We start from the raw sequence: 57,671 nt of genomic DNA, 5'->3' as shown, positions 1-57,671 counted from the left end.
GCCATAAAGTCGGCCACACTGCAATGATGGAGGGCAAAATATTCACAGGGAATCAGTGTCTGCCCGTCGATGTGGATACCAAACAATGATTTTTCGGCTTCATACAAGCCACGGACATCAATAGGATTGACTTCATAATTGGGCCAGACGCGCATCCAGTCATAGGACACACCGAAAATAATAAAGGGCAGCAAAGCCACGGCCAGCTTACGCGTAGTCTTTCCGGCAAAAAACAGGAGCAGAAAAAGCCCTACCATCAGAAAATGTTCAGGACGGATGCCCACAAACACACCTGTCAGCAACAGAAACAAGGCCGACACAACAAGAACCGACAAGGCTTCCCTTACCGGGGGTAAAAAACTCAGTTTCATCAATTTTGCTTGTTCAACAGTTTACGACAATGTTGGATACGGACAAACGCAGTCCAGTTGGCCAATACAGCTATCACAGCCAAAGGAGCAATCAGAATATACATGCTGTCGAAAGCTGTACAATCCTGAAAGACACCGCAGAAGATGGCTCCCAAAGCCGTCAGGACCACACGTTCGGGACGTTGCATCAGCCCCACTTTGCATTCCAGATCCAGACCCTCGGCACGCGCACGTACATAGCTTACCATAAGGGAACCGACCAATGCCACAGCCGTAATGATACTTCCCCAGAAGTAACCTTGGAAAAGCAGGAAATAGAGGATGCCGAAAAGCGTGAAAAGCTCGCTGTAACGGTCGAGTACAGAATCATAAAGAGCACCGAATGTGGATGACATATTTCCCACGCGGGCCACACGGCCGTCCATCATGTCGAACAAGCCGGCAAACAGAACGATGCCGCCTGCCCAACCGGCCCATGTCAAAGCCTGAGCTTCACCGGCCAGTCCAGCATATACAAAAACGACGGCTGCTGCAATATTCAATACCAGGCCGGTAGTCGTAATAAAATTGGGAGTAATCCCCACCCGGATCATGCCTTGCACAACGGGATTGATAATCTTGTAAATCAGTTGTTGTAAGTAGTCTCTGTAAGTCATATCTATTCTTCTTTTTTATTTTTCAACACATATTTCCAGATTTTCCTGATATTATGATTCCGATAAACGAATACGCGCTGCAAATGGTAATTCCAGAACAAGGCAACCAATACAGCCACAATTATTTTAGCCAAAATAAAGACATTGTCTACATAATAACCCAAAAGGCTGTTCACCCAAGTCATACCTGTCAACCATTCGGTCAGGGCAAACGTGCCCCACGTATTCAGCAATATACTTCCTCCCCACACTACAATATACTTCAGCGCGACATGTATTTTCTTGCAGTCTTCCGAATGAAACACCCACCGGTAATTGATGGCACAGTTTACAATACCGCCAACGACAGATCCCAAAAACGTTGCATAAAGATAAAAGATATCGAACAGCTTGAACAAAAGAATGGTCACCAGAAAGTCTACAAAACTGGCAAACTGTGCAGAAAGCTGAGCCTTGAAAAACACCCATACCGTCCGCCGCCAACTGACAAACCAGGCCTTCTCTCTCAACCCGCCAACCATCTCACTGCAATCAACAAAATAAAACCATAAATTCCTGACAGAATATCGTCCATCATCACCCCAATACCTCCCGGAAGGCTCTCCATCCGACGAATGCCCAAAGGCTTGAAGATATCAAACAGGCGGAACAGGACAAAAGCTCCCAATCCGTACCACACATGACCGGCAGGAGCAGCCAGCAGAGCAATCCAGACGCCTACCATCTCATCGACTACCACACGCGACGGGTCTTCACCCCATACCGGTTCCAACCGATCGGCCGCCCACACACCTGCTATCGTAAATACCAAAATCAGGATGACTGTAACCCACAACAGCATGAGTCCTGTCAGAAAGAACGACAGGAAAAACCAAATCAAGGCAGCCAGCAAAGCACCTGCCGTACCGGGAGCCACAGGCGAAAATCCCGATCCAAAACCCGTACCAATCAACATAGGTAAAAAAGGCGGTCTGTTCATCTGCACATTTTTTATGTCACACAAAAGAGGGTGTACACCTTTGATTTATCGTTATTCTCCAGTGTACATCCTCTTTTTCATTTACTTTCTCATTTCTCAATCGAGATAACTCGGCTCCTTCTCGCCTATCATCTCACGGATGGTCTGCTTCACCATGCGCCATTGCTGGAACAGGTCGTGAACCGGCTCATGCTCGAAGTCGTGCATCGGGCTCTTGCAGAAGAAAGACAACCATGTCTGAATACCACACATACCTGCACGCAAAGCCAAATCGCTGAACAATACCAAATCGAGTGCAATAGGTGCTGCCAGAATTGAGTCCTTGCACAAGAAGTTGACCTTAATCTGCATCGGATAGTTCATCCACCCGAATATGTCAATGTTGTCCCATGCCTCCTTATCATCCTTGCGGGGAGGATAGTAATTGATACGCACTTTGTGATAAACATTCCCATACAGATCGGGGAACTTCTCCGGCTCAAAGATGTTGTCTATTACCGACAGCTTGCTGACTTCCTTAGTCTTGAAGTTTTCAGGCTGGTCGAGAACTTCACCGTCACGATTGCCAAGGATATTGGTCGAGAACCAACCGCTTACACCCAGCATACGTGTCTTGAACATCGGAGCAAGAACAGTCTTCATCAACGTCTGTCCGCTCTTGAAGTCCTTACCGGCAATAGGTACATTCATTTTCTTGGAGAACTCCCACATAGCCGGCGTGTCTACACACAGATTGGGGGCACCCATCACGAAAGGAGCACCTTCAGCAATGGCTGCGTAAGCATAGCACATACTTGGAGAAACGACTTCTGTCTTGTTTTCCTTCATGGCCTTCTCCAACGCCTCCAACGAACGGTGTTCGTCAGACAATGGAACAAAAATCTCCGTACTGGCTGCCCAAAGGACAACTATACGGTCACACTGATTGGCCGCCTTGAAACGGCGGATGTCCTCACGCAACTGCTCTACCATATCCCAACGGGTAGCAGCATTTTTGATATGAGTTCCATTCAGACGTTTGGCAAAGTTATGATCGAACGCAGCAGTCATCGGCTGGATGGCCTGCAGTTCGTCCTTAACCAGGTTCAGATCTTTTTCCTTCAATACTTCTGCATACAAAGCTGCCTCATAAGCATTGTCAGGGAAAATATCCCAACCGCCAAACACGATATCACTCAAATTGGCAATAGGAACAATGTCTTTAATCAAATGTTCCTTGCCATCCTGCGTCTTCATGGTAGCCATTTGCGTTATCGAACCGATAGGTTTAGCCAATCCTTTGCGGGCAGCCAATACTCCGGTTATCATCGTAGTAGCCACCGCACCACCTACTCCTACAACCAGAACTCCTAAACGTCCAGTGGCAGGATTCATGTTTTCTTTCATCTCTATTCTCTTTTTAATTAAAAAAATTGCTCAAAATTAGGGCATTTAATTGATTTATCACTATTATTTTTATCGCTTTTATTGTCCTGTTAGTAAGATTTAAGTTAAAAGGTCATGTGCAGGCTAATCCGGAGCCCACTTTTATCTATATTGGGCAAATCCCTATAAGTCAACCGCCAGACATAATCTACACGCAACACTTTTAAAATATTCTCAATTCCAACACCGACCTCTACATAAGGCTTGCTTCCCATAACCGTACTGCCAGCCGGAAACTGGAAAAGGCCATCACTGAGAGCAGGATTGTTACGGTCGTCCAAATTACCGAACAATCCACGACAAGAAAGTACTTCCCTCCATTTCAACTTTTTCAATAACGGAACCCTATTGAAAACAAAACCGTTCAAATAATAGGTCACATCCCAAGAGGCGTACTCATCATTCAAAAACTCCATCGCATTCATCAAGCTATACGACTCAGGCTGAATGGTATAGGAAAGATTGGCATTGGGTATGATAAGTAAAGGGAAAGGTACCTTATTCCACACTTTCCCCGCTTTCAATATGACATCGGTATAGCCAAAAGCCGAAAACCAAAAGCGTTTCTGGAAGCCGGCTTCCGTATAATGATAAGTATAGTCACTACCCAAAACACCCTTACCCGACATGGTATGTGTCAAGGTAAAAATTGGAGCATCCAGAGATACTGGATAACGATTCCACTGTGTCTGGAAAAACTTCTCGCCAGGGGCATAACGCAATTTCAAGGACAACTCACTGTTTGATATACTCTTTACATAGGTCTGATTTTCGTCCTGACGAACAAAGGGTATAAGATAAGAAGACTCATCTTCGCGCAAACGTGCGGTCAACTCATAAGAAAAGCCTGAATGAAATTCTTGTTTATAAGTCAACTCAGCCTTTTTCTGATAACCGATACGGTCGTCCTTTTTCCTTTTTAAGGCCAAAAAAACATTATCTTTACTGGTATAAAGATAGTTCTGGCCATATTGGTTTACATCTGAATAATAGCTGAGTTTCAATGAATGAATGGGAAATTCATTGGCATATTCCTTCTTTTCGTTGAACGAATATTCCAACTCGGCCAGCCCCTTGACACGATGATCATCGAAGCCATAGGCTACATATCCCCGACCGAAAAGATGAGGATTTAACCAGGCTGTAGTCATACCACCGGTACGAATTCGGACTCCCTCCAATGCATTGCCATTGATAGACGTATTGACAGGTCCGTAATAGAACAACGGGGACTTATCGCGTGGAATAGGTACATAGCCGGTGAAAAGTATTTTCAAAATTTTCTCGGTCCAATAATAAGCTGGATAAGTACGTAGCCGTGCCATCATTTTGTCGACAGAAGTTTCTTTCCCACTCACAAGTACAGGACGGTTCTGTTGCCAATACTGGTCCGTATAAGCCGTAGAGTTCCGCGGTTCTATCACTTTCTCGGGTTTATCGAACACAGCCACAGCTTCATCCGTCGGCTCGTAACGATAATTACTGTAATAAACATCACGCTTGGCATAAATACCATCACTTCCTTCAGTCAGTTTAAATTCTGTTACGATAGTTTCATGAGTCATTTGGCGCGTCCCGTCAGATGCCTGTTCGAAGAATTGTTCCAATGTCATATTATCCACAAAATTCAAGTTGATTTTTTGTGGGAAATTCATCTGTACCCGATGTACGAAATAAGTACTGTCGAGCGACACATACAAATGTCCAGTAAAGCCAAATGATTCTGAATTGAACGGAACGAATGTCAGATCGACACAGGGTTTGCCTGCTACGACCAAAGTATCCATCAGATAGTATTTATAAAAAGAAGGACCAATACGCGACAACGGACTGACAAACTTGTTCGTAAAAAGTGTTATATTATTCTGATAAATATCCACATCGGTCATCGTAACACTGATAGCCTGCTCCATCCCTTGCTGTGACAACATTTCGTCCACACCGGCCTGACGACGAGCTTTGACCACCTGTTTTTCACTATGAGGCGACTTACGGTAATAATCAGTTGCCAACAGTTCACGATTGGAAACCGCCAACACAGGCTTGCCTGTTACAGCCGATGTATCGACATACTCTGACAGAAAATCGAACTTCCGATAAAGCCATTTCTGTTGCTTCAAGCTGTCGAAATCGTTGATGGAAAAAGTCATTTTCTCATATCGGTCGCGTTGCCAGAAGTCACATTCCGAAGGCGAATGATCATCGCGATGTTCAATCATCCGCTTCACAAATTCCACAGCCGGGTTGTTCTTCTTGCTGTAACGTTCACGATGGGGCTTCACTACTACCTCCTGTAAAGCATAAGTGGCAGGCGAAAGCACTATTTGTATCCGATTGTTGCCAGAAGGGTATATCTGACGTTCGTATTCATTATATCCGATAGCAGAAACGACCAGTGTAGCCTGTTTGCGATAAGTCTTAAAAGAAAAATGGCCGTCATCATCTGTCATTCCTCCTTCCGTGGTTCCTTTCAAGTAAACAGAGGTATAAGGTAATGGTTCCCTGGTCAAAGAATCCGTAACGATTCCAGATACCACATACTGTGCCCGCAACGACATGGTCCAGCACAATCCAATTATTATAGAAACAAACTTTAAAAGTTTCATTCAACTAATACCTCTTGCTAAAAACTAATGTTCTATCGGGCTGCAAAGGTACGGAAGAAAACTTGTAGAGAAAGTCCAGTTTTACCCAATAAATGTTCCAAACGTCCCTTTTTCAAGCAAAACTGATGCGAAAACGGGTCAAACCATCGGCATAAGTACGCAACGAAAAGGTACACTTATGCCGACTCAAAACCTCACGGATAAAGATAAGGCCAATGCCCTGCCCATTGGGTTTGGTAGAAAAGAAGGGACTGAACAATTTGGACTCCGCCTCTTTACTGATACCCGGACCATTGTCCTCCACTTCCAATGTAGCGGGCAGCAACGTACGGACCACGACCACTCCGGGCGTAGCAGACGGAATCTCAGAAGAAGCGATACTTTCGACCGCATTCTTGATAATATTTACAACGACCTGTTCAAAAAGTGCAGGATCCAGACTCACTGTTCCAACTTCCGGATTACAATCCAATCTCAGTTTCACCTGATGGTCGCTACACATACCTTCCATAAAGCGTGCACAGCTCTCGGCCACTTCATTCAAACAGACAGGAACCAGCGTAGGTTCCGGGATTTTTACGACATCGGCGAACCGGGTAATAAAATTGCTCATGGAATAACAACGTTCAATACATACCCGCATCACTTCACAGAAATCTTCCATTCCCTGTTCCTCGGCAAGCGCCTGTTCTACCGTATCAAGCGTCGAGGTAATGCCGGCCGTAGTATTATTCACCTCATGGGCTATCATGCGGATTACCTTTTCATAGGCTTTCTTTTCGGCACGCATCACTTCGTCTGTCATGCGTTCTATCAAAAAAAACGGATGGGGAAAACCGCAATCAATAAAGTAAGAATGGGTACATTTATAAACATTGGCATCGTTGAGTCTCACCACGGCCGTCTGCTCCAGCGCAATGCCGGCCAACTCCTGAGCCAGCGGGCAATCGACCTGTTCCAGTTTCTTGCCTTCAATCTCAGACACGTCAATCCCCAGCATCCTCATGGCCATCGGATTCAATTGGGTCACCTTTTCATCAAAGCCGGTAATAACCACCCCCATCGGAGAAGCCTGAATAAGCAAATCCAGAAAGTGATTCTGTTCCCGAAGACGCAGACGTTCACTCTTCAGCTGATCCATCATACGGTTGAATATCTTGACAATACGGTCGGAGTCATATTGTCCTACAGGGCTGAGACGGCTGCTGAAGTCCTGCTCGCGAAGCAATTCCATACCATTACCAATGGTATTCATGGGCTTCACCAATTTACTATAGAATACAGACAAATATATCAGTATCAGTACAATCGCTCCCTCGAGTACATACAAATATACTCCCCGCATTTCTCCCGCCAGCAAAGGAATGGCAGTTCCAAGGGCCAGCAACAACGCTACCAATATGAAGAAATAACTCTGTATGCGCACGCTTTTCTTCTACTTATATTTATTTTATCATTCAATCAATCGTTTACCGTAATGTTATATTTCTCCAGACGTCGGTATAAAGCAGCCCGGCTGATGCCCAACATGGATGCTACCTGACTAAGGTTACCCTTGCACTGTTCCAATGTCTGGAGAATGGTACGGCGCTCAATCTCATCCAATGTCATACCGGCCAGCGAGGCCACACCAGAAGCAAGTTGCGATGTTTCACCAGTATGTTGATACTGAGTTTCAAAATCGGATGCGTCGAGTATCTGTTTGCCACTGACCAGAATGGTACGTTCCACAAGATTCTTCAATTCCCGAATATTACCCGGATAAGGCAGACGCGACAAGAAGCCCAAAGCATCAGCCGAGAAATCCACTCTCGCCAGTCGGTTTACTTCAGCCTGACGGTCGGCAAAGTAACGCACCAGCAAAGGTATGTCTTCGCGACGTTCACGCAAAGGCGGCAATTTCACTGTTATCAGGTTTATTCGATAGAACAAGTCTTCACGGAAAGTATGTTCGGCTACCATCTTACGCAAATCGGCATTCGTGGCCGACACTACACGTACATCCACCTTGCGCGGACGACTGTCGCCCAGCACTTCAAAAGTCTGGTCCTGCAATACGCGCAACAGCTTCACCTGGCAAGATAAGTCCAAATCACCTATCTCATCCAAAAAGATTGTTCCGTTGTTGGCCAGTTCAAACCGTCCTACCCTGTCGGACGTGGCATCCGTAAAGGCTCCTTTCTTATGGCCAAACATTTCACTTTCAAACAAACTTTGGGAGATTCCACCCAGATTGACTTTGACAAAAGGCTGTTGTTCCCGACGGCTATTGATATGCACAGCTTCGGCTATCAGCTCCTTGCCTGTACCGCTTTCTCCTGTAATCAGCACAGAAGCATTGGTCTTGGCTATCCGTCCGACGGTATCCAGCACTTCCATCAATCCCTTGGACTTGCCTATAATATGACTACGTTTCAGTTCGCTCTCTGCATTGCTTTCGTGTACATTTTCCGGCCGCGAAAGTTGCAAGGCTGTTTCTATCCGTTGTAACAAGGCTGCATTGTTCCAAGGCTTGGTGATAAAATCGAATGCTCCGGCCTGCATACCCTGTACGGCCAGCTGGATACTCCCCCATGCCGTCATCAATATCACCGGTACATGCGGACGGAAGATTTTCACCTGCTTCAGCAAGGTCAATCCTTCCTCACCGGTAGTGGACAGTGTGAAATTCATGTCCATCAATATCAGCGAAGGTTCTTCGGCCCGTACCACTTCAATGGCTTCTTTGGGGCCGGCAGCCGTCTTCACTTCATACTTGGCACGCTTCAGCATAAAACTGAGCGACGAGCGGACGGCACTGTCATCATCTACTATCAGTATCATTGTTTCGTTTAATTATATGAATCTTGCCACTTGCAAAGATAGTACAAGCCAAATGAAGTACAAAATCCCAGTACTGTTTTTCAGCTCTTGACTACCGCTTCAAAATCGACTTCAAGCGCTTCATCCTGCTCAAAATCCCACAAAGTCAGGCTACGCAACTGGTAAAAATAATACCAGTAATAATAGAGTTCCGAAATGTGTTTCTGACGTGCCTCATCCTTGGAGTTCTGTGCATCATTCAAGTCCAGCGTACTGATTTTGCCTATCATAAAAGTCTCTACACTGGTCCGATACCTCTTTTCTGCAATACGGTCAGCTTCTTCGGCAATCCCTAACTGCTGGGCCTGATTATTAAAGTTCTCCACCAAAAGAAATATATCCTGATTGAAATCCATCTGTTCCTGACGGATTTTGGAAAGTACCACCTCGCGGTTACTCTTGGCCACCTTCACTTGACCACGCCGCTTGCCCCAGTCCAGAATCGGTATCTTTACCCCTACCTGTACAATCTGATTGTCGAGCAGATCCTCATAAGCAGCCTTAAATTCACGATTCTGTCCCGTATATCCTACACTGGCAAACAGATCAATGCTCCGCAAGTTGCCTTTGGCCGTAGCAACTTGATAATCGGCCTCCAACTGCCGGCGCCTGATGTTTTGCGCAAACGAATTCCGCTCCAGTGCCTTGTCCAACACCTGACGATAATCCATACGCAAATCAGGTACCGATTCGGGTAAAACAGGATTAAGTATATCCTGTTCGGATACGCCCAAAAAAGATCGAAGCTGGAACATCTTGGCATTCAAATCGCTTTCGGCAGCTGTTACATCAGCCTTTCCTTGCAGGGCATTGAGCTTCAGCTGGAGCAGATCATTTTCAGAAATCTGTCCCATTTTCCGCTTGGCTTTTGCAACCTCATAAAGACGGTCGGCGTTTTCTTTGTTCTGTCGTGCCGTAGCCAGCGTTTCTTTGGACAACAACAGATTGAAGAAATAGGTAATAGCTGTGATAGTTACGTTTTCTGTAGCCGAAATGAAAGAAGCTTTAGCCTCGGCATAGCGTACCGGTTCTATACGGCGGTCCCATTTTAGGGTATTCACCCCAAATATAGGTTGCGTCAGCTCCAAGCCTACAGGTACGGACATAAACTGATGATAACCTCCTGAGCCCAATTGCTTCACATAGTTCAGCGAGGAAGTCAACGACAGTTTACCGCCCGTCAACCAAATATTCTGGTCAATGGAAAGTTCACCCGATAGGTTGAGCGTATTGTTACGTACAAACGTGTACGAACCGTCGGAATTCTGATAAGTACTATAAGACTTGTTGTAACTGGGCAGGGTACCCGTCAGATTGACCTCGGGAAGCAGGTTAGCCCTGAAAGTCCGATATTCCCAATAAGCCGTCTTCAGTTCATTCAACGCCACCGCAGCATCTACTGACTGGACACGTGCCAGAGCGATGGCCTCGGCCAATGTAATGTCACGGTTACGGGTCACTGTATCGTTCTGTGCAAAACCTGTCAAAGACAGGGCACAACAAACAGCAAGCAAGATATTCTTTTTCATCCTTTACATGTTCTTGGTTACACCAAATACAGACAAAGACCGTGCCATTATACCAGAATATACCTACGCTGGGGGATGTGTTCGTTTTCGGACACCCTCACTGTCCGAAAGCGGACAATCAGTCCGCTGACGACACTTCTTTCAATCCCATCTTCTCTGCCCGTTCGAGCATGAACCGACGGGCAGCTTCGTATTCATTGGGAATGATGCCGTCGAGAATGGCATCCTTAATGGCACTTTTCAGTGCCCCCACCTGCTGGCAAGGTGAAAGACCGAAAGTTCGCATAATCTCTTCCCCACTGACAGGAGGCTGGAAGTTACGGATACGGTCACGTTCCTCCAGATCCTTCAGTTTCTGACGTACCAACTGGAAGTTTTCCAGAAAACGCCTTTTCCGTTCGGAATTCTTCGACGTAATATCCGCCTCGCACAAAGTCATCAGATCATCGATATCATCGCCAGCTTCAAAAAGCAACCGACGCACAGCCGAATCGGTCACCTCCTCATCAGCTATCACAATAGGACGCATATGCAGCCCAACGAGTTTCTGCACATATTTCATCTTCTCGTTCATCGGTAACTTCATCTTGCGGAAGATGGCTGGAATCATTTTCTCACCGATGAAGTTATGGTTGTGAAAAGTCCAACCAGCCCGCGGATCCCATCGTTTCGTCACCGGTTTGGCAATGTCATGCAACAAGGCCGCCCAACGCAACCACAGATTATCGGTCTGACGACTGATATTGTCGAGTACTTCCAACGTATGGTAAAAGTTATCCTTATGTGCCCGTCCGTTTCGTGTTTCCACGCCTTGAAGAGCTGCCAGTTCCGGAAATATCAGCTCGAGCAAGCCGCTACGGTCCAAGTCTATGAACCCCTTCGAAGGAATGGGCGATAACATAATTTTATTCAATTCATCAGCGATACGTTCTTTTGAGATAATGCCGATACGTTCCCGGTTGCGGCAAAGCGATTCAAAAGTCTCGTCATCAATATAGAAATTGAGTTGTGTGGCAAAACGGATACAGCGCATCATACGCAACGGGTCGTCACTGAATGTAATGTCCGGATCAAGAGGCGTACGGATAGTGCGTTCCTTCAAGTCATCCATTCCGTCGAAAGGATCGACCAATTCACCATAGCGGGCACTGTTCAGACAGACGGCCAACGCATTGATGGTAAAGTCACGACGATTCTGATCGTCCTCCAACGTACCATCTTCCACAATAGGCTTGCGCGAATCATGTGTATACGATTCTTTCCGCGCCCCCACAAACTCCACTTCCGTACCACGGTATTTCAACTGGGCCGTTCCAAAATTTCTGAACACCGATACATGCGCACCCTTTCCCAACCGACGTCCCAGGGCTTCGGCCATAGCAATGCCACTGCCTACCACCACCACATCGATATCTTTCGAAGGGCGTTGCAAGAAAATGTCGCGTACATATCCTCCAACGACATAACACTCCAGCCCCAATTCATCGGCCGTTTCTGAAATTTGTTTGAATATCTTGTCGTCGAAGCGATGCTTCAGTTCGTCAGCTGTCAATTCAAGTACCATACAATCTGTTTGCATTTTAAGGGTTTCGAGACGACAAAGATACGAATATTATTTCTAATTTTGTCCCCACAATGGCAGCATAGAAGCCACTTACTATATTTATTGAACATCAACTTATCGGACTGGATATATGAAAAAAGCAATCCTTCTGGCATGCCTTTGCGGCGCACTGGCTGCCTGCGAGAATGTAGAAAAGAAAGCAACACTGAAACTGGCCGAAGCGCGTGCCGCCTTCGAAGCCGGCAATTACAACGAAGCCAAGATACAGATAGACAGCATCAAGCTGCTGTATCCCAAAGCCTTCGACACCCGTCGTCAGGGCATCTATCTGATGCAGGAAGTAGAACTGGCCGAGCAAAACAAAACCGTAGCCTATCTGGACAGCATGCTGGCCATAAAGCAGCAGGAGTTCGAAACGATGAAAAGTAAATTCGTTCTCGAAAAAGATACTGCCTACCAGCGTATAGGCAATTACCTGGCTCCTTCGCAGGTTATCGAACGAAATCTGCACCGTTCTTTCCTCCGCTTCCAGACAGATGAGACTGGTATCATGAGCCTCACTTCCATCTACTGTGGTGCCCATAACATCCACCACACCTCCATCAAAGTGACCGCCCCTGATGGAAGCTTTGCAGAAACTCCCACTTCACGCGACAGTTATGAAACAACCGACTTGGGTGAACACATCGAAAAAGCCGACTACAAACTGGGAGAAGACGGAGGTATCATCGGATTTATTGCTACCAACAAAGACAAAAATCTACGGGTAGACTATCGGGGCGAACGCCCCTACACCACTCAGATGATGCCAGCCGACCGCCAAGCTGCCGCCAGCGTCTATGAATTGTCCAAAGTGTTGTCATCCATAACCGCTATCAAAAAGAACCTGGAAGAAGCACATCTGAAGATACAATTCGTCCAGAAAAAGATGAGTGAACGAAAAGAAACTTCCAAAAAATAATTGAAGGGATATTTATATTACTCCAGTCAATGCCTGTATTAAAAACAAGCATTGACTGGAGATTATAGATAAGGGTAAGCTACTCCATTTTCATTCCATTCAGAAATCGCCATCCCCTAAAAGCTTTGCAGGCAGATTGATTGTCAGTTCATTCTGATTACGAAAAAGAACAATACTTTGTGCTATCTTCCAGTCCGTATCCTTAACGATTTGTTTCAAATCGCTCAAATTTTCCACAACTTTTCCAGCCAGCCCCAAAATAACATCATTCGGACGGATATAATCCCGCAAAGAACCCGACAAAGCATCTACAGAAACAACATATACACCCCGTTCCGAATCCATACCTGTCGCTGAACGTTCTCCCAAAGTTTCCAAATTCTTGATACGTAGTCCTTTCCAACTGATGATTGTCCCCTGTTGCTCACTTCCGGCTATTATCGGTTCAGGTAATTGAGGAGTACGTGCAATAACTTTCAGATGCTTGGACACCACTCCAAAACAATTCATATCAAAATTCTGGAATCCGGAAAGGAAAATTGGATCGGAACTATTTTCAATCCAATAGTCTCCTTTACCGGGATTGCGAAATACAGGAGTATAAACAATAGAATGCTCGTCCACTCCCAACTTACGGGCCTGCCGGTAAGAAACACTGTCGACAAAAATATTGTAGTCGACTTCTTTTCCCCAATAGTTCACCTGAATGGGTTGATAAGGAGACATAACGACATTCCGCACAAACACATCTCCACTATTCTTGAACCAGACATGAGGATGAAACGTATTGTTGATCAATATATTGTTCTCAACCACCCGGCCAAAGCCCTCACGAAGCTTGATACCACCATTTAAACAAAGATTATTGTAAATATGATAATTGCCGGAGCCATCATCCAAATCAATATCCCACCCCCTGTCACAACGAAAACGGTTATGTCTAAGTACAACCGTCGAACTGGCATCCAATTGGATGAGGGAAGGCTCAGCAGCAGCCAACGAGTCCATCACTGCTCTGTTAGGATGCCAAAAACGATCCCGTCCCCACGAATTGAAGGAGCCATGGTCACCTGTTTCCTTTACTGTATCAAAGACATCGTTGTATTCAATGATATGCCCTCCCCACGTTCCTTCACTCACATTGATTCCAGCACGTGGAGTGTCATAAATACTATTATGGCTGACAATGATATGCCTGCACATGGACAACTCCACACCCGTTATTTGTTTTTCAAACAAACCAATGGAATGAATCAGATTATCTGTTACCACGCAGTCCGCCGGATAATTATTACTTTTCGGTCCCACTGTACGGTCCAACTGAGCGGCAGGGACAAACTGGCTGTATTCAAAACTGGGTGAACGGACCGCATCCGCCTCTCCAACCAAACAAATGGCACTTGCTCCAATACGGGTAAAATGCGAACCCGAAATAGTTATTCGACGATTATACCCTGAAACAAATACTGCATTCCCTCCTAAATTAAACAATGAACAATTAGTCAGCGAACAGTCTTCTGCTCCCTTGAAACAAATGGCACCACCACGATAAATCGTCCAATCCGAACGAAGCAAAGGCTCATATTTCTCCATAAAGGTACGCACAGTCTGCGTAAACGTTATATCTTTCAGAGTAATGTGAGTAACAGGCAAGTCTTCCGTTCCGTTAAATTCCACCAAATGTTTCAGAACAGGTACTTCAAAGGTACACTCATTTACATTCTCCCCCTGTACAGGGAAATAATACAACGCAGACTCATCTTTTTTGTAGAACCACTCGTTTGGCGCATCCAGTTCCTCGAATATATTTTCCACCATCCTGTTTTGAGGATGCAATCCAGATTGCCGGTTGTTCTGCCAACCGCCTTCCAGCATAAGCTTTCCATCCTTTTCCTTCCCCAAAATACGATAATGAAAATCCCCCCAATCGCTGACATGCATGGCGTGCAGATATCCTCCCTCCGGATGTTTCCAACGTTTAACCCTTTGAGGGGAAGTTGCGTCTGCCGAAGTTCCGTTAAAACGGACAGCTGCTGAATCATAATTCGGGTAACGGGCCATGTGGCATATTTCCCCGTTCTTCAACAACATGTCCATCGAAGAAACAGACTTATCAATTTTTGTCTTCATAATCTGATGTTCATAAGCCTGCCAGTCCGTTTCCAGCACTTGTCCGCTTGTAATGACAACCTGTTCGCCCGGATATGCCCTCAGAGTCAACGGTTTGTTTTCTCCACCGTCAAGATGGGTAAAAACAATCGGACGGGTCAACCGATAGGTTCCTTCTCTCAAGAAAACAGTCGTTTCTCCCTGAGATCTCCTGGCTTCCGCCAATGCCCGCTCAATCGTTCCAAAAGGCTTTTCCGCACTTCCACATTGTCTGTCATTTCCCTTTAAGGAAACAAAATACTGATTTTGGGCAGTCAACGCCAACAGAGGTATTGACAATAACATAAATATCAGAGTCTCTCTTCTCATAACAGCAAGCTTATTCGTCAACCATCTTCAGTGTGCCATCCTTGACTTCAATCACATAGCTTTTTCCCTTTTCCGTATCAAACTTCAGCTCCTTGCCACGATAGAACAACCGGCAAGGGACTCCCGAACCGGAATGCACAACAGCCCGTTTCAGATTGTTGTCTTTCCAGTACAGATCCAGCACAAAATTGCCACGGGCACAGACACCCGTCAACTCACCTTCGTGCCACACGTCGGGCAAAGCCGGCAGCAAGTGAATAAACCCGGCATGACTCTGCAAGAGCATCTCAGTCACACCAGCTGTTCCACCGAAGTTTCCGTCAATCTGAAAAGGCGGATGACTGTCCCACAAATTCTCATTCGTTCCGTTTTTCAACAGATTGCCATACAATTTGTAAGAACGGTTACCGTCATGAAGCCGGGCCCATTGGTTCAATTTCCATCCCATGCTCCACCCAGTTGCGCCATCTCCCCTATGTTCCAAGACTACGCGGGAAGCCTTTGCCAAAGCCGGCGTGGTAATGGGAGAAATGGTACGCCCCGGATGCAGGGCAAACAGATGATTGATGTGACGGTGTTCGTCCTGCGGATTGTCAATATCCCTCGACCACTCCATCAGCTGGCCGTAACGTCCAACACGATAAGGGACCATCTTCTCCAAAACAGTTTCCCATTGCTTGCGCTCCACACTGTCCGTCTTCAGTACACGACTTGCCGCAATGGCATCAAGCAAAATTTCCCGAATTACGGCATGCGCAAAGGTAGTACCTTCATCAATCGGTCCATGCTCCGGCGAAGCGGACGGAGCCGCCGTATAAGTACCATCCGGCTTCTGCCACAGATAATCCACAGCAAACTGTGCACTGCTTTTTATCAAATCGTACCCCACAGACCGCAGGAATTCTTCATCACGGGTATAGTCATAATAATCCCACACATGCGTAGCCAGCCAAGGCCCCGCCACAGGAATGAAGTTCCACGACATGTCCTTGTCGCGCAAAGGAGAAGTAAAGCCGAAAATGTTTCCCGAAATGGAAGCCGTCCAGCCACGTGCACCAAAATAAGCCTGCGCCGTACGCTCACCAGGCTTCTTCAACATCCGGATATAGTCTAACAGAGGAAGAGAACATTCTGCCAGATTAGTGGGACAGGCCGGCCAGTAATTCATTTGCACGTTTATGTTGTTGTGGTAATCGGCATGCCATGGAGCGTCCACATTGTTCTGCCACATGCCCTGCAAGTTGGCCGGCAACGTACCGGGGCGGGAAGAAGCAATCAACAAATAGCGGCCGAACTGGTAATAAAGTGTTTCCAGACCATAATCAGGTGCACCGGTACGATACCTTTCCAACCGTTTGGGCATAGGCAGCGAATCAGCCGAATTTCTCCATTGAGGATTCAGCACAAAACGCGTCCGACCGAAAAGTGCCGAATAATCGGCATAATGCCTTTCAAGCAGTTCATTGTAAGAACGAACGGCAGCAGCGTCCATCCATTGCCGGGTCGTTGTTTGCGGTTTCTCACCCACGTATGTCTTGGGGTCGGAGAAATCAGGATTGAAGTTGATACGGTAATCCGTATCGGCTGTGACAATAAAAGTCACCTCATCCGCCCCTTCCACATGGATGCGTCCTTCCCTGTCCGTCCATACCTTGCCACCTACAGGCAGAGCCTTTGCACGGACTACATAACGCATCCCGTTATTGTCCAGACGACCGTCATAGCAGAATGAAGCCTGCTTTTCTGCCTTGATACGCCCGGTAGCAAGCGGATTGGGTGCATAACTGAATACCAGATTCTGCCGGCCCTTCTGGTTGGCCGAAAAACGGATTACCATTACTTTATCGGGATAAGATACAAAACACTCACGCCGGAAATCAGTTTCCCCCATTGAGAAAGTGACACGCACCAATGCGGAATCCAACGACAGAGCACGCCGATAGTTCGTCACACCCGATTCTTCCAACCCCGTCTCGATTCTGAACTCACCCCCTGTCGTAAAACTGCCGAACCGATAGGGAGTCTCGTCATTCGCTTCATACGAGACCGTACTGTTGAAATTGTCTATGGTCAGCCGCGAAGCCTTTTCCAGATCATTGTCCAAAAACGCCTGTCTGATTTCCTTCAGCAACGGAGCAGAATTCTTATTGACATTCCAATAATAATCTGCCCCCTTTTCGGTATTGGGTCCTCCACGCCACAAAGTCTTTTCATTGAAAGTCAACCGTTCGGTCGCAACAGATCCGAACACATTGGCACCGATGCTTCCATTGCCGACAGGTAACGAAAAACGTTCCCATTCCCGGTCTTTGTTACTGTGGGTATTTCCTTCAGAAGGTGACACTTTTCCCTCTCCCCATACAGGAGTGGCGACCGATTGATTGGGACGGTCAAACCAGATAACTTGTTCTCCTGCCGACTGTGCATAAAATGCCATGGAGTAGAGCAAGCCATAACACAAGAATTTTACTCGACGGTTTATCATGATACTACTATTATATATCTTCTTTTTTAATAAACATTCTATCCATAAAAGCATAAAGCAGGATAAGTACATACGCACTTAAATTTCCTTCGTTATGTTCTCAGAGGCTAAAGTTACAGAGAATTATTGCATAACAAATAATTTTCGTAAAGAAAAATGTGACTTGTTACTAAATGAAGAACCACTGATGAGTATTACTGATAAAATTTAGCTCAGAAAAAGAGCTTTAATTGAAACGGTCATTGACAAGCTAAAGAACATTGTACACGTTCATACAATAACTTTATAGCCATTTTTTCGACTATTGTAGCATACTACTTTTTTTAAAAAAAGTCCGCCATTGACGCGAATATTGTCAATAACGGACAACTTGCTATTTTCTGATTATATTTCACGTTGGATGAAAAAATAACCGTAACACCATAGCAACTCAAGCCACCGTAACCAAGGTCATCGGCTACGATGATGACCTTGACTACGGTGTTAAGGGACAATAATCCTGCCCATAAATAGATACTGGGATATTAACCACATCTATTATGACAGCAAATATTGTATTGAAACATGATTCATTTTCATACAATGCAAGACTTAAAATATATCGAATACATTGCTACTTAATCATCTAAATACTTACAAATTTCTGCAGCAATCATCAATAAACTTCCTGTAGAATATCCCCTTGTATCTTTCTTTTCAACTGTCCCGGGTTTTTGTGCGACCATCTGCGTCCAGCCTACCTTACCTTCTGTATCGACAGCCTTCACCATTGCCTCCCAACCTTTCTTTACTACAGGAAGATAGGTGTCTGTGTCCAAAATTCCTGCGTTGATACCATAAAGCATCGCATAGGTAAACAAACCCGTTCCACTGGTTTCAGGCATCGGATAGATGGACGGACTCAACAAATCGGAACGCCAATAACCATCCTCACCCTGCAAGGAAGCGATTTTGGCACTCATCTCGCGGAAAAGCTGTTCATAGAAAGGACGATATTTTCTGTCGTTTTCCGGCAAGGTCTTCAGTATTTCTGCCAGGCCGGCCAATACCCAACCGTTGCCACGGCTCCAGAATACTTTCTTGCCTTCCGCATTCTTCTGGTCCAGATACTTTCCGTCACGGAAAAACAGATGTTCTTCCTTGTCATACAGATGCTCGTAACAAGCCAGGTATTCCTTGTGGGCAAACTTGAGGTATTTCTTCTCACCGGTCAACACGTACAGGCGGGTAAAGACGGCCGGGGCCATATAGAGGGCATCGCACCACCACCAGCGGTCACTGCGCCCCTTGGTGATATCAATATTCTCTGCAGGGGGATTGTCCAGAATCCAATCCAGACGGGCCTTGGTGGGAATCATCATGCTCTCCTTCCGGTATTTGGCATACATGTCCAGATAGGCCTGCCCTACACACAAATCGTCGCCGTGATACATGCGGTTGCCCAACTGCCAATAATAGCGGGAGAAGATGCGGTTCATGAAATCGAAGTATTTTTTGTTACCGCTGGCTTCTGCCCAATCGAACAGACCGTTGTAAAGCACACCGCTCACCCAACCTTGGTCACAGTAACTCCTGTTTTTCTGATAAGCTTTCATAGCCCAACAGAATACGGTATCGGCAACCATCGCTACGTCTTTTTTCGCCCAATTCGCACAGAAACCACTGGATTTCTGGTCAACACGGATAGCACAGTCATAAGCTTTGAAACCGGGATACTTATAATTGTACATCCATAAAACGGATGGCTGGCCCTCTGTATGATTACGCACGACAAAGGGACGCACATTGTCGCGTTCGGACTGGGAGGTTACTGCTTCGGTATGCCATTTCTCTTTTCCACCCACAAAAGTCCACTTCTCTATCTCGAACACATTATTAATGGGGCGGGACGTATAAACGACGGACGGGTTCTCATGATCCAAATAGACACCACCGGAATAATTGCATTCATATTCAGGCTTTTCCTTCACATAATCAGCCCGTTGGAACCACTGTCCAGCATTGGTTATTTTATGGTTCTCCCATTTCTCACCATTCCAGCAGGCATACCAATAGGAGTGGCTGTTGTCACGGTCGCTGAACCGGGCATACACCAGTACCGGATTTTCATCCTTGTCGTAAGCGATGTCCCAAATCCAGGCCTTGTCGAAGGTCTTGGTCGCGTCATACACCTTGTCCACCTGCGAAGGCATGACCGAACCGAGTGTGTCCGACACCACCGTACCGTCTGCCTTGCAGAGCTTGCCGCCCTTATACATCATGAAGTAGATGGAATTGGTGGCACGGTCGCGCGGATGCGCGTCGGTAAAGGCGAAGAATATCTTGTCCTTGTGATTAGTCGTGATTTTAGTATAAGGACGGCCGTATGACCCGAATCCGGCATCGTTGCGCACCATATTGATGGGAGCGCTCCACGTCTTCAGGTCGTCCGTATAGACGCAGGTCGGCTTGAAGTCGCGGCCGCGGAAGAAGAGGTAAATGCGATTGCCCTCGGCCGAAAGCTGGCAGGGATTGCTGTAGCAGATTCCCAAATTCCCTTCCATCTTCGGATTGATGTTCTGCACTTCCTCCCACTCCGAAATGTCGGCCGGACGCTTGCTAATCCGATAGTACATCGGCGAGTTCTTCGTACCGCCATGCGCGGAGAAAAAGATTATCAGCCGCTTGTCCGGCAAAGCCATGATGGAAGGATTGGCGTGGTCGTCATAGTCCAGCTTCTCGTACAACTTGCATTGCCGGCTCTCCTGCGTGGAGGGGCCGTAACTGAAGGCCCAGATACTGCCCTGCTTGTCCACGAAACCGCCGAACATCCTGCCGTCTACATAGATGGCACGCGGGTCGGAAAACCAGCACCAAGCACCGTCACGGGTAATCACCTGATAGTCTTCCGCATAGCGCGGGGTATCAATCTGTTGGGCAACAGCGGTTTGCGGCAGTCCAAACAGACCGAAACCGGCCAGTTGTCCCGCAAACAATCCTGAAAGAATTCTTTTTTGTAACGTTTTAAATTTCATAAATTTCTAAACCTGTTATTTGAATTGTGTAATCGTGTTATCCTGAAAACCTCTTATACCTTTATTTCTGATACGTCGGACGTATTACTGCTGATACGCCGGACGTATTACCACTGCGATGCCATCCGTATCACCTCTGCTACGTCCGGCGTATCAGAGATGATATGACTGGCATATCAGCTGCTACAGCGGACTTTCGTCCTGACCGTCGTCTCCTCCGTCTCCGCCCGGTTCTTCTCCTCCAGCCGGAGCTTCACCGACATAAAGAGTCTTGGTGATGCTGCGCGGAGTTTTCAAGAGCTGTTTGGAGTTTACGAACTGTGTGGTGACGGTCAGCGTATAGGCACCGTCGGCCAGTCCGGCAGGGATGAGGAAGATGAGGCGCGAAGGTTCGTTCAGGGCTATCATGTCGTCGGTGATGCGGGTCACTTTTCCCTCGGCGTCGGTCAGCGTGATGCCTACGGCGGGGTCTGTTCCGGCAATCTTGATGCGCTGTCCCGTCAGGGTGTAGTTGCGTCCGGCCGTGGCGGTGAAGCCCGGCGCGCGGGTGGCGGTATCGGTGCCTCCGGCCACGTACATGGTGCTGCCCTTTTCGCCCACGATGTTCACCGTGGTGGCCTGTATGGCCTCGCGCAGCTCCTTGCCCTGCGTCAGCGAGATGTAGACCGAGTTCCGTTCGGGGTCGAAGACGTTGTTCTCCACCGTTCCGGTGAACTGGGCCACGGCGCTGAAGAGTCCGGTGTTCACGCGATAGCCCGTCAGGAGCAGCTTCTTCAGGACGCGCTGTTCCAGGTTGATGACGGCCTCGACGGTCTCGCGTTCCAGTCCGGGATTGATTTCCATGATTTCGCTGATGAGGCGCTGCTTGTCCGCCGTACCGGCGCTGACGAGGGTCAGTATCTTGTCGTCCTTGTTGTCTGCGGTCACGGTGTTGTCCGCCAGCTGGGCGTTCAGTGTGTATTTGATGTCGGTTGTTGCCATAACAATTCTATTTTAAAAAATTGACTACTATATATAAAGGCTCATTCATTTCCTATATAGATTTCAGAAATCTGAACAGCAGAGCTGTCGGTAGGATCATACCCCGTCATGACAAAACGTACATAACGATAAGACGTTTTCTTGTCCAACACGATTTTTTCTCCAGTCGAAGCATTGGCTGTTACATCCAAAGGTATTGCTTTTTGAATTTCTTCAAAAGTATCTCCGTCGTTACTTCCATATACTTCCACTTCGGAAACACGAAGTCCTGCGGTCGTATTATCTCCTCTATGATGCCACCTGAAATAATTGAAAGGATAGGCTTGTTTCATATCTACTGTAAAGAAGATGGTAGCTCCAGCAGGAGTTTCACTACCCTTACCCGGTTTACGGATAGAAAGGAAGGTGTTAAAGCTTCCGTCCAACATATCCTCGGGTGCACCAGTAATACCTTTGTCGGGTACATATGGATGCGATGTCGTTATTTCCCAAGCTTCACGCGGGAAATCGCCCATCAATTCATCTGTCACATGAATAAAAGCGGATGTCATTGCACCGCCACCGTCAGCAGCCTGAATGATGATTTCCACATCGCCCTTCGCTATAGCCGTCACGACACCATTTGCATCCACACTTGCGATATCCGTATTTGACGAGGTATAATTCATTTGGGGATTATCCACGTTTTCCGGTTTGATGGTCACTGCGCTGCCCAAGTCCAATGTATTCCCTATCAACAAATTGCAATCCCGGTATTCTTGAGGCAGTTCGATGGTACGTACCCAGTTGGGTTGTACAGTAACTTGGCAAGTCTGCGTTATGGCGGGATTGTTGACAGCACGAACTGTCAACTGGGCTTTTCCTGGCGTAATGGTCTGTATGGTTCCTACAGAGTCCACCGTAAAGATGTTTTCATCGCCACTTTCAAAGGCAAAGATATACTGAGCCTTGTCTGTAGCATCTACGGGTAACATCTTAATCTGTACTTCTCCGTTTTCCCCCTTAGAAAACAATAAACCTCCATCTTCATTAATACCGACCAATTCGATACTGTTCACGACACGTGTGTTATAAACATATTCATCTTCGCAACTGCTCAAAATGAATAATGACAAAAACAAAAATGATAAATATTCAAATGTTTTCATAATGCATAGTTCTTATTGATAATTGTATAAATTGTCTTCTTGAATGAGATGTACGTCTTTATGCGGCATCAGATAACCTTGCTGGTTGATTTCTTTTTTCAAAGCATCTATTTGACTTTCAGTTACCGTAAAACGCTTGGTTCCATAATCATTCAATTTTTCATCAACCGGGGTCAGGAATCCCCATTTTTGAAAGAAATCCAACATATTAAGATTCGATATTCTGCATACCTGCCGGACAAAATCCAACTGATATACACCATCAGTGTATTGGGAAGCCTTCAAATTCTTATAATCATAATTTCTATAATACTCATAAAGGTCATGATAAAAATCTTTCTTTCCCAACACATCAATCATGTAGAGTTTCAATTGCCAAAAAGGAACCAAACGAGCTTCCAAACCTGAAGCCACCGCATGAGTTTTCCCTTTCTCTACAATTTCCTGCTGGGCATAAGCATAAATTGGCATTCCGCCTGCTTGATCCACCAACAATTTGCAAGGCTGCCCAAAAGAAGTCTGTACATACAACGACATAATATTATTGGTTACCTCAGTCGTCCCAGCCCATTTCAACCCCGGACGGGTCTGATTAACATGTCCGACCTCATGAGCAGGTCCCCATAAACGTGCTTCAAAACGGTTTTGGTCACATAGCACTTCGGCATAACTCGATGTATACACGGTTCGGTAATCGGAAGCATTCGGACTCTTGGCTGTATAATCGATAGAAAAGTGCATACGATTGCGGAACATCCGATTGTATTTCACCAATCCAAGAAACTCCTGCTGGAGCCAAACCAGCCGGTCGTAGTTGTCCAACACGGTTTCAATGTCTGTATTATATTTCAGGAAATCAGAGGTCCGCCACGTGATATGCGCGTATTTTCCCAATATATCCAAATCTTGGTATTGGGCTTTACTCAAAATTTCAGGCCATTCTTCGGGTTGGTTCTTTTGGCAATCATAATAACCGTTTACTTTTCCGGAAATAACGTGTACTTTCACACTTTGAGCATCGGCTTTCTTTAAATCCTCTTCGGACTCAAGTAACAAAGGAATGTCTTCCTCTACAAGATTCAGAACATACACCAGTCCTCCAATTTCCGGTTGCAATTCATTCAATCCTGTTTTCAGTTTATATGTCCTGGAATTGCCATACCCCCCATTCAAGTCTCTTATCATCAGAGAAATATCCGCCCCCTCGTAAGTTTCGCCCAAGGCTACAAACATCTTTTCACCGGCTTCGACAAAAATTCCGGTCGGATTGTCACTTAAACTATATCGGGCTGTACGGTTGGATGAGGCCATAATGGACGGATGTTGATAGGGACGATAAGTTTCTACCCTATATCGGGTATCATACGTACCTTCATACAAGGACAACGCCAAACTTCGCATTGCATTATTCGGCATGTTCTTGATGGACCATTCGGTGACATCCGGTTTCAGTTCCGTATAAAGTGAATTGGCGAAAATGGAACGATAGTCAAAACCGTTCTCACTAGGCTCATAAAATTCCATTTCGGCACAACTGACTCTTTTCTCATAAGCGGAATGAACCAGGAAACGTACATATTTGGCATTGGGGACAGGCTGGGACAACTCAAAATCAAAAGGAGTGTGTACGCCATCGCCACGTTCAAACGAAGCAACTTTGACAAATTGAGTCGGATTATCCTCTGTCGCGACTTCCACCTCAAACTTGTTGAAAGAGCCCCATTTGTTCCCACCGTCTGTACGTGGCGTATACACAATGCGATAGAGTGTATGTCCACTTTCTAACGTATATGTCATACGGAAAGTTGAAGTAACATCAATCCCCCCCTTGGAATTAAAGTAAGTTTTATAATCCCCATCAAAGCTCTTGTTCATCTCATTGTTCTCATTTTCTGTATCGGCAGTGCCGGCTTTAACGGGAATTCTAATATCAAGATCACTAATACCTGCTTTTTGTTTGATTCGAATAGGATAAGTACAATCTTTCCCGTATTCTATTGTCAAATCAGTATAACGTTCCCCTTCAACATATGACCGATAGACAGATACAACCAATCGGTCATTTTCAATAACAGCCTCACACCAAGTATGATCTTTTGCCGGTATTGAGCAAGTGACTTTAGTTGCATCCATTCCGGCAGCTAACGAAAAGCGAAATTCCTTTATACCGCCTTCCATAGGGAACTCCAAATCTGTTTCCAGACCTTCAATCCAAGATTCCCCCAACCGACTGCCCGAATCATTACTACACCCGAATAAACAACAGAGCAATAAAAGATAAAAGAACATCCATTTCTTCTTATACATCATAATACTCAGTTTTATATTCTAAAGATTAATACAATCACATACATTTTGTTTTAGGGAGAACTAAATCTCCCCAAAACAAAAAGACATTTACCATGAGGGATTCTGTATCAACTTCTTCCCTGGTGAACGCTGTATTTCAGTATAAGGAATTGGATACAAAAGCATCGCACGTGTCCACGCCCTTTTTTCTATTTCCACCCTGTTAAAGAATGAACCCACACCTGTTTCCAATTTATGTTCTTGTGTCATGTCCATTCCCGTACGTATCAATTGCTGGTCAAAACGATTATTGGCATCATCGGCTGTCATCCAACGACGGATATCAAAATATCGTTGCCCCTCACAAAGAAGTTCTACCTGACGTTCGCGTTGAATAGCCCAACGCTGTAAAGCCTGGTCTCCAATAATATCCTTTTTACCTTGCGCCTTAAGTTCTTTATAACCTGGAATACCAGCCCGATAACGTACTCTATCTATATACTCGATAATATTGGGATCTGACGGGTCCAACTCATTACATACCTCCGCATAATAAAGATAAAAATCAGCCAAGCGAAGCAAGATATTGGGACGGGCCCATTGCTTGAACAATTCCTTTTTATTGCCTGAAGCCGGACGTGTCGTACCATACACCTGACGATTCTTAAACTTATAGAGCATATAACCCGTTTTTGGATTTTCCTGCCTACTCAAATCGGAATCTCCTCCTTTGGCAAAACTAGTCACATAATTGGTGTTTCCAGGAGGTTGTACATGCCAACTCCGTCCTTCATAAGTTATGGCCGCATAAAAACGAGGTTCACGATTATGATACATCATATATACGTCTTTATCCACACGAAAATCTTCATTAATTCGATTGGGCAAATCGGCAAAACCTTCTTCCGAATATCCACTACCAGAATCGTCTATTGCCAAGCCATTAGCCATAAAAAAAGCATCAACCGTTTCCTGAAAAACCCCTAAATTAGACCAGCCGTTGTACACGCCACGTGGATTACTTCGACACTCCATTTCTGTATTATAACTATAATAATTATTTTTATTTGTGGCCCATATTATTTCATCATTATAGTATTGAAAGAGTTCATAAACTGAATTATCCGCATCTACATTCCCATTTTCATCCTTTATTTCAAACAGAGCATACCCCATTTCATCTGCAAACCTCAAGAATGTTTCCAAATGCTGTTTGGCTGTTTTCCACTTTTCTACACTGTAGGCAGGGAAGATGGTACTACCATCATAATTTAACAACTGCACAGCTTCATCATATCCACCATTAAACAACGGAGATGCAGCATATACCCATAACTTGGCACGTAAAGCCAAAGCCGCCGCTTTGGTAGGACGGACCGCCTCGTTCAAAGCATATTTTGAATTATCATGATTGGAGTGATCTCTATTACCAGAAACACCTCCTGAAGCAAAAGTCGTTTCCGGTAACGCCCCAGACTCTATAACTTCAGCCAACAAGCCATCAATATATTGCACCATATCATCTACTGAAGCACGCGGATAATCTGCAAAATTTGGATTGTCAGGATCAGCAATTTCAGTAACAATGGGTACAGGGCCATATAATTCAAAAAGCGAAAAATAAGAATAAGCTATAAAAAATTGGGCTTCTGCCTTCATACGCTCAACCTGTTCCGGACTAAGATAACTGTCATTTAACGCATTAGGATCTCCAACAGGTTTAATCCTTTCTAATAATATTAAAGCCTGACGAATATACTTATACAAAGTCCCCCAACGTTGAAAAGGAGCCGTATCTGCTGTAAACCCATTTCTCATAACTGTATAGGAAGTACCTCCATTGGGACTGACTTCTCCAGCTATCACATTCCATACACCGGTTAGTGGACCTTCATAGCTACCTCCCATTGTTTCATAATGGGAAATACAATTAAAAATATTTGAATGCCACCTTTGTACATATTCTTTATTATTAAAAACATCTTCTATTGTAAGATTGTCCGCAATTTCATCAGAAACATCCAAATAATCACTACAAGAAGCAAGCCCCAAAAGACCGACTCCACAAAATACAGTATATAACGTTTTAATTATCTTATTCATAAACCTTTATTTTAAAATGAAACTTCTAGTCCGATAGTCCAAGTCGAGCCAATTGGATACGTCGCTCCTGAACTGCTATTTCCTAACTCAGGATCCCACATTTTAACGTCATCCCATACCGCCAAATTAGTACCTTGTACATATAAACGCAAATTGTTCATGCGCAGTTTCTTAACAAGGCTCTTATTGAATTCATACCCAAATTCAACATTCTTTAAGCGCAAGAAACTACCATCACGATACCACCATGTACTTTTTTCCATATTATGATCGAACTTTGTCGAGTGCATACGTGGAAAAAGGACATTCTGATTGTAAGGATCTTCTGCAGACCAATGGCTCAATGCTTCCATTCGTGCCGACCCTCCCTCAACTCCTCTCGTAAACGGCATAAAATAATTGGAATTATTCATCAGATTAACAGTCGTTTTCCCTGTACCTTGAAAAAAGATTCCCGCAAAGAAACCTTTATATTCCAAATTCAGGCCAAAACCGTAAACAAGTTCCGGATTTGAAGAATTTAAACCATTATCATAGGTCATATCATATTCATCAATTCTATTGTCACCATTCAAATCTTTGTATTTTATATCACCAGGAGCGACAGAAGTAGCTGGTTTAGGAAGGCCTTCTTTCAGTGTATAATTGTAACCACCTCTATCATTGGGTGTCACATCAAAATCATCAGGTGTATAAAGACCTTCTGCAATGTAACAGTAAGGCTGCCCAATAGATTGCCCGGTATAGTTCTGATAATCATATTTGGAGGGTACTTCATCGTATTCTACGATTTCATTACGTGCATAAGTTACATTTCCACGAGCAGAAATTTTCCAATCGCCAATTGAGTGGTTTAAAATGATACTACCATCAAAACCTTTGTTTTCTACTATACCGTAATTTTGCCACGGATTCACCCGAAAGCCCAATGTTCCTGGTACAATTTTACGCTGTATCAAAATATCCTCACGACGATTAAAGAAATAATCAGCTGTGATATCTATTCGATTGTCAAAAAGCCCCAAATCAATACCCCCATTCAACTTTTTTTCTTTCTCCCATGTCAATGCTGGAGCAGCGAAAGTACTTTCTACAATACCACTATCTCCACTTGGATTACCGCCAGAGCTACCCACCGGTATATTGAAAGCATAACCAGCATCGTTTGTCTTCAACTGTTCTCGATAAGGGAAACGATTACTTGAACCTATATTATCATTACCAGTAATACCATAAGAAACTCTTAGCTTCAACTTAGAAAGCCATTTTACTATTTGAGTATTCTGAATAAACTTTTCATTACTTACATACCAGGCAGCACCTACTGCTGGGAAAATTCCCCAACGATTACCTGCAGCGAAATTCTCACTACCTGTCATACCGAAACTACCTTCAACCATATAACGGCCGTCATATCCATAAGACAAGCGTCCTACTACATTCTGCTTCCGGTAAGGTAATAATTGAAGTCCGTCTGTATTTTGATATTGAGTCTCTTTCTGACTATAAACCAATATACCATTAACATCATGTTTTTCACCAAATAACCGCTTGTAATTCAGCGACGTTTCAATGTATATCTTTTTCGTTCCTGATGTACTTGTTTTTTTAGGATCAGATAAAGCTTGTTCTTCAGAAACAGTTTGAAGAATGAGATTACCTAATTCATCGCGTTCCGAAGCGAAAACCGTTCTTGGTGTTTTTGTACGTTGCATACCAGAAGTAAAATCAGCATCAAAACTTACTGCACCTTTTACCGATAGTCCTTTAGTAATGAAGTCCAAGTTTTGTTCAAGTTGCACTTTAGACTGTAGCGATGCATTCCAAGTTTTCGTGTAACCACTTTGATTTAACAAATTATATGGATTCGTTCTTTGATCAGCAGCTCTTGTCAATTGAGAAAGAGAACCGTCTGAATAATAAAATGGAATCACAAAAGTAGGACAAGTCACTATAGCTCCAAATATAGAACTTGAACTTTGTGCCGCCTGATTTTTCATTTTATACTGCCCGCTAAGATCAATCGAGAGTTTAGTAGTAGAGGTTATATCCATATCAACATTGGAACGCAAATTAAAACGTTGTAATCCTGTATTGGCATTATATCCTTCAGATGTATTGGAATCAAAAATACCATCTTCTTTATAATAGGCACCTGATGCAAAGAATTTAGTTCTGTCCGAACCTCCTCTGAAATTAATCGTATAACGTTGGTTCATGGTACGCGGCGCCAGCAGTTCCATCCAATTTGCATTAGGATACAAATCCAGATCTGCGCCAGTACGATATTTTTCCAAAATTTCACGGCTATATGAACCTGTAAAATCCATAAAATCACCCGGATTACCAGCCTCATTCCATTCGGCTTCGGTGTACATATTCAGATAATTATACGAATCCATCAATTCCGGTAAACGAGTAGGAGTAACAATCGAATATTGTGCATTAACATCCACCCGTGTCTTTTGAGCCAAACCACGTTTAGACGTTATCAACACGACACCATTGGCACCTTCCGCACCATACACCGCTGTAGCAGCAGCATCTTTCAGCACTGTAAAAGTCTCAATTTCATCCACATCAATATCATTCATATCTCGCGGTACACCATCCACCAAAACAAGTGGACTTGTACCTCCCATATACGAACTTTGCCCACGAATCCAAAATGAAGCCGCATCATTACCCGGTTCTCCAGAACGTTGAATAGCAATCACACCTGCAACTTGCCCAGCCAACATATTTGAAAGGCTACTTGTAGGAAGTGCTATCTCGGCAGGCTTTACAGAATTAATAGAGGAAACGACACTTTCCTTCTTCTGCTGGCCATAACCGATAATCACCACGTCTTCCAGACCTACCGAAGCTTCCATCATACGAATATTTATACTCACCTCTCCTTTATATTCACGTTCTTCGGTATTGAAACCGATGAAGCTGTACTGGATGATGTCACCCTTCTTCACATTTTTCAACGTATAACGACCGTCGATATCGGTGGTCACACCGTTTGTCGTTCCTTTAATCACAACCGTAGCACCAATAACGGGATTACCGTCGGCATCGGTCAAAAGGCCGGATACCGTCTTGCCCTGTTGCTGCACACTGGCGACGACATTCATCGATTTTTCTTTCGGCTTCAACACAATCTGCCTGTCCTTAATTTCATAACCGATGGAAGTATTTTCCAGTAGTTTGTCCAGCACTTCGTATATGTTTCCATCTTTTACCGACAGGGATACTTTCTTCTGCGTGTCCATGATGCCTTCATAGAAGAAGAACACAAACTCGCTCTTACTCTCGAGATAATCGATCACTTCCTGTACGGTTTTCTGCTCCATCTTGAAAGTGAAGCTCTTTGTCTGGCTGTAAGCCGCTGATGCCTGAACAGCACCTACTTTTAACAAGAAAGATAAAAAGATGCAAATAAAGAAAAATGTTTTTCCCCTTTTATCTTGACATGCATTCATTTTGGTATTAAATTTCATAATTTTGTAACGTTGATTTATTTATGAACCATATAAGTGGTTTTCTTTCTCTGCGGGATAGTACGCCAATACTATCCTGCTTTTTTTGTTGATTTATTGTTTTTCAGGTATTTCCTTCCCCATAGGCATTACATTTTAAAGGTTCCACATTTATATTAATTGAATCACTTGTTTTCTATCAAATAAATCCCGGCATCGTTCTTCCGCCACTGGACAGGGGCCGTGAGCGAAATCAGCCGGAGCAATTCGTCGAGCGGCTGATACAAATCTATTTTTCCCTTCATCCTATAACTGCCGGCGCGGGGAGAAATGGAAATCCGACATCCGTAGAAACGCTCCAAACGTCTGCATACAGAAGAAAGTTCCTCCGAGTGCAGCAGCAACAAGCCGTCTTTCCAGGAAACATAGTCGGCCGCATTGACCTGACGTACGCCCTCCACTCCCTGTGCATTGACTACAGCCATCTGGTCGGGCTTCAGCAGGGTGGCCGGATGGACACCGTCGGACAATCGCACAGAACCTTCCAGCAGGACAACCTCGGAGTGCGCATCTTCCTTATAGGCATTGACGTTGAAAGAGGTTCCCAACACTTCGACCTCAAAAGTAGAGGTTTGGACAATAAAAGGTCTATGCTTGTCTTTCGCCACTTCCAGATAGGCCTCTCCTTCTATATATATCCGGCGACGGTCTCCCTGAAACACTTTCGGATAAACGACACGGGAGGCGGAATTTATATAGATAAGAGTTCCGTCGGAAAGACGAAGGTTCGTGAATTTACCTTTTGGCACAACAATCTGATTGTATGCCGGTTCTTCTTTTTTCGCTACCGCCTGGGGCATGTATTGTTCAGCCGTGTCGGAAACTACATTACCGTAATTCTTGTCATTGATGGACACACTGCCATGGGATGAATAAGATACGGAAGCTTTTCCTCCATCGACCGACACCTCTTCCGTCGGCGACAGGAATACCTTAATCTGCTGAGCATCCTGAGGAACAAACTGTTGGGCATAAAGAGCCAGACTGTTTTTTTCCAGTTCGCCCTTCTGTCCAAACCCATAATACCAGGAAAGCGGGAGAATCAGCAACAGCAGGACAGCCGCCACCGAACCATACAGCCTGATACGGAAGTTCCTGCGTCTGGCATTCTTCTTCCGAAGCCTTTCCTGCCATTCGTCCAGCTTTGCGGAAGCCCATTCTCTGTCGCCCTCCTGTTCAACCAGGCGGGAAAGGGCTTCGGCGTTCTGCAAACGGACAAAGTCTCTTTTCAAATCCGGATCAGACTGGATACGGTTGAAAAGAACCCGTTTCTCTTCGGCAGACAGTTCCCCAGAAAAATATTTCTTCAATTGTTCGTCCATACGATTTCAAGTCATTTACGATAATATGACGGACGAACAACTGCCAACTACTAGTCTACCCGAAAAAAAAATCAAAAAAATGTGAGAAAAAGAAGAAGAGGAAGATATTCCTTCAGTTCCACCCTCAACTTTGACAAGGCGGAAACGATATGGTTCTGGACGGTACGCACGGATATATTCAACCGTTCGGCTATTTCGTCATGCCGCAAACCGTTCATCCGGCTGAGAATAAAGACCTGACGACACTTTTCGGGCAAATGACTGATTGCTTCACGCAGCAAGTGTTCTATTTCATGATCGAAAACCGCCTCGTCAAACTGCATCAAAGCCTCCATCTTTATCTTCAGCTCCAGATTCTCAACGCGGTCCAATGACTCCATACGGCTGTCGACCATCGTTTTATGCCGATAGTAATCAATACACTTGTTCTTGGTCATCGTGAAGAGCCAGGCATTGAGATTGGTCAGTTCATCGAGCACTTCCCGCTGCTCCCACAAATGCAGAAAGACATCCTGAATGATGTTTTCAGCATCTTCGGAAGACATGACATATTCACGCGCAAAACGAACCAACTTCGGGAAGTAGGTCATATAGACGGAGGTGAACGTGCGTGTTTCAGTACTCGATTGCTTTTCCATTATTAATAGCGATTAGATTATAATACTGAACGGAAAAAGTCCTTGAATTAATATACTGGTATTAAATTTATCACGATATCGCAGGCAAAAATAAAGTAAATAAATGAAAAGACATCACAATTTCACTATTTTTTATCTGCTATCTGAGTATTTTATTAAATCCCATCATCACAATGGGAATTTATCTCCTATATAATATAACATGCACAACACAGGGAACAGATAGCCTAAAGTATAGCATTGAATCCCCTTACCCCATACGTATTCTTCATCTTGCGTGCTCAGATGTATATCTTGGCACGTCAGATACACATCTTAGCCCGTCAGATGTATATCTGAGCACGCAAGATGAAGAATTCAGGCGGAGTAAAGCAATGCAATAGCCGGACTGTATCTGACAATCCGACGCACCAAGCCTGTTCATTTCCTACAGTTGGGATACCGCGTCTTTCAGACGATAAAGAAGCACTACGTTGGGAGCCACCGCTCCATCGACCCTGCAAAGCTGAACGGCCAGCTGGAAACGGCTGAAGAAGCCGGCATGTTCTTCAAAGAAAGACGGAAGCAATCCGGACGGCAAAGAGGGACAAAGAGCCATGGTCTCCAAATCGGCCATCAGGACGTAATCATAGAGAGGTGCCAATTGTTCCACCATCGTCTCGTACAGGGGAGAGGTTTCCAGCGTGTCGCCCTGCTCCAACGCTTTGACGTAGGCAACCAAAGCCGGCTCCTCGGACGACAGCAAAAGACGACCGGCGTAGAAGGTAGCGTACGTATATGGCCGAACCTCCCCGCTGACTGCCAGAACAGAAGCCAACGTACCTGAGGGCAAACGGTACAGACGCATCCCCCTCACACCCGTCCCGGCGGAAAAACTCTTATAGAAAGGATACTGCCCCTGCGAAATGTCATACAGAAGTCGGTGCAAGTCCCGCTGGGCTGTGGAAGGTTCCTTCAACGAAACGCTCAGCACTTCCAGCCCTTTCCGCTCCAACGAATCGCCCGACAGAAACAGACACGAAAGGGCTTTTCCACAGGCATGTTCGGACAGATAGGCTGCCAGCGAACGGTCGAAAGACGGTCCGTCGGCCGACAACAGCGAATCGGTCGACATGGATTGCAGGAAACACGGCCAGTCCCCGCCAGAGGCCGGAAGCGAACTGCACCGGTACAGCAAAGTCGTACGGGGCAGCTCTGCCAACGGAAAACCTTCCTGAGGAGAGCATCCGGCAAAAGCATATCGGCAGGTATCGGCCGGCGAGATGCCGTAGGCAGTGCCGGCACAATAGATTCCTTCCTCGGCCAGCTTCAGATCGAACTCCAGCCACACCGAAGAATCCGGCCGAACGTCCTGCCGGGCATCCTGCCAACGCATGAACAAGACGGCCTTACGGGCTTCCCGCTTGTCCTGAAGTGCCGGCCGGAAGGTTGCGAGACGGGCCAATGACTTCTTGTCTTTCCACGCATCGATAACCTGCTCCACCAACCGTTTCTGGAAACTTATCACCAGAAAATCGCGCTTCATCCACAACGAAAGGAAACGCCCGTCGGACAAAGGATAGATAACGATATCCTGCCCGCGATAAGTGAATGTCTTCGAGGGAAAACCGGAGGCACCATAACGCTTTATGTAATCTTCCAGCATCTTGCAATCATCAAGCCCCAATTTGCAATAGAGGACCTGGTCGTTCTTGAGGTCAGAAGGATGGAAGCTGATGAGCATTTCGTTCATCTTGGCACTCAAGCCATGAGGTTCCTTCTCCATCAGCAGTTGCAGATAACGCTTCACACAAGAGAAAAGTTCGGAAGCATAAAGATAATGATTGTCGCGGCTACACTCCATCTGGCTGATGTTTTCCAGCAAACCAGTCAGTTTATCCGTTGCAAAAACGGCTTCCACTTCTTGTGGAACCAGGGAGTAAAGGTCAAAATCGCGCCGCTCGTCCACCATGTTGAGCCGGACGAAAGAATATACACCAAAACCCATGCACAGCAAAATGATGCACACGGTTACACTGATTCGTATCGAATGTTTTGGTTTCATGGCTCACCGGCTTGTTAGGTTTTGCAAAAATAAACATTTTTGCTAACAAAACAAAACCTGAGCCAAAAAGTTTAAAAAAATATTTCAAGACCGTCGTAAGCGAGATGCATGCGGGGAGGCAACTGGCTACAAAGCCCGGCATGCAAACCGGCATGATGGCTCATGTGTATAAAGTAGGTTTCACGGGCACCAATGCGGGTGGCGGCTTCGATAGCCTGCGATATAGATTGGTGTGTGCCATGCGGCTCTACACGCAGTGCATTCATGACCAGGACATCAATCCCCTTCAACAGTTCATAAGAGGCATCGGGCATCGTCAACATATCGGTGACATACCCCAAACGGCGGCCAATGCGATACCCCAAAATGGGCAGACGTCCATGCATCACCTGAAATGGCCATATTTCGGTCTGTCTGATGAAAAAAGGTTCACCGGCCTTCACCTCGTTCAGAAAAATGCGGGGAACGCCGGGATATTTGTTCTCCACAAAACAATAGGGCATACGCGTACACAAATGTTCGGCCGTATACCTGTCTGAGAAAACAGGAACCTCGCCAAAACGGCAAAACGGACGCAAATCGTCCAAACCTCCCACATGGTCATAATGTTCATGGGTAACCAGTACACCATCGATGGCGCCAAACCAGGAAGAACGTATCATCTGTTCCCTGAAGTCGGGACCGCAATCGATCAGGACTGTCGTTCCGTCATCCGTATGCAGCAAGGCCGAAGCACGAAGTCTGTTGTCGCGCGGATCATTTGATGTACATACCGGACAGGTACATCCCACTTCGGGCACTCCGGTAGATGTTCCACTTCCCAAAATCCTCAGTTTCACAATTGCATGTATCTTTATAGGTTGTCTGTAATCAAATAAAATTCACTTCCGGACGGATGGTGATACCAAACTTGTCGGACACTGATTTCTGCACGGCGTCGGACAAAGCCAGAATATCCGAACCGTCGGCCCCGCCCAGATTGACCAGTACCAGGGCCTGCTTGTCATGTACACCTGCCCGTCCCAACGAACGGCCTTTCCATCCGGCCCGCTCAATGAGCCATCCGGCAGGCACCTTGACATGGTCGGCATCAACCGGATAACAAGGCATATCGGCAAACTGCGTACACAGGTCTTCGTATTGCTTCCGCGGAATGATAGGATTCATGAAGAAACTTCCGGCATTGCCCAATATTGCCGGATCGGGAAGTTTGCTGCGACGGATATCCATGACGGCACGGCGTACAGCCGCCAAAGTAACCTCACCGCCACGCTCCACTTCCTGACGGAGATTACCGTAATCGAGTCTGAAAAAGGGATGTTTGCTCAAACGGAAATTGACATACAGGATAAAGACAGACTTCATGGACGGAGACTTGAAGATGCTGTTCCGATAAGCATAGCTGCACTCGGATGCATGGTACGTCCGCCTGACTCCAGATACATCCATCGTCTCAACCGAATCTATCAAATCGCATACCTCGGCACCGTATGCACCGATGTTCTGTACTGCAGCAGCCCCTACCTCACCCGGTATGAGCGACAGGTTTTCGGCTCCATACCAGCCCTGGTCCACACAATGCTGCACAAAGTCATCCCACAACACACCGCTGCCGACACGCACTTCCACCCAATTCCGGTTTTCATAAGTCACTTCCATACCGCGAATGGCAGAATGCAGAAAAGTACGGTCGTAACGTTTTTGAGTAAAAAGAAGGTTGCTTCCACCTCCTATACAGAAATAGGGACGCAAGGCAAACACGCCCTCATCAATCCATTGCCTGAGGTCGTTTTCCGAACGATACTCCAGGAATTCCGCAGCCTCGGCCTCTATCCCGAACGTGTTGTGCGACAACAATGAATAATTCTTCATAACCTACTAAATGCCTGTATCTTCGTATTTGTAAAGTTCCCATTCACCGCCTTTTTTACGGAAATAGAAGACAGTAGAATAGCCGTTGCTCATGCCGTTTACCTTCAGAATTTTGGTTGAAGAATGCGCATCATTCTTCTGTCCATAATCTATGTTGGAAAGCCGGTCGGAAGGCAAAGTGGGACGGAAGGCAAACCACTGGTCAATGTCCAGCGTTGTCTCCCAGATAGCAAACTCATCATCGGGATCTACCGTAACAAACTTCAAGGGATGATGGATATGCTCGCGCTGGTATACACTGTCGACGGCAAAACGGGCATAGAAAGATGCAAAATCCTGCGCATCTTCTTCCTCATCTTCAAGCTTACGCAGATTGACAGCTTCGAGCATCCACACGCCTTTGGTACGCTCAAAATAATACCGCTTCAGGGTTCTCGTCTTCAGATAGATCCACTCCACACGAACTGAATTCAGAGCCGTATCCCCCACCAGCTCCATATCGTCCTCCTTATCGAAGAGCACGGTATAACAGGTCTGATCAGCAAAAAGAGGATCATGCTTCCAATACTTCTTTTCTATTTTCAGAGGTGTATCAGCCTTGTAATAGGGCAAAGGGAAAACTGTACGCTGCCTCTGGAACAACGTATCGGTAGCAAAATAAAAAATAAAATCATCGAATAGCTCGTCCGCTTCCATCGGCTTGGGAACTTCTTCTACCGGCTCCACAGCCAACGTATCAGTCTGACCGGCCTTAACCGAATCGACCATCGCGGTTATTGAACTGAAAGAGTCGATGTTCGACTTCGGGTTCTTACAAGAGAACAGGCAGACGAACATCGACAGTCCCAATATTATTTTTCTCATATTCTGACAGACCGTTCACGATCACTTGTTAAACTTGACACGCAGTTTTTCGAGCATGTCCACAGTCATAGCCTCCAAATCATACTGGGGCTTCCAATCCCATTCTGCACGGGCACAGCTGTCGTCCATACAGTCGGGCCAGCTGTCGGCAATACTCTGCTTCAGCGGATCGACGTTGTATTCCATTTCAAAATCGGGAACATGCATCTTGATAGCCGCATAAATGGTTTCGGGTGCAAAACTCATGGAAGCGATATTGAAAGCATTGCGGTGTTTCAGACGGGACGGATCGGCCTCCATCAGTGAAATGGCTGCATTCAGCGCGTCGGGCATATACATCATGTCCATCAATGTGCCTTCCTTGATGGGGCATACAAACTTTTCACCCTTAACAGCTGAATAATAGATATCTACCGCATAGTCTGTCGTTCCACCTCCCGGAGGGGTTACATTCGAAATGATACCGGGGAAACGGACTGCGCGGGTATCCACTCCATACTTCGTATGATAATAGTCACTCAGAAGTTCGGTAGTCACCTTGCTGACACCATACATGGTACGAGGACGTTGAATGGTATCCTGAGGAGTCATCACATGGGGCGTCTCCAGACCAAACGAACCGATAGAGCTCGGTGTAAACACAGCACAATGATGTTCGCGTGCCACTTCCAGAACATTCCACAAACCGTCAATACCAATCTTCCAGGCCAACCGTGGTTTGCTTTCGGCCACTACAGAAAGCAATGCAGCCAAATTGTAGATGGTATCAATGTTGTATGCCTTCACAGCTGCCTCAATGGCATTATAGTCCGTAACATCGACTACCGCACTGGGACCGCTTTCCTTCAATTCACCTTTCGGTTCGGCACCTGTGATATAACCTGCCACTACATGTTCGTTGCCATAACGCTTGCGCAACTCCATCGTAAGCTCCGAACCAATCTGTCCGGTAGCTCCAATTACCAAGATATTTTTCATTTCGAACAAAATATAAAGTTAGAATGTGACTTTTTTAAAAGCATGCAAATATACGCACTTTTTTTTCTAAAATCTATCATTCTGATATTGTTTATTTCAATAAAAATGATGTTCTTTGCAGACCGTGTAACTATTTGTAGAAATCTCTAAAAAAAAATGCTATGTATGGTAAAATGAAAGAGCATCTCAGCCAGACACTTGCTGAGATTAAAGATGCCGGACTTTACAAAGAAGAGCGCCTGATTGAAAGCGCGCAACAAGCCTCCATCAGTGTAAAAGGCAAAGAAGTGCTGAACTTCTGCGCCAACAATTATCTGGGCCTGTCCAACCATCCCCGACTCATCGAAGCCGCACAAAAGATGATGGACCGCCGTGGTTACGGTATGTCGTCCGTCCGCTTTATCTGTGGTACGCAAGACATCCATAAAGAACTGGAAGCCGCCATTTCAGACTACTTCCACACGGAGGACACGATTCTTTACGCAGCCTGTTTCGATGCAAACGGCGGTGTGTTTGAACCTCTGTTCACCGAAGAAGATGCCATTATCTCCGATTCACTGAACCACGCCTCCATCATCGATGGTGTACGTCTGTGCAAGGCCAAACGTTACCGTTACGCCAACGCCGACATGGCCGACCTGGAAAAATGTCTGCAAGAGGCTCAGGCACAGCGTTTCCGTATCATCGTAACAGACGGTGTATTCTCGATGGACGGCAATGTGGCCCCGATGGACAAGATCTGTGACCTGGCCGAAAAATACGATGCGCTGGTCATGGTAGACGAATCGCACTCTGCCGGAGTTGTAGGTGCCACCGGACATGGTGTCAGCGAACTGTACAACACCTACGGACGTGTAGACATCTATACCGGAACATTGGGTAAAGCTTTTGGTGGTGCCATGGGTGGATTTACGACAGGACGTAAGGAAATCATCGACCTGCTCCGCCAGCGCAGCCGTCCTTACCTCTTCTCCAATTCTGTAGCTCCGGCTGTAGTCGGTGCCAGCATCGAAGTTTTCAAGATGCTGAAGGAAAGCAATGCACTGCACGACAAGCTGGTAGAGAATGTAAACTATTTCCGCGACCAAATGACAGCTGCCGGTTTCGACATCAAACCGACACAAAGTGCCATCTGCGCAGTTATGCTCTATGATGCCAAGTTGTCCCAGGTCTATGCAGCACGCATGCAGGAAGAAGGTATCTATGTCACCGGATTCTATTATCCGGTTGTACCGAAAGGCCAGGCACGTATCCGCGTTCAGATTTCGGCCGGTCATGAGAAGGCCCATCTGGACAAGTGTATCGCTGCCTTCATCAAAGTAGGCAAAGAACTGGGAGTTTTGAAATAAATTCCTTTTGTCCCTAAAAAATCAGCCCGAAGCATGACTGTCACTCGTCACCTTCGGGCTGATTTCATTTATTCTACAGACTAAGAAAATAGTCCGTTTTTCACTGGCGTTCACCCAGCTTGGAATCTACAAAATACAAATTGGAGTTTCCGGCTCTTTTTATCATCTCAACAATGCTCGATGCAGTGGCTTCCTCTTCCACCTGCTCACGTACAAAGCCCCACAAGAAGTCTTGAGTTGCCTTATCCTTTTCTGCAGAAGCGACATCCACCAGTTCATCAATCATCTTTGATACACGACATTCATGGTTGTACACCTGCTCAAATACCTCAAGAGGAGTACCAAAATCATTGGGAACGACGTCTATCTTGTCCACTTTGGCTGTTCCACCACGCTTGATGACATAAGAAGCCATTTCAAAAGCATGCTCATGCTCTTCAAAAGACTGTTTCTTCAACCAATTGGCCATACCGTTATATCCTTCTTTCTCCATAAAGAAAGACATTGCCAAATAAAGATTAGCAGACCACATCTCAGCAGTGATCTGGTCATTAATAGCATTTTGTAATCTTTCAGAAATCATATTCGTCTGTCTTTAAAATTGAAATCATTACAAATATAACAACTTACATCGGGCATTGTTCAAATATAACATATTTTAATTCTCACTTGGAGGAAGAGACCGCATCAAACGAACTCATCCGAGAGATAGCCCTTGGGTAACTCGCGACAATTATAATGAGATGCCATAATTTCACCATAAGCACCGGCAGAGCGGATAGCCAGGAAATCACCCCGCTTCACTTCATTCAGATCGACGGCCTTCCCAAAGACATCCGACGACTCGCAGATGGGACCTACCACGTCATAAGTCTGCAGAGGAGCTTCCGATGAGATGTTTTCAATTTTATGGTAAGCCTGATACAGGGCCGGACGAATCAGATCGGTCATACCCGCGTCAAGAATGGCAAACTGCTTGTTGGTACCCTGCTTGACATAAAGCACCCGTGAAATGAGTGAGCCACACTGCCCCACGACCGAACGCCCCAGTTCGAAATGCAACGTCTGATAGGAACGCAACTTCAGGTGATCGGCGTATGTCTTGAAATAAGCAGCAAAATCGGGAACAGACTGCCGGTTGGGATGCTGATAATCAATACCCAATCCTCCTCCCACATTGATATGGAAAACCTGGATACGATGAGCCTCCAGCTTGTCAAGAAGTTCATTAACCCGGTTGCACAAGGCAACAAAGTCTCCCATATCCAATATTTGGGACCCGATATGGAAATGCAGGCCGACAAACTCCACATTTTTCATTGCAGAGGCAGCCTCAATCACGTTTTCCATATCTTCCATACTGATACCGAACTTGTTCTCCGCCAATCCCGTTGTAATATTGGCATGTGTATGCGCGCCTACATTCGGATTGATACGGAAAGCCACACGGGCCACCTTGCCCTTGGCGGCAGCCAGCGCATTGATAACCTCCAATTCGGGTACGGATTCAACATTGAAACAGAAAATATTATAGTCCAGTCCCAATTCGATTTCCCAATCGGCCTTACCTACACCGGCATACACAATCTTACCGGCAGGGAAACCGGCCTTGACAGCCGCCTGTATTTCGCCGCCACTCACACAATCGGCTCCCAATCCGCTCTCACGGACAATGGTCAGCACCTTGGGATTGGCATTGGCTTTCACAGCATAGTGGACCACAAAATTCTCATACCGTGCCACCTCGGCACGAATGCAATTCAGCGTATTGCGCAACACCTCCGTATCATAATAATAGAAAGGGGTGCGCACTGCGCTGAATTTATCCAGAGGAAAATGTCCTTTCATACAGTACTACAATCCTCTTTTAGTTTTCACCAAACAAAGCGGCACTCAGTGACTGTAATGCACGTTTCTTATCCTCTTCACGAATCAGGAAAGAGATGTTGTAGTTACTTCCACCAAACGAAATCATACGTACAGGAATATCACGCATAGCGTCGAGAGCCTTGGCTTCGAAGCCCACATTCTCCCACTCCAGGTCGCCTACCACACAGATAATACACATGTTGCGGTCTACGGTAACCGTACCATACTTTTTCAGGTCGTCGAGTATCTCGTTCAGATGCTTCACATTGTCGATAGAAACCGACACACCTACCTCTGACGTACAAATCATGTCGATGGAGGTCTGATAGCTTTCGAAGATCTCGAACACTTTGCGCAAGAAGCCATACGCCAGCAACATGCGGCTCGACTTGATTTTGATGGCCGTGATATTGTCCTTGGCAGCCACAGCTTTGATTTTACCCTTCTCCGTGTCATTGGAAATCAACGTGCCGGGAGCCGAAGGATCCATCGTATTCAGCAAGCGGACGGGAATGTTGGCATATTTGGCCGGTTGGATGCAGGTAGGATGCAAGATTTTCGCACCGAAGTAAGCCAACTCGGCAGCCTCTTCAAACTGCAACTGACGAACGGGGGAAGTCTTGTCCACGATACGGGGATCGTTGTTGTGCATACCGTCGATATCGGTCCAGATCTGGATTTCGTCAGCATTGATGGCAGCTCCTACCAGAGAAGCCGTATAGTCACTGCCACCGCGCTGGAGGTTGTCAATCTCACCATAAGCATTGCGGCAGATAAATCCCTGTGTAATATAGATATCGGCTTCGGGATAAAGTTCCAGCTGTGCCTGCAACTTTTCACGGATGTAGACAGGATCGGGTTCGGCATTCTTGTCCGTACGCATATATTCCAAAGCCGGAAGCAGTACCGACTTCACGCCACATTCCTGAAGATAGTAGTTCATCATGCCCGTCGAAATCAGCTCACCCTGGGCCAACACCACTTTCTCTTCGAACAAGGTAAAAAGATCTTTGGTATACGAACGGATGTAGTCGAAATGCGACTTCACCAGTTCCAGACATTTCTGTTTGTATTCGTCGGTAGAATAAAGTTCGTCAATATGACGACGATACTTGCTTTCCAGCTGGTTGATGATCTCATTTGCTCCTTCCGGATTCTTCTTGTACAGATAGTCCGAAATTTCAACCAGTGTGTTCGTAGTACCCGACATGGCAGACAGCACTACAATCTTGCGTTCACCATCGGTAATCAATTTGGCCACTTCCTTCATCCGCTGAGCCGAACCTACCGAAGTTCCTCCAAACTTTAATACTTTCATCTTTTTCTTTACTTATTTAATGATTATACTATTATATTATTTTCATTCTGCTACCTGCTGACAGAGCCGATGCGCTTCACACCGATAGACCTTGCCCGGAAACTCACGGAGCAGCTGGAGGTTATGGGTCGTCATCACGACCAGCGATCCCTGCTCGCTGATCTGATGCAACAGCGTTGTGATGGCCCGTCCAGTCTCCACATCCAGATTGCCGGTCGGTTCATCGGCCAGAATGATTTGCGGCGAGTTCAATACGGCCCGCGCTATCACAATACGCTGCTGCTCGCCTCCCGACAATTCATTGGGCAGCTTGTATCCCTTATTACTCATACCGACCAGCTGCAGGACTTCTTCGATACGGTCTTTCCGCTCGCCCCGATGTTTCCAGCCGGTAGCCTGAAGTACAAAATCCAGGTTGTCGTAAACAGGACGGTCGGTCAACAGCTGGAAATCCTGAAAGATAATTCCCAACTTGCGGCGCAACTGGGGAATATGTTTGCGCTTGATGCGGTTCATATTGTACCCCAACACCTCCGCGCTGCCCGAAGCAATCTCCAGTTCGCCATAGAATGTCTTTAACAGGCTTGTTTTGCCCGAACCCACCTTTCCTACCAGGAAAACAAATTCCCCCGAAGAAAGTTCCAGGTTGACATTCTCCAGCACTCCCAGTTCCTGCTGGCGGATCTCCACATCCTTATATCTGATCAACGGACCATCCATACCATCAATGCTTTTTCCAACCGGCCCCGTGCCTTTCTTTCAATTCCCTGGCAATGTCTTCGATACTATAGCCTTTTGAAGTCAGCAAAACTATCAGATGATACAACAAATCGGCACTTTCGTAAATCAGCCGGTCATCCGTTCCGTTGCAGGCTTCTATTACGGTCTCTACAGCTTCCTCGCCCACCTTCTGAGCCATCTTGTTGACTCCCGAGCGGAAAAGGCTGGTCGTATAAGAACCCTCGGGCATCTCGCGGTGACGCACATTGATAAAATCCTGCAATTCCTTCAGGAACATCACAGGCTGTTCGTTCTTCTCGCCCCAACAGGTATCCGTACCCGTGTGGCACACAGGGCCTGCCGGATGTACCTGAATGAGCAGCGTATCGTGGTCGCAATCCGCCTTGACAGATACCACGTTCAGGAAATTTCCGCTCTCCTCCCCTTTGGTCCACAAGCGGTTACGGGTGCGGCTGAAGAAAGTCACCTTGCCGGTTTCCATCGTCTTGTCATAGGCTTCACGGTTCATGAAACCCAGCATCAGCACTTTGGCCGTATCGGCATCCTGTATGATGGCCGGCACCAGCCCGCCCATCTTCTCGAAATCTATATTTACTTCCATATTGTCCATGAAATGCAACAACTATCTATCGTTTTCAAACGTTCTTTAAACAAGGTTCAAATACTCTTTAAATTCTCATCGGTACACCTTGGGCGCAAAGATACGATTTTAAATCGGGAATTTTGATTTCTCCGAAATGAAAAACACTGGCAGCCAGTGCCGCATCCGCTTTTCCAAGGACAAAGGCATCCCGAAAATGCTCCATCTGCCCCGCACCGCCCGAAGCGATGACCGGGATGGACAGTCCGTCGGACAGGGCTGCCAATGCCTCGTTGGCATAACCCGTCTTCACGCCATCGTGGTCCATACTGGTAAACAGCACCTCGCCCGCTCCCCTCTCCTGTGCTTCTCTGGCCCAGGAGAAGAGTTCCCTGTCGGTCTCCACCCGGCCTCCATTCAGGTAGCATCGCCAGCCGGCAGGTGTCTGGCAGGCATCGACGGCCAGCACACATACCTGGGAACCGAAGTGCCCGGCTATCTCGTCAATCAGCTCCGGGCGGCGTATGGCAGCCGAATTGACAGAAACCTTGTCGGCCCCCGCCTCGAGCAGACGGGCCACATCGCCCAGTTCATGAATGCCTCCGCCTACCGTAAAAGGAATGCTGATGTTCTCGGCAATGCGCCCCACCAGCTCGACAAACGTCTTCCGTCCCTCAAAACTAGCCGTGATGTCAAGAAACACCAGTTCGTCCGCCCCCTGTTCGCTGTAGGCGCGCGCCAGTTCGACCGGATCGCCCGCATGACGCAGATTCACAAAATTGGTACCTTTCACCGTCTGCCCGTCCTTGATGTCCAGGCAGGGTATTATTCTTTTGGCTAACACAAATTATCTTATTTATATCCGTTCAACATATCCGTTTGTTCTCTCAATCGAGCAGGGGGCGCAGGTCGTGAAGGGTCACACGCCCCTCGTACAACGCCTTGCCGAAAATAACAGCCGGCACACCTGCCTCCTGCAAGCGGTAGATATCGTCCATACTGCCCACACCGCCGCTGGCCGTCAGATACAGGTCCGGAGCAAAGGCCAAAATCTCCTTGTACAAGTCCAGCGAAGGTCCCTGCAACATCCCGTCGCAACTGATGTCCGTACAGATAACCTTGGTAATTCCCTTCTTGCGGTACCCGTCGAGGAAAGGGAACAACTCGAGCGGACTGTCTTCCTTCCATCCGCCCACCGATACACGCCGCTCCTTGACGTCGGCGCCCAGGATGATGCGCTCGGGGCCGTAAGTCTCTATCCACCTGCCGAAGAGTTCGGGATTCTTCACGGCGATACTGCCTCCCGTCACCATCTGCGCCCCACTCTCGAAGGCGATGCGGAGGTCTTCATCCGTCTTCACCCCTCCGCCGAAGTCAATGACCAGCGACGTGCCCGAAGCAATCTGCTCCAGAATGCGGTAGTTCACGATGTGATGGGAAGCCGCTCCGTCCAGGTCCACCAGATGCAGACGCCTGATACCTCCCGCCTCCAGCATACGGGCCACCTCGAGCGGGTTTTCGTTGTACACCTTCTTGCTTCCGTAGTCTCCCTGAGACAGGCGCACGCACTTGCCTCCAATAATATCTATAGCCGGTATCAATTCTATCATAGCTCCAGAAAGTTTTTCAGTATACGTTCGCCCACTCCACCGCTTTTTTCGGGATGGAACTGGGTCGCAAAGAAGTTGTCCTTATGCAGCGCGGCACTGAAAGGCAAAATATAGTCGGTCACAGCGGCCGTCGACTCGTTCAACGGGACATAGTAACTGTGGACAAAGTAAACGAACTCCTCGCGTGTAAAGCCGCGGAACAGCGGACTGCACACGCGGCCAATCGTATTCCACCCCATGTGGGGCACTTTGTCGGCATGCCTCTCCGAGTGGAAGCGCTTCACATCCACATCGAAGATACCCAGGCAGTCCACGTCCCCCTCTTCCGAATGGCTGCACATCAGCTGCATGCCCAGGCAAATGCCCAAAACCGGCTGCCGAAGATTTCTGATCACCCCGTCCAGTCCCGATGTGTGCAGGAAGTCCATTGTTGTGGCCGCCTCTCCCACGCCGGGAAAGATGACCTTGTCGGCCGCGCACAGCCGCTCCACGTCGGCCGTCACCTCGGCCTCCACCCCGAGACGTCCCAACGCGCACTGCACCGAGCGCACATTGCCTGCATTATATTTCACGATTGCTACTTTCATTCGTCCATTTCGTCTGTTAGTTTACAATATTCTCTCATTCACTGCGCAAAAATAACCATTTATTACAGAAAAACGAATTATTCGAGCACAAAGTTTCGTGCAGCGCTTCCTTCGTTTCGTTTTCCACAGCGTCCTCCTGCCTGCAAAACGAAATCCGCACACGTCAGTCCAAATGCTAACGAAGGTTAAACCCACCGGATATACACTCACGCAATCCACTCAATATGAGAGAATAATATTCGGTATCCCGAAAAGGCTCTAAAAAAAATTCTCCGAAGCTATTGCCATTTCCAAAAAAAGGTCTACCTTTGCAACCGCAATCGAGAGAGATAGCAACGAAACAACAGAATGGTGCGGTAGTTCAGCTGGTTAGAATACATGCCTGTCACGCATGGGGTCGCGGGTTCGAGTCCCGTCCGCACCGCTGAAAGCTAAAACATCGAAAGCGTCAAAGCCCTCAAGCCAAAAGGTTTGGGGGCTTTTTTTATCTTACCACCCTCCATTCCCCCTCCCCCATCCTGCAACAGCTATCTTCAACAATTTTACAAAGTTTTTGGCAATCTGTTTTGAAACTAAGGAAATTATGCTATTTTTGCAACGATAACATTATATTGTTAACCCGATATCCGTGGCAGGAGACCAAACTCCCGACCGCACCTAAAACAACAACCTAACTGATAACCCTATGACAGACTTTAGAAAATGGATTACGACCACCCTGATGGTCCTGCTGACGCTACCGGCCGTGGCTCAGCAGCTGGCAGACACCGTCTACACCTTCCGCTTCGTACCGCAGAAGGATATGTTCTACGTGCCCTGGCAAGACAACGGGCCGGAGCTGGCCCGCCTGCTGGAATGCGTGGCAAGCCACAAGTCCGACATCCTGGACGGGCGGATGCCGCTCTACGTGGACGGCTACTGCAACACGCTGGGCAGTGAAACCGAGAACCTTGCCACGGCGAAGATCCGCTCCAACCGTGTGAAGACCGAACTCATCGTGCGCGGCGGGCTGAAAGAGGCATGTTTCATCACCCGCAACCATGCGACTGAGGGTGATTTCGTCACCGTACGCCTGACGGTACCAGCCAAGGAAACAGCCGCGACGGATGCGGATACGGAAGCACGACGCAAGGCAGAAGCCGAACAACTGGCAGCCGAGAAGCGTGCCGAACAGGAACGCCTGGCCGAAGAGCAGCGCAAAGCGGAAGAAGCCCGACTGGCCGCTGAAAAGGCAGAGGCAGAGAAAGCCGCCCAGCCAAATACACCGACCGACACGCCGTCGGAAACCAAAGCATTGGCAGATTCTCATCTCTCCCTGCGTGCCAACCTGCTGCGCTGGGCTACCCTGACACCCGACCTGGGGCTTGAATGGCGCATCTGCCCGTCGTGGGGCATTGCCGTCAGCGGCTCGTGGACTTCATGGAGCTGGAACGACAAGGACCGCCGCTACGCCCTCTGGGAGGTGATGCCCGAGGTGCGCTATTATATAGGTAAGGAGAAGCGCGGCTACCTCGGCGCGATGTTCAAGACCGGCGAGTTCAACTACAAGCTCTCCAGTACGGGCAAGCAGGGCGACCTGACGGGTGGCGGCATCACCGCCGGCTACCAGCTGCGGCTGAGCAAGGCACTGGCTCTTGATTTCAACCTCGGCTTGGGCTACCTGAATGCCGACTATGAGAAATATGAGGTCATCGACGGTGTGCGCGTACGCCGCGGCAACGAGACAAAGGACTGGTGGGGCCCCGTCAATGCCGGTGTGACATTGGTATGGAAACTTAAATGAAGAATTAAGAATGAAGAATGAAAGACTGAACCGACGGTCAACGGGGTTAACCCTATACTATTTGTTCTTTTGTTCTTATGTCTAAAAACAGAATAATATGAAAGCAAGACAATATATAAATATGATGGGAATGGCAGCCGCCGTGCTGCTCTCTTCCTGCGTGAAGGACACGCTTTATGACACGCCGCATCCCGACTACGGGAAGATTGCGGTGACAGCCGACTGGTCGGCCCGCGGTGAGGGTATCGACATACCTGCCACATGGACGGTCACCATGGGTGACTATACGGGTACGGAGACTTCCGCCACCCATGCCCCCGACCATCTGTTTGCTCCGGGCAGCTACACCCTTGCGGTGTGGAACCCGGCTGAAGGAATCACGGTAAGCGGTACCACCGCCACCATTGCCGCAGCCACGGGAAACCGGGCAGGCACGGATGCCTTTGTGGACAATGCTCCGGGGTGGTTCTTCACCTATACGGAACAGGTGAGCATCGAGAAAGACAAGGACTATCCGCTGACCGCCGCGATGAAGCAGCAGGTGCGCGAGCTGACGCTTGTCGTCGAACCGACGGGTGATGCCGCCGGACGCATCACGGAGATTGTGGGCCATCTGACGGGTGCAGCCGGAACACTCGACTTCGCAACCGATACCTACGGAGCCGCTTCGAACGTCGTGCTGCCCTTCACCAAGATTACCGAAGGTGACGATGCCGGCAAGTGGAAAGCCACGGTGCGGCTGCTGGGTGTGACCGGAACGGAACAACTGCTGAGGGGTGAAATCCGCTATGCTGACGGCAACCCGACCCCCACCACGCTGAAAAGCGACCTTACGGAAGCCCTCGCGGCCTTCAACACCGGAAAGGGCGAATCGCTGACCCTCGGCGGAACGCTGGTCGAGACTCCCGAAGGCATGGAAGTGGACGGAGCCGGAATTACCGGCTGGAAACCAGTGAAAGGTGATGATGTAAACGCCGATTTGTAATCGTGCGGCAACATCCTCAATGACAGACATATCATGCCCGGCAAGGGCATGAACGTATGGAAAGTGTTCTTTGACAGAGTGGGAAACGGGAAACTTATGGCAGTTATATAAAATACTTCCACTTTTTTGGTGGATATATGGGAGAGTTCTCTTATCTTTGCTACGTGAACAACCATACGGAAAGCAATGGAGATAAACTTTGACAAGGACTATTTGCGCCAGCTGTACGAGGAAGGGAAAACGACGGACAAGAAACATCGTTTCCAGCCGCAAATTGTGGCACGCTACCAGTTGCGCATCAAAGTGCTGGAACAAGCAAGAAGCGTGGAAGAGCTTTACGCCATCCACTCGCTTCATTATGAAGTGTTGAAAGGTGACAAGGCTGGCATTTCCTCCATCCGGGTGAACGACCAGTACCGCATTGAGTTCACGGTAGAACAGGTCTCATCGGAAACGGTGGTGACCATCTGCAATATACTTGAATTATCAAACCATTATAAATAGAATAATTATGGGAAAATACATCTGTCAACGCCCCATACATCCGGGCGAACTGTTGAAAGAAGAAACCGAAGAACGCAAGCTCTCGCAGCGCAGGTTGGCCGAGCAGATGGGCATCTCCTACAAGGTATTGAATGACATTCTCAACTGCCGCAGGCCGATTACTACGCAGACAGCAATGCTCTTCGAGGCGGCTTTGGGTATCAGTGCTTCGCTACTGATGCGGATGCAACTTGATTGCAATATGCAGCAGGCAGCTGCAGACCCCTCTTTCATGGAGCGTCTGAAGCAGGTGCGCAAGTATGCCGCCATGCTGTAGCTCACGGTACACTGAAAGTTTCCCGTCCCGCTTCTCCCGACAAAAGGGGAAGGCGGGACGTTTTTGTTTCCCCTCTCTACCGAAGAACGCTTATAGGAACAGATTGTTAACAACTAAATGACTTATAAGCGATATGAAAACAAGACATTTTGCACTCGCAGCGCTCGCCCTCGCACTGGCAGCCTGCAACAACGACAACGAGATTCTGAACAATGACGGTCCCGTGGCCGCCCGGTTTATCGCCGACATCGCCCCCGCCACCCGCGCCAGCGGAACCACCTGGACTGGCGGAGACCGCATCGGCGTCACCGACATCGGTAACGATACCCAGTACGGCAACGTGCCTTTCATCCTGAAGAACGGGAAATTTGAGGCAGAAGAAAAGGTCATCTATATCGAAGATGCAGAGACCCATACTTTCCGCGCCTACTATCCGTACAACTCAGCGGGAGGCACCCTCGCAGCCACGACCGATGCCACGGCGCAGCAGAACCAGCCTGCCATCGACTTCCTCTTTACTTCAGGAGCTACGGGGGACAAAGACAGCCCGGTAGTGAGCTTCACCGACAAAACCGACAAAGGCGGTGCAGACAACTCCTTCCACCACCGCATGAGCCGGATAACCCTTACCTTCGAGGCGGGCGCCGGCGTGGATTTCAGTGTGATCAAGCCTGAACGTTACACGCTGGACGGATTGAAACTCACCGGTACGTTCAACACGGCCGACGGTATTGCCACCGCAGACGACGGGGCACAGACCGGAGAACTGACCATGGAGCTGGCCGACGGCAACCTCACGTCATCGGTCATCCTCTTCCCGCAGACAGCTGCATCCCTGCCGTTGACTGTGAATTACAGAAGTCAGAATTATCGTGCCACGCTCACCGTGCCCGAAGGCGCACTGCAGGCGGGCAACAACTATACCTATACCGTCAAGGTACGCAACAAAGGCATTGAAGTCAGCGAAGCCACCATTGCAAAGTGGAACGACATAGACGGCGGAGAAGTGGGTGCTGACCTGTAAGAGAATGAAGAATTAAGAATGAAGAATTATGAGACATAGATTATTTATCCCCGCAGCCACCGCGCTGCTGTTCGCCCTCGCCGCCTGTACCCAGGACGAACTGGCTGACGACAACCGTCTGCCCGAAGGTGAATATCCCGTAGTCATCCGTGCCACCGGACTGTCCGTAGAGGCAACTCCGCAGGCAGCCCCATCCACCCGCGCCACCGTGGACGGTGACTGGCAGGGCGTACAGACCGTGGCACTCAAGATGGGCGACGCGGTAAAGGAATACACCGTAACGCCTAACTCCGCTGACAATACGAAAGCCACGCTCTCATGCGAGAACGACCCGCACTACTGGACCAGTCGCGACCCGATTACCGTATCGGCATGGTGGCCCCTCGACAATACAGACATCACACGGATGCCTGCCGTGAAGGTGGCCGAAGACCAGAGCAAGTTGGCTGATTTCCAGAGCAGCGACTTCATCTCCGCCATCGACCGGACGGTGGAATTTGACGACCCGAAACTCACCTTTACTCACCGCACGGCACGAGTGGCCATCGAACTGAAGCCCGGCACAGGATTCACGAATGTGGACGATGCCACGGTGAGCCTCATGAGCCTGTCCGCCGATAACGGCAACCCGACCGACATCAAGACCTGCAACGCAAACGGCAACAGTTACGAGGCACTGACCGCCCCGCAGACCGTTACGGCAGGCAAGCCGTTCATCCGCGTGGAACTCGGCGGCGGCAACTTCTACTTCCGCCCGCAGAACGACGTCGTATTGGAGGCGGGTAACCGCTATACCTACACCGTCAAGGTGAACGCCACTGGCCTGACGTTGGAGGGCTGCACCATCGGCGGCTGGGCTGACGGCGGCAGCGAAAGCGGCGATGCCGAGGAGTTGGACTATATCTATGACGAATCAACGAACACCTACATAGTTTACAGCGCTGACGGACTATTATTATGGGCAGAGGCTGTGCAGAAAGACAAGTCAACAAACTGTACCCTTGCCGCTGACATTGACCTCACGGGAAAGGAATGGACGCCAATATGCACAAAAAGTAGTAAGGCATACACCGGTATCTTAGATGGAGACGGACATACCATTACGGGACTAACCATCAACCAGTCGAGTATGAGATACGTGGGGCTGATTGGTTATCTTGACTCCAACGGGAAGGTGCAGAACCTGACGCTGGAAAATGTTAATATAACTGGCGACTATTATGTAGGCGGTGTGGTGGGATTCAACAACTCTGGTACCGTGACTGTCTGCAAAATCTCTGGCAACGTCTCCGGCAGCTCTAAGGTCGGCGGTGTGGTGGGACAAAACTACAGCATTGTTACCTCCTGCACCGTCTCATGTAGCGTTTCCGGTAACTATACCGGCGGTGTGGTGGGAAACAACTCCGGCACCGTTACCTCTTGTACAGCTTCGGGAGATGTTACAGGAGAAAGCTTCTCTGTCGGCGGTGTGGTGGGACAAAACTTCGGCACCGTGACTGCCTGTACCGCCTATAATAGCATTTATGGCAAGAACTATGTTGGAGGTGCGGTGGGAGAAAACTCCGGCACCGTAACTGCCTGCATCGCCACTGGAAATGTCAAGGGGGAAAAAGATTGGGTCGGCGGCGTGGTGGGATACAACAGAACCTCCGGCACCGTGACCGCCTCATACCATGCTTTGGGAAGCGTTTCCGGAGAGAAATATGTCGGCGGCGTAGTGGGAAACGACTCCGGTATCGTGACCACCTGCTACTGGAGTGACAGTCCAGATAATGATGGCGACATGGCCACGAAGGTGGACGGCACGACCGTTACCTGGCAGCAAGCCGTTAATGCCATGAACACCGCCATCGAAACGTGGAACACCGCGAATCCCGACGAACCGTGCGACAGGCGTTACGAACTCACCGGAGAACTGCCCACACTAAAGAAAGAAGAATAACCCCTAAACAACACGCATCATGAGACGAACAACCATCCATATATCCGCAGCCCTCGCCCTGCTGCTCGGCTTTGCCGCCTGCACGCAGGACGAAGCGGGCTTCCTGCCGGAAGGGGCGGAAGGCACACCCATCGTCTTCACCGCCACGGGGCTGAACCCCGACGCGACAGTCACCGCCGGCACCCGTGCCCCCGTGGACGGCAACTGGCAGGGCGTCACCTCCGTGGCAGTTATGATTGACGGCACGGTGAAAGCATACGACGTGAAGCCCTCTGCCGACCAAAAGAGCGCCACGCTGACCTCCACCGACCCGCACTACTGGACCAACCACACCGACCGCCTCGTCACCGCCTGGTGGCCCTACACCGAGGATGAAACAACCCCGCCCGCCGTGGTGGTAAAAGCCGACCAAAGTGCCCAGAAAGACTTCGAGGGCAGCGACTTCATCGTAGCCGAGGAACAGACGGTGAGCTACGGCAACCCCACACTCCGCTTCACCCACCGCACGGCGCAGATAACCATCAAACTGACGGACTACACCGAGGGGCTGGAATCCGTCAAACTGACCGGCCTCTCCACCGAGAACGGCAACCCCACCCAAATCACCTCGCATGACAAGGGTGGCGACACCTACACCGCCCTCGTCGCCCCACAGACGGTAGCGAAGGGCACGGCCTTCATCGCCTGCAAATTCACCAACGGCAAGGTCTTCGTCTATAAGATGAAGAACGATACCGAATGGAAAGCGGGCAAGGAATATACCTACACCGTCTCCCTCGCCGAAGCAGGCCCGGGATATACCGTATCAGAGGACGGCAAGACCTACAACGTCACCTCCGCCGAGGGCCTGAAGAACATCGCCGAACTGGTGAACGAAGAATGGAAGTTAGGCATCAATATCACCCTGACGGCCGATATCGACCTGAAGGGCATCGACTGGACACCGATAGGCAAAGACAATAACAAAGCATACACCGGCACCTTCGACGGCGGCGGCAAGACCATCACGGGGCTGACCGTTACGGGAAGTAACAAATATGCGGGCCTGTTCGGACGTATCGGCTCCGGAGGTACGGTGAAGAACGTGGTGCTGGAGGGCGTACAGATAACAAGCGACAACAGTTCGGGCTATGCCGGCGGCGTGGCAGGAAATAGCTTTGGAGGCACCATTGAAAACTGCTCGGTGTCGGGCAGCGTCAGCGGTAGCTTCAGCGTAGGTGGCGTGGTGGGCTATCAATTTGGCGGTTCCATCACCGGATGCAGTTCCTCGGCCTCAGTGAAGGGAACGCAGCGGGCAGGCGGCGTGGCAGGTACAACGAATTCCGGTGCCACCCTGACCGCCTGCTATGCCACGGGCGACGTGACCGTTGAAAATGACGGTACAAGCTACGCCTGGGCCGGCGGTATAGTAGGAACAAACGGAGGAAACAGCATCCTTGCCTGTTATGCCGCGGGCAACGTCAGCGGTAAAGGTAGCGGCACCATCTATGTAGGCGGCGTGGTGAGAGAAAACTATGCCACCGTGACTGCCTGCTATTGGAGCGGCCTCCCCGACAATGACAACGGCGGAGCCACGAAGGTAGACGGCACGAACGTCACCTGGCAGACGGCCGTCGCCGCCATGAACGCCGCCCTGAGCGGTAAAGGCTGGCAGTACGAACTCAAAGACGGCAACAGCCTGCCCGCCTTGAAGAAGGAACAGTAAACCGTCGGGCGGGAAAAATTCCGCCCGTAACGGGAGACCACCTCCGGCCATGCAAAAGGCCACCTTTTGAGATGCAAAAGGTCACCTTTTGAAACGCAAAAGGCCACCTTTCGAGACGCAAAAGGCCGCCTTTTGAAAACAAGAACAGAAAACCGTGAAACGAAAAACGAATATTAACCCTTTAAAAAAAACAAATGTTATGGCAGTCAAGTACAGACTTTATCAAGACAATCGGGAGAAATCGCCCCAGAAGGGCAAGTGGTATGCAATGTCCGTGGTGAACGAAGTGGTGGACACGGAGATACTGGCCGAAATCATCCAGCGCAACAGCTCGATGAAGCGCTCGGATGTGCTGGCCGTGCTGACCGAGCTGTCCGAAGTGACGCGCGACCAGCTGCTGGCGGGCAACCGCGTGAAAATCGACGGCCTGGGCTCGTTCAAGGTGGGCTTCAGCTCGAAGCCGGCCGCCACGCGGGCCGAGTGGGTGCCCACGACGCACATCACCGCCACCCGCATCAACTTCCAACCTGAAACGATAGACACCTACTCGGGCGGCAAGCGCACCCGCTCGGCCGCCGCCCTGCAGGGCATCGAGTTCACCGAGCTGCGCGGCTACGACGACGGCTCCTCGACCGGCGGCGGCACCACGGAACCCGGCGGCGACGGCGGCGGACAGGACGAGAGCCCGCTGTAGTCCGCCATTCTGTCATCCTGAACGCAGTGAAGGATCTCGAAAGCCATTGCTTGTGTGAGGAGATCCTTCACTTTGTTCAGGATGACATTGCGTTTTGATTATACTTTTCTATGTTGAGGCAGCCTCCCCACCCTCCACCCTCCACTCTCCACTCAATAAAACTCTCCACTCTCAACTCTCAACTCTCAACTCAATAAAACTCTCAACTCTCAACTCAATACCCCCTTTTCCAGCCCGCAACGACAAAAAACCGGACGGACATTGCATATATATGGAGAAAAAGCCGTAAATTTGCGCGCTCTGAAAGAAATCATTTCTTAACCCCATCATATACTAACAAATAGAAGCATATGGAATTGAACAAAACCTTTATTGACGGGCTTTGGAGCAAAGAAATCAACGTCAGCGACTTTGTAAGCAAGAACATCACCCCCTACACCGGAGACGCCTCCTTCCTGCAGGGACCCACGGAGCGCACGCGGCGCGTGTGGGACGTCTGCCTCAAGGCGCTCGAAGAAGAACGTAAGAACAACGGCGTCCGCTCGCTGGACCACACCACCGTATCGACCATCACCTCGCACAAGGCCGGATACATCGACCGCGAGAACGAACTCATCGTGGGCCTGCAGACCGACGAACTGCTGCGGCGCGCCATCAAGCCCTTCGGCGGCATCAACGTCGTGGCCAAGGCCTGCCGCGAAAACGGCATCGAGGTGGACGACCGCGTGAAGGACATCTTCACCCACTACCGCAAGACGCACAACGACGGCGTGTTCGACGCCTATACCGAGGAAATCCGCTCGTTCCGCTCGCTGGGCTTCCTCACCGGCCTGCCGGACAACTACGCCCGCGGCCGCATCATCGGCGACTACCGCCGCCTGGCCCTCTACGGCATCGACCGCATCATCGAGGCCAAGGAACAGGACAAGCGCAACCTGACGGGCCCCATGACCGACGCCCGCATCCGCCTGCGCGAAGAAGTGTCCGAGCAGATCAAGGCCCTGAAGGAAATCAAGGTGATGGGCCAGTACTACGGACTGGACCTGAGCCGCCCCGCCACCTCGGCCCACGAAGCCGTGCAGTGGGTCTACATGGCCTACCTGGCCGCCGTGAAGGAACAGGACGGCGCGGCCATGTCGCTGGGCAACGTGTCGTCGTTCCTCGACATCTACATTGAATACGACCTGGCCCACGGCCTCATCGACGAGACCTTCGCCCAGGAACTCATCGACCAGTTTGTCATCAAGCTGCGCATGGTGCGCCACCTGCGCATGCAGTCGTACAACGACATCTTCGCCGGCGACCCCACGTGGGTGACCGAGGCCCTGGGCGGCCGCTTCAACGACGGACGCACGAAGGTGACGAAGACCTCGTTCCGCTTCCTGCAGACACTCTACAACCTGGGCCCCTCGCCCGAACCCAACCTGACGGTGCTCTGGAGTCCCGACCTGCCCGAAGGCTTCAAGGACTTCTGCGCACGCGTGTCGGTGGACACCAGCTCCATCCAGTACGAGAACGACGACCTGATGCGCGAAGTGCGCGGCTGCGACGACTACGGCATCGCCTGCTGCGTGTCCTACCAGGCCATCGGCAAGCAGATACAGTTCTTCGGCGCACGCGCCAACCTGGCCAAGGCCCTGCTGCTGGCCATCAACGGCGGACGCTGCGAGAACACGGGTACGGTGATGGTGAAGGACATCCCCGTGCTGACCAGTGACACGCTGAACTTCGAGGAGGTGATGACCAACTACAAGAAGGTGCTCACCGAGATAGCCCGCGTCTACAACGAAGCGATGAACATCATCCACTACATGCACGACAAGTATTACTACGAAAAGGCCCAGATGGCCTTCGTGGATACCGACCCGCGCATCAACCTGGCCTACGGCGTGGCCGGCCTGTCCATCGCGCTCGACTCGCTGTCGGCCATCAAGTATGCCAAGGTGACGGCCCGCCGCAACGAAATCG

The 57,671-nt window shown here is 48.3% G+C and carries 44 protein-coding genes and 1 tRNA gene (2 of these 45 only partly in view); 12 read left to right on the top strand and 33 right to left on the bottom strand.

Annotated elements, in window-relative coordinates; all coding sequences use genetic code 11:
• The 10 genes from RDO88_RS02225 to RDO88_RS02180 all read right to left on the bottom strand — a co-directional run.
• Nucleotides 1-371: the 5' end (the start) of a phosphatase PAP2 family protein gene (locus RDO88_RS02225; protein WP_307757805.1), read on the bottom strand. The gene continues 562 nt to the left of window position 1, outside the view; 371 of the gene's 933 nt are visible here — the first part of the coding sequence; it begins with the start codon at nucleotides 369-371; its stop codon lies off the left edge, out of view.
• Nucleotides 371-1,027 carry a CDP-alcohol phosphatidyltransferase family protein gene (locus RDO88_RS02220; protein WP_307757804.1) on the bottom strand — a complete coding sequence of 219 codons (657 nt, stop codon included), beginning with the start codon at nucleotides 1,025-1,027 and terminating at the stop codon, nucleotides 371-373. The genes RDO88_RS02225 and RDO88_RS02220 overlap by 1 nt, the downstream gene beginning before the upstream one ends.
• A gap of 2 nt (nucleotides 1,028-1,029) precedes the next feature.
• Nucleotides 1,030-1,548, bottom strand: a complete 519-nt coding sequence (locus tag RDO88_RS02215; RefSeq protein ID WP_307757803.1) for a GtrA family protein — start codon at nucleotides 1,546-1,548, stop codon at nucleotides 1,030-1,032.
• On the bottom strand, nucleotides 1,533-2,006 hold the full coding sequence (locus RDO88_RS02210) for a phosphatidylglycerophosphatase A (protein ID WP_307757802.1): 474 nt from the start codon (nucleotides 2,004-2,006) through the stop codon (nucleotides 1,533-1,535). The genes RDO88_RS02215 and RDO88_RS02210 overlap by 16 nt, the downstream gene beginning before the upstream one ends.
• Nucleotides 2,007-2,102: 96 nt before the next feature.
• The gene (locus tag RDO88_RS02205) at nucleotides 2,103-3,392 is read right to left on the bottom strand and encodes an inositol-3-phosphate synthase (protein WP_307757801.1); all 1,290 of its coding nucleotides are present in this window, start codon (nucleotides 3,390-3,392) and stop codon (nucleotides 2,103-2,105) included.
• A 104-nt stretch (nucleotides 3,393-3,496) separates the two neighbouring features.
• Nucleotides 3,497-6,037, bottom strand: a complete 2,541-nt coding sequence (locus tag RDO88_RS02200; protein ID WP_307757800.1) for a DUF5686 family protein — start codon at nucleotides 6,035-6,037, stop codon at nucleotides 3,497-3,499.
• Nucleotides 6,038-6,149: 112 nt separating this feature from the next.
• Nucleotides 6,150-7,463: an ATP-binding protein gene (locus RDO88_RS02195; protein ID WP_307757799.1), complete on the bottom strand. Its 1,314-nt coding sequence runs from the start codon at nucleotides 7,461-7,463 to the stop codon at nucleotides 6,150-6,152.
• 35 nt (nucleotides 7,464-7,498) lie between these two features.
• Entirely contained in the window at nucleotides 7,499-8,860 is a 1,362-nt protein-coding gene (locus RDO88_RS02190; protein ID WP_307757798.1) for a sigma 54-interacting transcriptional regulator, read from the bottom strand.
• 80 nt (nucleotides 8,861-8,940) lie between these two features.
• The gene (locus RDO88_RS02185; protein WP_307757797.1) at nucleotides 8,941-10,428 is read right to left on the bottom strand and encodes a TolC family protein; all 1,488 of its coding nucleotides are present in this window, start codon (nucleotides 10,426-10,428) and stop codon (nucleotides 8,941-8,943) included.
• Between the two features lie 118 nt (nucleotides 10,429-10,546).
• Entirely contained in the window at nucleotides 10,547-12,007 is a 1,461-nt protein-coding gene (locus RDO88_RS02180; RefSeq protein ID WP_307757796.1) for an HD domain-containing protein, read from the bottom strand.
• Nucleotides 12,008-12,122: 115 nt separating this feature from the next.
• Between RDO88_RS02180 and RDO88_RS02175 the strand changes: the two genes are divergently transcribed.
• Nucleotides 12,123-12,953, top strand: a complete 831-nt coding sequence (locus RDO88_RS02175; RefSeq protein ID WP_307757795.1) for a hypothetical protein — start codon at nucleotides 12,123-12,125, stop codon at nucleotides 12,951-12,953.
• Nucleotides 12,954-13,052: 99 nt separating this feature from the next.
• On the opposite strand, the gene RDO88_RS02170 is transcribed toward RDO88_RS02175, so the two are convergent.
• From RDO88_RS02170 to RDO88_RS02100, 15 genes are all read right to left on the bottom strand, one after another.
• Nucleotides 13,053-15,431, bottom strand: coding sequence for a right-handed parallel beta-helix repeat-containing protein (locus RDO88_RS02170; protein ID WP_307757794.1), 2,379 nt, complete (start codon nucleotides 15,429-15,431; stop codon nucleotides 13,053-13,055).
• Between the two features lie 10 nt (nucleotides 15,432-15,441).
• A complete protein-coding gene (locus RDO88_RS02165; RefSeq protein ID WP_374043886.1) occupies nucleotides 15,442-17,868 on the bottom strand; it encodes a glycoside hydrolase N-terminal domain-containing protein in 2,427 nt (808 codons plus the stop codon).
• A 665-nt stretch (nucleotides 17,869-18,533) separates the two neighbouring features.
• Nucleotides 18,534-20,930 (bottom strand): glycoside hydrolase family 88 protein, encoded by a 2,397-nt coding sequence (locus RDO88_RS02160; protein WP_307757792.1) that lies wholly within the window; start codon nucleotides 20,928-20,930, stop codon nucleotides 18,534-18,536.
• A gap of 183 nt (nucleotides 20,931-21,113) precedes the next feature.
• On the bottom strand, nucleotides 21,114-21,911 hold the full coding sequence (locus RDO88_RS02155; RefSeq protein ID WP_307757791.1) for a DUF4469 domain-containing protein: 798 nt from the start codon (nucleotides 21,909-21,911) through the stop codon (nucleotides 21,114-21,116).
• Nucleotides 21,912-21,952: 41 nt separating this feature from the next.
• Nucleotides 21,953-23,059 (bottom strand): discoidin domain-containing protein, encoded by a 1,107-nt coding sequence (locus tag RDO88_RS02150; protein WP_307757790.1) that lies wholly within the window; start codon nucleotides 23,057-23,059, stop codon nucleotides 21,953-21,955.
• A gap of 12 nt (nucleotides 23,060-23,071) precedes the next feature.
• Nucleotides 23,072-25,369, bottom strand: coding sequence for a M60 family metallopeptidase (locus tag RDO88_RS02145; RefSeq protein WP_307757789.1), 2,298 nt, complete (start codon nucleotides 25,367-25,369; stop codon nucleotides 23,072-23,074).
• A gap of 87 nt (nucleotides 25,370-25,456) precedes the next feature.
• Complete coding sequence (locus RDO88_RS02140; protein ID WP_307757788.1) at nucleotides 25,457-27,451, bottom strand: RagB/SusD family nutrient uptake outer membrane protein; 1,995 nt, start codon at nucleotides 27,449-27,451, stop codon at nucleotides 25,457-25,459.
• A gap of 11 nt (nucleotides 27,452-27,462) precedes the next feature.
• The gene (locus tag RDO88_RS02135; protein ID WP_307757787.1) at nucleotides 27,463-30,939 is read right to left on the bottom strand and encodes a SusC/RagA family TonB-linked outer membrane protein; all 3,477 of its coding nucleotides are present in this window, start codon (nucleotides 30,937-30,939) and stop codon (nucleotides 27,463-27,465) included.
• A gap of 164 nt (nucleotides 30,940-31,103) precedes the next feature.
• A complete protein-coding gene (locus tag RDO88_RS02130; protein WP_307757786.1) occupies nucleotides 31,104-32,300 on the bottom strand; it encodes a FecR domain-containing protein in 1,197 nt (398 codons plus the stop codon).
• Between the two features lie 71 nt (nucleotides 32,301-32,371).
• Nucleotides 32,372-32,938 carry an RNA polymerase sigma-70 factor gene (locus RDO88_RS02125; RefSeq protein ID WP_307757785.1) on the bottom strand — a complete coding sequence of 189 codons (567 nt, stop codon included), beginning with the start codon at nucleotides 32,936-32,938 and terminating at the stop codon, nucleotides 32,372-32,374.
• Nucleotides 32,939-33,365: 427 nt separating this feature from the next.
• Entirely contained in the window at nucleotides 33,366-34,982 is a 1,617-nt protein-coding gene (locus RDO88_RS02120; RefSeq protein WP_307757784.1) for a DUF3352 domain-containing protein, read from the bottom strand.
• Nucleotides 34,983-35,053: 71 nt separating this feature from the next.
• Complete coding sequence (locus RDO88_RS02115) at nucleotides 35,054-35,821, bottom strand: MBL fold metallo-hydrolase (protein ID WP_307757783.1); 768 nt, start codon at nucleotides 35,819-35,821, stop codon at nucleotides 35,054-35,056.
• Between the two features lie 31 nt (nucleotides 35,822-35,852).
• Entirely contained in the window at nucleotides 35,853-36,854 is a 1,002-nt protein-coding gene (murB, locus tag RDO88_RS02110) for a UDP-N-acetylmuramate dehydrogenase (RefSeq protein ID WP_307757782.1), read from the bottom strand.
• A 6-nt stretch (nucleotides 36,855-36,860) separates the two neighbouring features.
• The gene (locus RDO88_RS02105) at nucleotides 36,861-37,718 is read right to left on the bottom strand and encodes a DUF4348 domain-containing protein (RefSeq protein WP_307757781.1); all 858 of its coding nucleotides are present in this window, start codon (nucleotides 37,716-37,718) and stop codon (nucleotides 36,861-36,863) included.
• A 21-nt stretch (nucleotides 37,719-37,739) separates the two neighbouring features.
• Nucleotides 37,740-38,696, bottom strand: coding sequence for an NAD-dependent epimerase/dehydratase family protein (locus RDO88_RS02100; RefSeq protein ID WP_307757780.1), 957 nt, complete (start codon nucleotides 38,694-38,696; stop codon nucleotides 37,740-37,742).
• A 161-nt stretch (nucleotides 38,697-38,857) separates the two neighbouring features.
• On the opposite strand from RDO88_RS02100, the gene kbl reads away from it, so the two are divergent.
• The gene (kbl, locus tag RDO88_RS02095; RefSeq protein ID WP_307757779.1) at nucleotides 38,858-40,045 is read left to right on the top strand and encodes a glycine C-acetyltransferase; all 1,188 of its coding nucleotides are present in this window, start codon (nucleotides 38,858-38,860) and stop codon (nucleotides 40,043-40,045) included.
• Between the two features lie 100 nt (nucleotides 40,046-40,145).
• Here kbl and RDO88_RS02090 read toward each other — a convergent pair whose 3' ends face one another.
• The 8 genes from RDO88_RS02090 to hisH all read right to left on the bottom strand — a co-directional run bounded on the left by RDO88_RS02090 (nucleotide 40,146) and on the right by hisH (nucleotide 46,750).
• Entirely contained in the window at nucleotides 40,146-40,628 is a 483-nt protein-coding gene (locus RDO88_RS02090; protein ID WP_307757778.1) for a ferritin-like domain-containing protein, read from the bottom strand.
• 104 nt (nucleotides 40,629-40,732) lie between these two features.
• Nucleotides 40,733-41,893: a diaminopimelate decarboxylase gene (gene lysA / locus RDO88_RS02085; protein ID WP_307757777.1), complete on the bottom strand. Its 1,161-nt coding sequence runs from the start codon at nucleotides 41,891-41,893 to the stop codon at nucleotides 40,733-40,735.
• A gap of 19 nt (nucleotides 41,894-41,912) precedes the next feature.
• Nucleotides 41,913-43,232: an aspartate kinase gene (locus RDO88_RS02080; RefSeq protein ID WP_307757776.1), complete on the bottom strand. Its 1,320-nt coding sequence runs from the start codon at nucleotides 43,230-43,232 to the stop codon at nucleotides 41,913-41,915.
• A 42-nt stretch (nucleotides 43,233-43,274) separates the two neighbouring features.
• Nucleotides 43,275-43,952: an ATP-binding cassette domain-containing protein gene (locus RDO88_RS02075; RefSeq protein WP_307757775.1), complete on the bottom strand. Its 678-nt coding sequence runs from the start codon at nucleotides 43,950-43,952 to the stop codon at nucleotides 43,275-43,277.
• 4 nt (nucleotides 43,953-43,956) lie between these two features.
• A complete protein-coding gene (hisIE, locus tag RDO88_RS02070; protein WP_307757774.1) occupies nucleotides 43,957-44,574 on the bottom strand; it encodes a bifunctional phosphoribosyl-AMP cyclohydrolase/phosphoribosyl-ATP diphosphatase HisIE in 618 nt (205 codons plus the stop codon).
• Nucleotides 44,575-44,641: 67 nt separating this feature from the next.
• A complete protein-coding gene (hisF, locus tag RDO88_RS02065; protein ID WP_307757773.1) occupies nucleotides 44,642-45,397 on the bottom strand; it encodes an imidazole glycerol phosphate synthase subunit HisF in 756 nt (251 codons plus the stop codon).
• A 43-nt stretch (nucleotides 45,398-45,440) separates the two neighbouring features.
• Entirely contained in the window at nucleotides 45,441-46,163 is a 723-nt protein-coding gene (gene hisA, locus RDO88_RS02060; protein WP_307757772.1) for a 1-(5-phosphoribosyl)-5-[(5-phosphoribosylamino)methylideneamino]imidazole-4-carboxamide isomerase, read from the bottom strand.
• On the bottom strand, nucleotides 46,160-46,750 hold the full coding sequence (gene hisH / locus RDO88_RS02055; RefSeq protein ID WP_307757771.1) for an imidazole glycerol phosphate synthase subunit HisH: 591 nt from the start codon (nucleotides 46,748-46,750) through the stop codon (nucleotides 46,160-46,162). Before hisH ends, hisA begins: the two co-directional genes overlap by 4 nt.
• 350 nt (nucleotides 46,751-47,100) lie before the next feature.
• Here hisH and RDO88_RS02050 point away from each other — a divergent pair.
• The 10 genes from RDO88_RS02050 to pflB all read left to right on the top strand — a co-directional run.
• Nucleotides 47,101-47,174 (top strand) — tRNA-Asp (locus RDO88_RS02050).
• A gap of 261 nt (nucleotides 47,175-47,435) precedes the next feature.
• A complete protein-coding gene (locus tag RDO88_RS02045) occupies nucleotides 47,436-48,533 on the top strand; it encodes a DUF3575 domain-containing protein (protein WP_307757770.1) in 1,098 nt (365 codons plus the stop codon).
• Between the two features lie 97 nt (nucleotides 48,534-48,630).
• Complete coding sequence (locus RDO88_RS02040; protein ID WP_307757769.1) at nucleotides 48,631-49,518, top strand: hypothetical protein; 888 nt, start codon at nucleotides 48,631-48,633, stop codon at nucleotides 49,516-49,518.
• A 186-nt stretch (nucleotides 49,519-49,704) separates the two neighbouring features.
• Nucleotides 49,705-50,022 carry a type II toxin-antitoxin system RelE/ParE family toxin gene (locus RDO88_RS02035; RefSeq protein WP_307757768.1) on the top strand — a complete coding sequence of 106 codons (318 nt, stop codon included), beginning with the start codon at nucleotides 49,705-49,707 and terminating at the stop codon, nucleotides 50,020-50,022.
• Between the two features lie 7 nt (nucleotides 50,023-50,029).
• Entirely contained in the window at nucleotides 50,030-50,338 is a 309-nt protein-coding gene (locus tag RDO88_RS02030; RefSeq protein ID WP_022163465.1) for a HigA family addiction module antitoxin, read from the top strand.
• A 133-nt stretch (nucleotides 50,339-50,471) separates the two neighbouring features.
• Nucleotides 50,472-51,362: a fimbrillin family protein gene (locus RDO88_RS02025; protein ID WP_307757767.1), complete on the top strand. Its 891-nt coding sequence runs from the start codon at nucleotides 50,472-50,474 to the stop codon at nucleotides 51,360-51,362.
• Between the two features lie 28 nt (nucleotides 51,363-51,390).
• The gene (locus tag RDO88_RS02020; protein ID WP_307757766.1) at nucleotides 51,391-53,304 is read left to right on the top strand and encodes a fimbrillin family protein; all 1,914 of its coding nucleotides are present in this window, start codon (nucleotides 51,391-51,393) and stop codon (nucleotides 53,302-53,304) included.
• 19 nt (nucleotides 53,305-53,323) lie between these two features.
• Nucleotides 53,324-55,009, top strand: a complete 1,686-nt coding sequence (locus tag RDO88_RS02015) for a fimbrillin family protein (protein WP_307757765.1) — start codon at nucleotides 53,324-53,326, stop codon at nucleotides 55,007-55,009.
• A 199-nt stretch (nucleotides 55,010-55,208) separates the two neighbouring features.
• Nucleotides 55,209-55,703, top strand: a complete 495-nt coding sequence (locus tag RDO88_RS02010; RefSeq protein ID WP_307757764.1) for an HU family DNA-binding protein — start codon at nucleotides 55,209-55,211, stop codon at nucleotides 55,701-55,703.
• A 350-nt stretch (nucleotides 55,704-56,053) separates the two neighbouring features.
• Nucleotides 56,054-57,671, top strand: partial view of a formate C-acetyltransferase gene (gene pflB, locus RDO88_RS02005; RefSeq protein ID WP_307757763.1) — the 5' portion only. Its footprint extends 611 nt past the window's final position; only the first 1,618 of its 2,229 coding nucleotides appear in the window; the start codon lies at nucleotides 56,054-56,056; its stop codon lies off the right edge, out of view.

This window comes from uncultured Mediterranea sp. (assembly GCF_902493215.1).
Classification (GTDB): domain Bacteria; phylum Bacteroidota; class Bacteroidia; order Bacteroidales; family Bacteroidaceae; genus Bacteroides.
This window is presented reverse-complemented; position numbering and strand designations above follow the sequence as displayed.

Bases quoted from the DNA above. Each gene is read 5' to 3' on its own strand.
- RDO88_RS02030 (WP_022163465.1), top strand. From the start codon at position 50,030: ATGGGAAAATACATCTGTCAACGCCCCATACATCCGGGCGAACTGTTG.
- RDO88_RS02165 (WP_374043886.1), bottom strand. From the start codon at position 17,868: ATGGCATTTTATGCACAGTCGGCAGGAGAACAAGTTATCTGGTTTGAC.
- RDO88_RS02100 (WP_307757780.1), bottom strand. From the start codon at position 38,696: ATGAAAAATATCTTGGTAATTGGAGCTACCGGACAGATTGGTTCGGAG.
- RDO88_RS02145 (WP_307757789.1), bottom strand. From the start codon at position 25,369: ATGATGTATAAGAAGAAATGGATGTTCTTTTATCTTTTATTGCTCTGT.
- RDO88_RS02120 (WP_307757784.1), bottom strand. From the start codon at position 34,982: ATGAAACCAAAACATTCGATACGAATCAGTGTAACCGTGTGCATCATT.
- RDO88_RS02200 (WP_307757800.1), bottom strand. From the start codon at position 6,037: ATGAAACTTTTAAAGTTTGTTTCTATAATAATTGGATTGTGCTGGACC.
- lysA (WP_307757777.1), bottom strand. From the start codon at position 41,893: ATGAAAGGACATTTTCCTCTGGATAAATTCAGCGCAGTGCGCACCCCT.
- RDO88_RS02185 (WP_307757797.1), bottom strand. From the start codon at position 10,428: ATGAAAAAGAATATCTTGCTTGCTGTTTGTTGTGCCCTGTCTTTGACA.
- RDO88_RS02175 (WP_307757795.1), top strand. From the start codon at position 12,123: ATGAAAAAAGCAATCCTTCTGGCATGCCTTTGCGGCGCACTGGCTGCC.
- RDO88_RS02155 (WP_307757791.1), bottom strand. From the start codon at position 21,911: ATGGCAACAACCGACATCAAATACACACTGAACGCCCAGCTGGCGGAC.
- RDO88_RS02190 (WP_307757798.1), bottom strand. From the start codon at position 8,860: ATGATACTGATAGTAGATGATGACAGTGCCGTCCGCTCGTCGCTCAGT.
- RDO88_RS02180 (WP_307757796.1), bottom strand. From the start codon at position 12,007: ATGCAAACAGATTGTATGGTACTTGAATTGACAGCTGACGAACTGAAG.
- RDO88_RS02080 (WP_307757776.1), bottom strand. From the start codon at position 43,232: ATGAAAGTATTAAAGTTTGGAGGAACTTCGGTAGGTTCGGCTCAGCGG.
- RDO88_RS02010 (WP_307757764.1), top strand. From the start codon at position 55,209: ATGGCAGTCAAGTACAGACTTTATCAAGACAATCGGGAGAAATCGCCC.
- RDO88_RS02215 (WP_307757803.1), bottom strand. From the start codon at position 1,548: ATGGTTGGCGGGTTGAGAGAGAAGGCCTGGTTTGTCAGTTGGCGGCGG.
- RDO88_RS02220 (WP_307757804.1), bottom strand. From the start codon at position 1,027: ATGACTTACAGAGACTACTTACAACAACTGATTTACAAGATTATCAAT.
- RDO88_RS02105 (WP_307757781.1), bottom strand. From the start codon at position 37,718: ATGAGAAAAATAATATTGGGACTGTCGATGTTCGTCTGCCTGTTCTCT.
- RDO88_RS02140 (WP_307757788.1), bottom strand. From the start codon at position 27,451: ATGAATAAGATAATTAAAACGTTATATACTGTATTTTGTGGAGTCGGT.
- hisA (WP_307757772.1), bottom strand. From the start codon at position 46,163: ATGATAGAATTGATACCGGCTATAGATATTATTGGAGGCAAGTGCGTG.
- RDO88_RS02025 (WP_307757767.1), top strand. From the start codon at position 50,472: ATGAAAACAAGACATTTTGCACTCGCAGCGCTCGCCCTCGCACTGGCA.
- murB (WP_307757782.1), bottom strand. From the start codon at position 36,854: ATGAAGAATTATTCATTGTTGTCGCACAACACGTTCGGGATAGAGGCC.
- kbl (WP_307757779.1), top strand. From the start codon at position 38,858: ATGTATGGTAAAATGAAAGAGCATCTCAGCCAGACACTTGCTGAGATT.
- RDO88_RS02090 (WP_307757778.1), bottom strand. From the start codon at position 40,628: ATGATTTCTGAAAGATTACAAAATGCTATTAATGACCAGATCACTGCT.
- RDO88_RS02170 (WP_307757794.1), bottom strand. From the start codon at position 15,431: ATGAGAAGAGAGACTCTGATATTTATGTTATTGTCAATACCTCTGTTG.
- RDO88_RS02020 (WP_307757766.1), top strand. From the start codon at position 51,391: ATGAGACATAGATTATTTATCCCCGCAGCCACCGCGCTGCTGTTCGCC.
- RDO88_RS02015 (WP_307757765.1), top strand. From the start codon at position 53,324: ATGAGACGAACAACCATCCATATATCCGCAGCCCTCGCCCTGCTGCTC.
- RDO88_RS02040 (WP_307757769.1), top strand. From the start codon at position 48,631: ATGAAAGCAAGACAATATATAAATATGATGGGAATGGCAGCCGCCGTG.
- RDO88_RS02135 (WP_307757787.1), bottom strand. From the start codon at position 30,939: ATGAAATTTAATACCAAAATGAATGCATGTCAAGATAAAAGGGGAAAA.
- RDO88_RS02045 (WP_307757770.1), top strand. From the start codon at position 47,436: ATGACAGACTTTAGAAAATGGATTACGACCACCCTGATGGTCCTGCTG.
- RDO88_RS02150 (WP_307757790.1), bottom strand. From the start codon at position 23,059: ATGAAAACATTTGAATATTTATCATTTTTGTTTTTGTCATTATTCATT.
- RDO88_RS02125 (WP_307757785.1), bottom strand. From the start codon at position 32,938: ATGGAAAAGCAATCGAGTACTGAAACACGCACGTTCACCTCCGTCTAT.
- RDO88_RS02205 (WP_307757801.1), bottom strand. From the start codon at position 3,392: ATGAAAGAAAACATGAATCCTGCCACTGGACGTTTAGGAGTTCTGGTT.
- RDO88_RS02210 (WP_307757802.1), bottom strand. From the start codon at position 2,006: ATGAACAGACCGCCTTTTTTACCTATGTTGATTGGTACGGGTTTTGGA.
- RDO88_RS02035 (WP_307757768.1), top strand. From the start codon at position 49,705: ATGGAGATAAACTTTGACAAGGACTATTTGCGCCAGCTGTACGAGGAA.
- hisIE (WP_307757774.1), bottom strand. From the start codon at position 44,574: ATGGAAGTAAATATAGATTTCGAGAAGATGGGCGGGCTGGTGCCGGCC.
- RDO88_RS02160 (WP_307757792.1), bottom strand. From the start codon at position 20,930: ATGAAATTTAAAACGTTACAAAAAAGAATTCTTTCAGGATTGTTTGCG.
- RDO88_RS02130 (WP_307757786.1), bottom strand. From the start codon at position 32,300: ATGGACGAACAATTGAAGAAATATTTTTCTGGGGAACTGTCTGCCGAA.
- hisH (WP_307757771.1), bottom strand. From the start codon at position 46,750: ATGAAAGTAGCAATCGTGAAATATAATGCAGGCAATGTGCGCTCGGTG.
- RDO88_RS02075 (WP_307757775.1), bottom strand. From the start codon at position 43,952: ATGGATGGTCCGTTGATCAGATATAAGGATGTGGAGATCCGCCAGCAG.